Source organism: Actinophytocola sp. (genome assembly GCF_036378875.1).
Taxonomy (GTDB): domain Bacteria; phylum Actinomycetota; class Actinomycetes; order Mycobacteriales; family Pseudonocardiaceae; genus Actinophytocola.
Genome location: NZ_DASUVO010000095.1, coordinates 1 through 51,068, shown reverse-complemented (window position 1 = coordinate 51,068; position 51,068 = coordinate 1). Strand labels below are relative to the sequence as shown.

The 51,068-nt window shown below is 68.2% G+C and carries 44 protein-coding genes and 2 pseudogenes; 21 read left to right on the top strand and 25 right to left on the bottom strand.

The window, feature by feature from the left end; translation table 11 throughout:
• The 4 genes from VF106_RS27385 to VF106_RS27370 form a co-directional block, all read right to left on the bottom strand.
• On the bottom strand, positions 1-851 hold an 851-nt coding region (locus VF106_RS27385), incomplete at its 3' end, for a peptidoglycan DD-metalloendopeptidase family protein (RefSeq protein WP_330842729.1).
• 9 nt (positions 852-860) lie between these two features.
• The gene (locus VF106_RS27380) at positions 861-2,201 is read right to left on the bottom strand and encodes an FG-GAP repeat domain-containing protein (protein ID WP_330842728.1); all 1,341 of its coding nucleotides are present in this window, start codon (positions 2,199-2,201) and stop codon (positions 861-863) included.
• 99 nt (positions 2,202-2,300) lie between these two features.
• Positions 2,301-2,735: a M15 family metallopeptidase domain-containing protein gene (locus VF106_RS27375; protein ID WP_330842727.1), complete on the bottom strand. Its 435-nt coding sequence runs from the start codon at positions 2,733-2,735 to the stop codon at positions 2,301-2,303.
• A gap of 53 nt (positions 2,736-2,788) precedes the next feature.
• Positions 2,789-5,854, bottom strand: coding sequence for an AfsR/SARP family transcriptional regulator (locus tag VF106_RS27370; protein ID WP_330842726.1), 3,066 nt, complete (start codon positions 5,852-5,854; stop codon positions 2,789-2,791).
• A gap of 191 nt (positions 5,855-6,045) precedes the next feature.
• Here VF106_RS27370 and VF106_RS27365 point away from each other — a divergent pair, with 191 nt between their 5' ends.
• A complete protein-coding gene (locus VF106_RS27365) occupies positions 6,046-6,660 on the top strand; it encodes a histone deacetylase (RefSeq protein WP_330842725.1) in 615 nt (204 codons plus the stop codon).
• A 680-nt stretch (positions 6,661-7,340) separates the two neighbouring features.
• The gene (locus VF106_RS27360) at positions 7,341-10,436 is read left to right on the top strand and encodes an NHL repeat-containing protein (RefSeq protein WP_330842724.1); all 3,096 of its coding nucleotides are present in this window, start codon (positions 7,341-7,343) and stop codon (positions 10,434-10,436) included.
• On the opposite strand, the gene VF106_RS27355 is transcribed toward VF106_RS27360, so the two are convergent.
• The 4 genes from VF106_RS27355 to VF106_RS27340 all read right to left on the bottom strand — a co-directional run bounded on the left by VF106_RS27355 (position 10,423) and on the right by VF106_RS27340 (position 16,599).
• Positions 10,423-11,826: a cation:proton antiporter gene (locus tag VF106_RS27355; RefSeq protein ID WP_330842723.1), complete on the bottom strand. Its 1,404-nt coding sequence runs from the start codon at positions 11,824-11,826 to the stop codon at positions 10,423-10,425. The two genes, VF106_RS27360 and VF106_RS27355, sit on opposite strands and share 14 nt — an antisense overlap.
• Positions 11,827-11,982: 156 nt before the next feature.
• Positions 11,983-13,854 carry a vWA domain-containing protein gene (locus VF106_RS27350; RefSeq protein WP_330842722.1) on the bottom strand — a complete coding sequence of 624 codons (1,872 nt, stop codon included), beginning with the start codon at positions 13,852-13,854 and terminating at the stop codon, positions 11,983-11,985.
• Positions 13,851-14,906, bottom strand: a complete 1,056-nt coding sequence (locus VF106_RS27345) for an AAA family ATPase (RefSeq protein ID WP_330842721.1) — start codon at positions 14,904-14,906, stop codon at positions 13,851-13,853. Before VF106_RS27345 ends, VF106_RS27350 begins: the two co-directional genes overlap by 4 nt.
• 304 nt (positions 14,907-15,210) lie before the next feature.
• Complete coding sequence (locus VF106_RS27340; RefSeq protein WP_330842730.1) at positions 15,211-16,599, bottom strand: DUF1707 domain-containing protein; 1,389 nt, start codon at positions 16,597-16,599, stop codon at positions 15,211-15,213.
• A 278-nt stretch (positions 16,600-16,877) separates the two neighbouring features.
• On the opposite strand from VF106_RS27340, the gene VF106_RS27335 reads away from it, so the two are divergent.
• The 3 genes from VF106_RS27335 to VF106_RS27325 are packed head-to-tail and all read left to right on the top strand — an operon-like array spanning position 16,878 to position 19,305.
• Positions 16,878-17,477 (top strand): VOC family protein, encoded by a 600-nt coding sequence (locus tag VF106_RS27335; RefSeq protein ID WP_330842720.1) that lies wholly within the window; start codon positions 16,878-16,880, stop codon positions 17,475-17,477.
• A gap of 56 nt (positions 17,478-17,533) precedes the next feature.
• Positions 17,534-18,673, top strand: coding sequence for a sensor histidine kinase (locus tag VF106_RS27330; protein ID WP_330842719.1), 1,140 nt, complete (start codon positions 17,534-17,536; stop codon positions 18,671-18,673).
• Positions 18,670-19,305, top strand: coding sequence for a response regulator (locus VF106_RS27325; RefSeq protein ID WP_330842718.1), 636 nt, complete (start codon positions 18,670-18,672; stop codon positions 19,303-19,305). The genes VF106_RS27330 and VF106_RS27325 overlap by 4 nt, the downstream gene beginning before the upstream one ends.
• On the opposite strand, the gene VF106_RS27320 is transcribed toward VF106_RS27325, so the two are convergent.
• The 4 genes from VF106_RS27320 to VF106_RS27305 all read right to left on the bottom strand — a co-directional run bounded on the left by VF106_RS27320 (position 19,302) and on the right by VF106_RS27305 (position 22,391).
• Positions 19,302-19,565, bottom strand: a complete 264-nt coding sequence (locus tag VF106_RS27320; RefSeq protein ID WP_330842717.1) for a PLD nuclease N-terminal domain-containing protein — start codon at positions 19,563-19,565, stop codon at positions 19,302-19,304. The two genes, VF106_RS27325 and VF106_RS27320, sit on opposite strands and share 4 nt — an antisense overlap.
• Before the next feature lie 93 nt (positions 19,566-19,658).
• Entirely contained in the window at positions 19,659-20,885 is a 1,227-nt protein-coding gene (locus tag VF106_RS27315; RefSeq protein ID WP_330842716.1) for a BamB-related PQQ repeat family beta-propellar protein, read from the bottom strand.
• A gap of 65 nt (positions 20,886-20,950) precedes the next feature.
• Positions 20,951-21,760 carry a class II glutamine amidotransferase gene (locus VF106_RS27310; RefSeq protein WP_330842715.1) on the bottom strand — a complete coding sequence of 270 codons (810 nt, stop codon included), beginning with the start codon at positions 21,758-21,760 and terminating at the stop codon, positions 20,951-20,953.
• Between the two features lie 55 nt (positions 21,761-21,815).
• Positions 21,816-22,391: an HdeD family acid-resistance protein gene (locus VF106_RS27305; RefSeq protein WP_330842714.1), complete on the bottom strand. Its 576-nt coding sequence runs from the start codon at positions 22,389-22,391 to the stop codon at positions 21,816-21,818.
• Between the two features lie 162 nt (positions 22,392-22,553).
• On the opposite strand from VF106_RS27305, the gene VF106_RS27300 reads away from it, so the two are divergent.
• Positions 22,554-23,093 carry a hypothetical protein gene (locus tag VF106_RS27300; protein ID WP_330842713.1) on the top strand — a complete coding sequence of 180 codons (540 nt, stop codon included), beginning with the start codon at positions 22,554-22,556 and terminating at the stop codon, positions 23,091-23,093.
• Complete coding sequence (locus VF106_RS27295; RefSeq protein WP_330842712.1) at positions 23,075-23,182, top strand: helix-turn-helix transcriptional regulator; 108 nt, start codon at positions 23,075-23,077, stop codon at positions 23,180-23,182. The genes VF106_RS27300 and VF106_RS27295 overlap by 19 nt, the downstream gene beginning before the upstream one ends.
• A gap of 144 nt (positions 23,183-23,326) precedes the next feature.
• Here the strand turns inward: VF106_RS27295 and VF106_RS27290 are convergent, their stop codons facing one another.
• Entirely contained in the window at positions 23,327-24,844 is a 1,518-nt protein-coding gene (locus VF106_RS27290) for a carboxylesterase/lipase family protein (RefSeq protein ID WP_330842711.1), read from the bottom strand.
• Positions 24,845-25,031: 187 nt separating this feature from the next.
• Here VF106_RS27290 and VF106_RS27285 point away from each other — a divergent pair, with 187 nt between their 5' ends.
• From VF106_RS27285 to VF106_RS27275, 3 genes are all read left to right on the top strand, one after another.
• Entirely contained in the window at positions 25,032-25,808 is a 777-nt protein-coding gene (locus VF106_RS27285; protein ID WP_330842710.1) for a matrixin family metalloprotease, read from the top strand.
• A 195-nt stretch (positions 25,809-26,003) separates the two neighbouring features.
• Entirely contained in the window at positions 26,004-26,693 is a 690-nt protein-coding gene (locus tag VF106_RS27280) for a hypothetical protein (RefSeq protein WP_330842709.1), read from the top strand.
• A 44-nt stretch (positions 26,694-26,737) separates the two neighbouring features.
• Positions 26,738-29,596: a helix-turn-helix transcriptional regulator gene (locus tag VF106_RS27275; protein WP_330842708.1), complete on the top strand. Its 2,859-nt coding sequence runs from the start codon at positions 26,738-26,740 to the stop codon at positions 29,594-29,596.
• Positions 29,597-29,638: 42 nt separating this feature from the next.
• On the opposite strand, the gene VF106_RS27270 is transcribed toward VF106_RS27275, so the two are convergent.
• Positions 29,639-30,367 (bottom strand): hypothetical protein, encoded by a 729-nt coding sequence (locus VF106_RS27270; RefSeq protein ID WP_330842707.1) that lies wholly within the window; start codon positions 30,365-30,367, stop codon positions 29,639-29,641.
• A gap of 351 nt (positions 30,368-30,718) precedes the next feature.
• Between VF106_RS27270 and VF106_RS27265 the strand changes: the two genes are divergently transcribed.
• Positions 30,719-31,822, top strand: coding sequence for a VanZ family protein (locus VF106_RS27265; protein WP_330842706.1), 1,104 nt, complete (start codon positions 30,719-30,721; stop codon positions 31,820-31,822).
• Between the two features lie 258 nt (positions 31,823-32,080).
• On the opposite strand, the gene VF106_RS27260 is transcribed toward VF106_RS27265, so the two are convergent.
• The 7 genes from VF106_RS27260 to speD all read right to left on the bottom strand — a co-directional run bounded on the left by VF106_RS27260 (position 32,081) and on the right by speD (position 37,308).
• Positions 32,081-32,305, bottom strand: a complete 225-nt coding sequence (locus VF106_RS27260; protein ID WP_330842705.1) for a hypothetical protein — start codon at positions 32,303-32,305, stop codon at positions 32,081-32,083.
• Between the two features lie 205 nt (positions 32,306-32,510).
• Entirely contained in the window at positions 32,511-32,825 is a 315-nt protein-coding gene (locus VF106_RS27255; protein WP_330842704.1) for a hypothetical protein, read from the bottom strand.
• 366 nt (positions 32,826-33,191) lie between these two features.
• Positions 33,192-34,250, bottom strand: a complete 1,059-nt coding sequence (locus VF106_RS27250) for a hypothetical protein (RefSeq protein WP_330842703.1) — start codon at positions 34,248-34,250, stop codon at positions 33,192-33,194.
• Between the two features lie 131 nt (positions 34,251-34,381).
• A complete protein-coding gene (locus tag VF106_RS27245; RefSeq protein ID WP_330842702.1) occupies positions 34,382-35,026 on the bottom strand; it encodes a response regulator in 645 nt (214 codons plus the stop codon).
• Entirely contained in the window at positions 35,023-36,165 is a 1,143-nt protein-coding gene (locus tag VF106_RS27240; protein ID WP_330842701.1) for a sensor histidine kinase, read from the bottom strand. Before VF106_RS27240 ends, VF106_RS27245 begins: the two co-directional genes overlap by 4 nt.
• 314 nt (positions 36,166-36,479) lie before the next feature.
• Entirely contained in the window at positions 36,480-36,914 is a 435-nt protein-coding gene (locus tag VF106_RS27235) for an ester cyclase (protein ID WP_330842700.1), read from the bottom strand.
• A gap of 1 nt (position 36,915) precedes the next feature.
• Positions 36,916-37,308, bottom strand: a complete 393-nt coding sequence (gene speD / locus VF106_RS27230; protein ID WP_330842699.1) for an adenosylmethionine decarboxylase — start codon at positions 37,306-37,308, stop codon at positions 36,916-36,918.
• A gap of 2,005 nt (positions 37,309-39,313) precedes the next feature.
• On the opposite strand from speD, the gene VF106_RS27225 reads away from it, so the two are divergent.
• From VF106_RS27225 to VF106_RS27210, 4 genes and pseudogenes are all read left to right on the top strand, one after another.
• Positions 39,314-39,766: a hypothetical protein gene (locus VF106_RS27225; protein WP_330842698.1), complete on the top strand. Its 453-nt coding sequence runs from the start codon at positions 39,314-39,316 to the stop codon at positions 39,764-39,766.
• A gap of 78 nt (positions 39,767-39,844) precedes the next feature.
• A pseudogene (locus VF106_RS27220) lies at positions 39,845-39,973 on the top strand (ATP-binding protein); the annotation flags it as partial.
• Positions 39,970-40,635 carry a response regulator gene (locus tag VF106_RS27215; RefSeq protein WP_330842697.1) on the top strand — a complete coding sequence of 222 codons (666 nt, stop codon included), beginning with the start codon at positions 39,970-39,972 and terminating at the stop codon, positions 40,633-40,635. The pseudogene VF106_RS27220 and the gene VF106_RS27215, both read left to right, overlap by 4 nt.
• A 178-nt stretch (positions 40,636-40,813) precedes the next feature.
• A complete protein-coding gene (locus VF106_RS27210) occupies positions 40,814-41,071 on the top strand; it encodes a hypothetical protein (protein ID WP_330842696.1) in 258 nt (85 codons plus the stop codon).
• Here VF106_RS27210 and VF106_RS27205 read toward each other — a convergent pair.
• A complete protein-coding gene (locus tag VF106_RS27205) occupies positions 41,068-43,308 on the bottom strand; it encodes an RCC1 domain-containing protein (RefSeq protein WP_330842695.1) in 2,241 nt (746 codons plus the stop codon). The genes VF106_RS27210 and VF106_RS27205 overlap by 4 nt on opposite strands.
• A 552-nt stretch (positions 43,309-43,860) precedes the next feature.
• Between VF106_RS27205 and VF106_RS27200 the strand changes: the two genes are divergently transcribed.
• Entirely contained in the window at positions 43,861-44,118 is a 258-nt protein-coding gene (locus tag VF106_RS27200) for a hypothetical protein (RefSeq protein WP_330842694.1), read from the top strand.
• Between the two features lie 17 nt (positions 44,119-44,135).
• Complete coding sequence (locus VF106_RS27195) at positions 44,136-44,651, top strand: hypothetical protein (RefSeq protein ID WP_330842693.1); 516 nt, start codon at positions 44,136-44,138, stop codon at positions 44,649-44,651.
• A gap of 494 nt (positions 44,652-45,145) precedes the next feature.
• On the opposite strand, the gene VF106_RS27190 is transcribed toward VF106_RS27195, so the two are convergent.
• The 3 genes from VF106_RS27190 to VF106_RS27180 form a co-directional block, all read right to left on the bottom strand.
• Positions 45,146-45,463, bottom strand: coding sequence for a hypothetical protein (locus VF106_RS27190; protein WP_330842692.1), 318 nt, complete (start codon positions 45,461-45,463; stop codon positions 45,146-45,148).
• A 107-nt stretch (positions 45,464-45,570) separates the two neighbouring features.
• On the bottom strand, positions 45,571-45,825 hold the full coding sequence (locus VF106_RS27185) for a hypothetical protein (RefSeq protein WP_330842691.1): 255 nt from the start codon (positions 45,823-45,825) through the stop codon (positions 45,571-45,573).
• Between the two features lie 40 nt (positions 45,826-45,865).
• Positions 45,866-46,246 carry a hypothetical protein gene (locus VF106_RS27180; RefSeq protein ID WP_330842690.1) on the bottom strand — a complete coding sequence of 127 codons (381 nt, stop codon included), beginning with the start codon at positions 46,244-46,246 and terminating at the stop codon, positions 45,866-45,868.
• A gap of 386 nt (positions 46,247-46,632) precedes the next feature.
• Between VF106_RS27180 and VF106_RS27175 the strand changes: the two genes are divergently transcribed.
• From VF106_RS27175 to VF106_RS27165, 4 genes and pseudogenes are all read left to right on the top strand, one after another.
• Positions 46,633-46,893 carry a Ycf46 family AAA ATPase gene (locus VF106_RS27175; RefSeq protein ID WP_330842689.1) on the top strand — a complete coding sequence of 87 codons (261 nt, stop codon included), beginning with the start codon at positions 46,633-46,635 and terminating at the stop codon, positions 46,891-46,893.
• Positions 46,890-47,915 (top strand): annotated as a pseudogene (locus VF106_RS51015) (transposase); the annotation flags it as partial. The gene VF106_RS27175 and the pseudogene VF106_RS51015, both read left to right, overlap by 4 nt.
• A gap of 328 nt (positions 47,916-48,243) precedes the next feature.
• Positions 48,244-49,134, top strand: a complete 891-nt coding sequence (locus tag VF106_RS51010) for a transposase (RefSeq protein ID WP_414639068.1) — start codon at positions 48,244-48,246, stop codon at positions 49,132-49,134.
• A 61-nt stretch (positions 49,135-49,195) separates the two neighbouring features.
• Positions 49,196-50,719, top strand: coding sequence for an aromatic amino acid lyase (locus VF106_RS27165; protein WP_330842687.1), 1,524 nt, complete (start codon positions 49,196-49,198; stop codon positions 50,717-50,719).
• Positions 50,720-51,068: the final 349 nt, after the last annotated feature.

The window sequence follows — 51,068 nt, the reverse complement described above, 5'->3', positions numbered from 1 at the left end:
ATCCGTCGTGCTGTCGAGTCGGCGATCGCGAACCCGTTGTTCGGGTAGTACATGAGGTCCCCGTCGGGCTCGACGGCGATGATGTCCGCGGCACCGTCACCGCTGAAATCGGCGGACATGACCTGGCTGAACCCGTCCCAGCCCGTCCCGAGCCGCCGTGCCGTCGAGTCGGAGACCGCGATGCCGTTGTTGGGGTAGTACATGAGGTCCCCGGCCGCGTTGACGCCGAGCACGTCGGAGAAACCGTCCCCGCTGAAGTCGGAAACCCTTTCCCCGTCACCGGACCCGCCACAGTTGCGGCTGGTCACGTTGCGCCAGGTCGTCGACGACCCGGTGTAGGTCACCCCGTTGAACGTCGCGGGGACGCGCTCCGCCCCGGCGAAGCCCCAGGTGACACTTCCGCTGCCGTCGCTGTCGAAGCCCTGCTCGTAGTGCAGGTGCGGGTGGTTGTTCGACGTGGGACCCGTCCGGCCGACCCGGCCGATCAGCTGTCCCTGCTTCACCTGTGCCCCGACCGACACCTGCCGAGACTGCAGGTGCAGGTAGGTGGTGAAGTGGCCGCTCCCGTGGTTGATCTGGATCACGTTGCCCGCGTTGTTGTGGACGAAGGACTGGTTGACCGTGCCGGCCGCCGGGGCCAGCAGTGCCGCGCCCTCGGTGCCGACCTGGTTGGGTTCCCGCACCATGTCCAGCGCCGGGTTGTGCCCCCAGGTGTCCAGCCGCCACTGCTGCCCGCACTCGAACGGCAGCTGGAACGCCGGGGCCGCCTGGGCGGTCGATCCACTGAGGACGATCAACCCCGCCGCGATGGCGAAGCCGGCGACGACACTCAGAACCTTTCTGATGATCATGGCTGACTCCTACTCGGCGTGGGTGAACGAACCCCAGCCGGTGTCCAGCTGCTGTGAGCCGGAGATGGCGAGGCCGTTGTTCGGGAAGTACTGGACGTTGCCCGAGGCGTCGACGCCGAGGATGTCGGCGTGGCCGTCGCCGCTGAAGTCGGAGGCGAACACGTGGGCGTAGGTGCCGAAACCCGTCTTGAGCTGGGCGGCCCCGGAGATGGCGAATCCGTTGTTGGGGTAGTACATGAGGTCCCCGGCCGCGTTGACCGCGAGGATGTCTGCGGCCCCGTCACCGCTGAAGTCCGCGGCCATGAGGTGCTCGATCGTGCCCCAGCCGGTGGCCAGGCGGCGTGCGGTCGAGTCGGCGATGGCGAGGCCGTTGTTGGGGTAGTACATGAGTTCCCCGGCCGCGTTGACCGCGAGGATGTCGGCGTGGCCGTCGCCGCTGAAGTCGCCGGCTGCCACGTGGGGGTACGTGCCGAAGCCCGTCTTGAGCTGGGTGGCCCCCGAGATGGCGAATCCGTTGTTGGGGAAGTACATGAGGTTGCCGGCAGCGTTCACGCCCAGGATGTCCGCGGCCCCGTCACCGCTGAAGTCCGCCGCCATCACGTGGGAGTAGGCCCCCCAGCCGGTGGCCAGCCTGCCTGCCGTCGAGTCCGAGATCGCGATGCCGTTGTTGGGGTAGTACATGAGGTCCCCGGCGGCGTTGACGCCGAGCACGTCGGAGAAGCCGTCCCCGCTGAAGTCGGAAACCCTCTCCCCGTCGACCTTCTTGTAGCGGATGAACGTGAACTGGGACATCTCGTCCGGGCCGTTCCTGCCGAGCTTGCCGACGTTGTTCGTCGCGTAGGGGTTCTGCACGGTCTGGCCGGTGCTGTTGAACGAGTAGACGTACGCGCCTTCGTTGTGGTTGGCCGGGTTCACCCAGTGCGAGAACAGCTCCATGTGGCCGCCGGTGCCGCCACCGTCGTTGTCGTAGACCATCGCGTCACCGGCTCTCAACGCGTCCCGGGGGATGACCTCCATCCCGTTCCCGCTGCGCGCCCGGGAAAGGAAGACGTCGGTGGTCAGGCTGCTCCCCAGGTGCCAGGCCATCGACACCAGCCCGGAGCAGTCCCGGCGATAGGTGTGGCTGCCTTCGAGGTCGGTCGCCCACGAGCCGCCCATGTCGTAGGTGAGACGCCGGTCGACCCAGTTCTGTGCCCTGGCCATGATTTCCGAGCGGGCGATCGTACCGCCCACAGTGGACGCCGACGCGGCGGTGGGAGTGGTGAACAGCGGTGCGACCACGGCACCCAACAAGGCCAGCACGGCGCCGAGGACGACGGCCACGGCTCTTGGCCTGGCTTTCGATCTCATGTCGTTCACGCTTTCTGTGGAGTGGAGCCAAAGTTGGCGACGAGAGCAGCATCGGCGCGCCGGCTGCAAGTTCCCTGCAAATCCGCGGGTGGCGCGCTGTCAGGGGATGAGGTCGTACATCGGCGCCGGTGCGCCCGTGCCGGCGCACCAGGCGGCGTCGCCGAACGACCAGTGCCACCAGGTGTCGCCGCCGACCATGCCGACGGCCGTCAGGGCGGCAGCGGCCACGGGCCACTCCGGGGGCGGCGACACGGACCACAGGGCGGGCTCGGGCGAGCCGGAGACGGACAGGGCGAGGTCCACGGCACCGCCGGTCGCGTGCCCGCCGGTGTCCGGGCACGGCCCCGTATCGGCCGGGCCGCGGTGTCCCGACACGACCAGGAACCGCAGTGCCCTGGGGACAAGCGTCTGCGCGACCGTCAACCGGTCGACCACACCAGAACGGAGACGGACCCGGGCGCTCCAGCTCGCGGTCCGCAGCGCGTGGACGAGCGCGAGATCACGGAGCGGCTCGTCACACTGGTTGGAGGACATCGCCTCCACGCTGCCCGGCCGCGCTGTAAGAACGCCGCAAAAGCGCCGCAAGTTCAGCGCCCGTTGGCCGGGGTGGTGTGCTCGGCCAGCTCACGGACTCCGTAGAGCCGGAACACCTCGACCATCTCGGCCCGCAACTTCGCCGCGGCGGCCGCGTCTCCCGACGCCGCCAGCGTGTCGGCCAGGTCCCGCTCGGTGCGTGCCTGGTGCAGCGGCAGGTCGATCGCCCGCCACAGCCGAATCGCGGCACGCAACCGCCGCTCCGCGTCCACGAGCCTGCCCTCGGCGAGGTGGCGTTCCCCCATGGTGCGCAACGACATCGCCTCGCCCCAGCGGTCGCCGAAGGAACGCGAGGTGCGCAGGGCCTGCTCCAGCAACGCGTCCGTCTCCGCGCCGCGGCCGAGCCGGATGAGCGCCTTGGCCACCGACCGCGCGCTGTAGGCCTCGAGCAGCTCGTCACCGGTCTCGTGAAAGATCGTGCGTGCCTGCTCGCCGAGCTCGTAGGCCCGCTGGTACTCACCTCGGGCGCGGTGCACCAGGCTGAGCGTGCGCAACGTCATCCCTTCGCCGCGGCGGCTACCGAGCCGCCGGAAGGCCGAAAGCGATCGGGTGACGAGCCGGTGCGCGTCGGTCAGGTCGCCGAGCTCCAGCTGGACCAGACCGGCGAGCCGGCTCGAGTACGCGAGGGACGACTCGTCGCCGAGCTGGTGGAACATGGCGTCGGCAAGCTCGAAGAAGTGCAGCGCCTCGGACAGGTAGCCCTGCTCGTGGTTCGCCGTGGCGAGCGCGGCGAGGGTCATGGCCTCGCCGCGGGTGTCCCCGAGCTCGCGGAACACCTGCAGGGCCTGCATCAGGTAGGTGCGGGCCTCCGCGAGCCGGTCCTGCTTGTACCGCAGCTGCCCGAACTCGGCGAGCAGCATGCCCTCGGCATAGCGGTCCCCGCAGCGGCGCGCGGCGGCGAGCGCGGAGTTGTGGGTCCGCGTCCACGCGTCGAACAGGTTGCTCACCGCGAACGACGCTGACAGCGCCGAGGCCAGGTCGGCGGCGAGCTTGCCGAGATCCAGCTCGGCGGCCCGTTCGACGCTGGTCACCAGTGAGTGGTGCTCGGTGGCGAACCACAGGTGCGGATCGGCGAGCGCCACGTCGACGGCCGGAGCCAGCCATCGCGACGGCTCCCGGTCGGCGACCGCCCGCCGGTCGCGCGGCGACAACCCGCCCGGCGGCCGGCTGGCCAGGATCGTGTCGACCGCGTGCAGCCAGCCCGTCACCACCCTGGCCACCGCCGCCGTCACCACGTCCGGCAGGTCCTCGGCGGCGGCTCGCTCGGCCGCGAAGATCCGCAGCAGGTCGTGCATCTCGTACCGGCTCTGCCCGCACCCGTCCACCCCGCCGAAGGTGAGCAGGTGCGCGTCCACCAGGTCCTCGATCAACCGGTCGACCACGTCCTCGGTCACGTCCAGCAGCGCGCCGACCACCCACACCGGGATCGTCGGCAGGCCGAGGGCACCCAACCGGCGGAACGTGGCCCTGGCGTCCTCGCCGAGCGCGTCGTAGCTGATACCGAACGAGGCGCGTACCTGCTGGTCACCCGCGGACAGCTCGTCGAGCCTGCGCGTCTCGTCGTCGAGCCGGTCGGACAGCTGCGCGAGCCGCCAGTGCCGCCGGGTGGCCAGGCGGACGCCGATGATCCGCACCGCGAGCGGCAGCCGGGCCGACTGGTCCACCAGCCGTCTCAGCGCCGTCGGTTCCGCCGCGACCCGGTCGTCACCCGTGATGCGGATGAGCAGCTCGCGTGCCTCGGCGTCCGCCATCACGTCGAGCTCGGTGAGCCGGGCACCGACCAGTCCGGCCATCCGGTTGCGGGAGGTGACCAGCACGGCGCACCCGGGCGTCCCGGGTAGCAGCGGACGCACCTGTGCCTCCGTGGTCGCGTCGTCGAGCACCACCAGTACCCGGCGGCCGGCCAGCATCGACCGGTACCGCTCGGCCTGTTCCTCCACTGTGGACGGAATGGTGTCCGGTGTGTCGCCGAGCGCCTTGAGAAACCGCGCGAGGATCGCGTCGGTCGACGCCGGCGTGCCTGTCGTGCCGTGCAGCTGGGCGAACAGCTGACCATCGGGGAAGGAATCGACCAGCTCGTGCGCCGCGCGCAGTGCGAGCGTCGACTTGCCGACCCCGCCCTGCCCGGACACGACCCAGACCGGCACGGTGCCCGCCGCGGCCTCGGACGAGAGCTCGGCGGTCACCTCCGCGAGCTGCCGGCCGCGGCCGGTGAAGTCCGCGGGGACCGCGGGAAGCTGCGCCGGACGCGGAACGGTTGGGGAGTCCGGCACGCTTCGCCGGCCTGCCGTCGCGATGGCAGGCCGGTCCCCGATGCCGAGCGCGCCCGGGTCGGAGCGCAGGATCGCCTCGTGGGCGGCGCGTAGTACCGGCCCTGGCTCGACACCGTGCTCGTGGACCAGGAACTGCCTGCCCTCCCGGTACACGGCAAGCGCGTCCGCCTGCCGGTCGAGCGCGTACAGCGCGACCATCAGGTGACGGCGCAACGCCTCCCGCGCCGGGTGCCGCCGCACCGCGACCGTCAGCTCGCCGACCAGTGCCTCGTAGGTGCCCAGCGCGAGACCGGCCGCGGCTCGCTCCTCCAGCACCGCCAGCCTGGCCTCGTCCAGCCTGGCCGCCTCGGCGGCGAGCGTGGACCGGCCCAGCTCATCCAGCGCCGGCCCCCGCCACAACGACAGGGCCTCGTCGAACAGCTCCGCGGCGCGCTCGGTGCCGCCGCGCACCGCCTCGGCCCGCGCCTCGGCGACAAGTCGGTCGAACCGGACATGGTCGACGTCGCCCGGCTCGACACGCAACACGTAGCCGGGCGTCCGCGTCTCGATCACCTCACTGCCGCCGGGCAGCTTCCGGCGCAGCGCCGACACGTACGACTGCACGAGATCGGTGGCCGTGGCTGGCGAGTCATCACCCCACACCACGTCGACGAGGCGGGACACCGAGATCACATGCCCCGGATCCAACGCGAGAGCGGCCAACAACGCTCTCGGCTTGCTACCGCCAACGGGCACCCGCGCGGCTCCGGACCAGACCTCGACCGAGCCCAGAACCCGGATCTCCATGCACTCCCCCAGGACAACGCGTGTCCTTTAACCCCTGAAGCATACCGAGGATCTCGATGCGGTTCGCACCTTTCGTCGCCATGGCCGAGACCGGGCAAGGCCGCCAGATCACTCAATTGTGGGATTGCCCGATTGTTCAACAATCCTGGAGACTCGGCGCAGTAGTGCGCGGACAGGGAAGGAGCCAAGGGATGAGCCTGGTCTGGTACGTGAGCTACGGATCGAACATGCACGCCGAGCGCTTCGCCTGCTACCTCGCGGGCGGCGCCCCTGACGGCGGCAACCGAACCTATCCCGGCTGCCGTGACCGCGGCGCGCCACGAGCCACCCGCGGCTGTTCAGTGGGCGGCACGGTCTACTTCGCCACCGAGTCCCCCGTATGGGGCGGCGGTCGCGCCTTCTACGACCAGCACCTGCCAGGCACCACGTTCGCACGCGCTTATCTGATCACCGAGCAGCAGTTCGCCGACATCTGCAACCAAGAGATGTACCGGCCACCCGGTATCGACCTCGACCTCAGCGAGGTATTGAAGAACGGCCGCGCCACGCTCGGGAACGGTCGCTACGAAACACTCATCCACCTCGACGACCGCGACAGCCACCCCATGCTCACCTTCACCGCACCCTGGTCCTACGGCGACAAACCACTCGTCGCACCATCGGGACCCTACCTACGAATGCTCGGCCACGGTCTCCTCTCCACACACGGATGGACCCTGCGGCAGACCGCCGACTACCTCGCCAGCCTGCCCGGTGCGGCCGACGTATGGTCCCCGGACGAGATCATCCCCATGTTGGGCCCTTGAGAGCCCAGGTTCTGGAAGATGTCCGCGACCCGCCGGGTCACGGCTTGAACGTAGGGCATGTACTCATCCGGATCGACGTGGTCGCAGACCCGTATTCGGTTCGTGCGAAAGCTGCTGACGGGCCGCCACCAGCGCGAGATCGAGTAGGGCAGCAGACGATCGTCAGTGGCCATGATCATGGCCAACCCACGCCACGAGGCCGTCATCGACGCCCGCGTCCACCTACCGCCACACCATTCGACCTGGGCACGATCATCGATGTCGACGGGCAGGTGAAGGTCGGCCGCGCGGGATCGTGATGTGCTGAAGCATAGGCTCGGACTCGTTGACACGGCGGAATTCGTGGGCTGGGTGACCCCGCGCTGCTCGACCACGACCTTCTGGTCGCCGAGCGCCTGCTCGACGACCCCGCGACGGTGCTCGACCTCCTCCTCGACTCAGCGGCCGTGGCCCTCACGGTCAAAACTTAAACAATTCCGTTCTACCGACTGTTGGGCGTTCTCACTCATCCGACCGCTCGCCTTCTCCGGCTGCGTTTGATATCCACAGTGCACCAATGGATAATCAGCCGTGATATGACACGTTTTTGTCATCAAAAAGGATCGTTCCCTCACCTCCGTTGAGGGTCAGGAGGCGGTATGTATGAGGATGGGCTTTCTGAACCCGAGCGGAGAATGTGGATGGAGTTCCCCAACAGCGGTCACGTCGACCTGAGTACCGGAGACCCGCGGCGGGACGACCCGGCCGGGGCCTCCGGCTGGGGTCCTGACCGGACCATCGACGCGGACACGATCGTCAAACTGCTCACCGGTGCCCGCCCGGTGGAGGATTGGCAGTCCCCCGCGCTGGTGCTGTCCGGTGCGCGCATCTCGGGCGTGCTGGACCTGCGCGGCCGAACTGTCAGGCCGGACGTGCTGCTGCGCGGCTGTTCGTTCGACGAGCCGTTGCTGTTGGAGGAGACCACCTGCGCGACGTTGCGGCTGTCCGAGTGCCACATGCCCGGCGTGCACGCCTCGTGGTTGATCAGCTCGGGCAGCGTCCACATTCGTGGCTGTGTCGTCACGGGCAAGGTCGACCTCTCCGGCGCGCACATCGGCCAACAGCTCGTGCTGAGCCGGTCGCGCCTGCGCAACCCGGGTCTCGACGCCGTGCTGGCGGACGGGATGGTCGTCGACGGCGACTGCCTGTGCCGCGACGGTGCCGAGGTCGAGGGGCGGTTCAGCCTTCTCGCGGCCCGCATCGGAGGCGAGCTGCGGTTCACCGACTCGCTACTGTCCAATGAGGATGGAATTGCCTTGCTCGCCGACCGCGTCACAGTCGGCAAGGACGCGTACTTCCGCGAGAAGTTCACCGTACGGGGCGAGGTGCGCCTGTTCGGCGCGCACATCGCTGGGCAGCTCAACTTCAACCACGCGTCGGTGCGGAACCCGGGCGGGGTCGCGTTCAACGCCGACCAGATCGTCGTCGGCGGCAACCTCTACTGCCACGACAACTTCCTGGTGAAGGGGCAGATCCGGCTGGTGGCCGCGCACGTCGACGGCGAGGCGCGGTTCAGTTCCTCGACGCTCGAGCATCCCGGCGGTGTCGCCCTGCTCGCCGACCGGCTCACCGTTGGAGCGGACCTTTACTGCCGCCAGAACCTGCGGGTCGTCGGCGGGATCAGCCTGGCCGGCGCACACATCGGCGGGCAGGTCAGCTTCTCCAGTGGCCGCATCGAGAACCCGGAAGGGGTGGCGCTGGCCGCCGAGCAGCTCGTTGTCGACCAGAACCTGTACTGCCACGAGGGCTTCGCCGCGGTCGGCGAGATCCGCCTGGTCGCCGCCCACGTGGGGGGTGAGGCACGGTTCAGCAGCGCCGAGTTGAGCAACCCGGGCGGGATCGCCCTGAACGCGGACCGGATCACGGTCGGACTGGGGATGTACTGCCGCAACGACCTCCGGGTCCGCGGGACGGTGAGCCTGCGCGAGGCGCAGATCGGCGACCAGCTCAACTTCAACCACACAACGCTCGACTGTCCGGGCGGGGTCGCGTTCGACGGCGACCGGATCGTCGTCGGCGACCACTTGTACTTCCAGGACGGCTGCCACGTGACCGGCGAGGTCACGCTGGTGGCCGCCCGAGTGGGCGGCGAGGTGCGGTTCAGCTCCGCGTCGCTCACCAACCCCGAGGGCGTGGCGTTGCGCGGTGACCGGATCACCGTCGAGAAGGACTTCTTCGGGCGGGCGGGGCTCACGGTCGCCGGCGAGGTCAGCATGCTCGGCGCGCACATCGGCGGGCAGCTCAACTTCAACAATTCGACCCTGCACAACCCGGGAAAGGTCGCGCTCAACGCCGATCACCTGGTCGTGGGTGAGCACCTGTACTGCCACAACGGCTTCGAGGCCGCAGGGGAGATCCGCCTCGAGGCCGCCCGGATCGGTGGGGAGGTTCGGTTCAGTGCCGCGCGGCTGCACAACCCGGGAGCGACCGCGTTGCTGGCGGAGCGGCTCGTGGTCCGCGACAGCCTGTTCTGCCGCTCCGGCACCGAGGTCGACGGCGCGATCGTGCTGAACGGCGCGGACATCGCCGGCCAGCTCAGCTTCTCCAGTGCCACGCTGACCGGCGCCGATGGCGTCGCACTGCACGCCAGGCAGCTGTGCGTCGGCAGCCATCTGCTGTGTGAGAACGGCTTCACCTCAAACGGCGAGATGGATTTCACCGACGCCAACATCGGTGGGGAGTTCAACCTCAACTCCGCGACGCTCGGCGCGAACACCGCTGATGGCGTTCCGGTCGAGGGAAAGGTGGCATTGCGTGCGCCCTGGGTGATAATCGGCGTCGACATCAACTGCCGGGAAGGTTTCACGGCCCACGGGTCGCTCCTGCTCGAAGGCGCCCACATCAGCGGCCATTTCAGCCTCACGGGAGCGTCCATCCGCGTGCCCGGCGGCGTCGCGCTGGATGCCAAGGGCATCGAGGTGGGCGAGGACATGTCGTGCAACGAGGGCTTCGTGGCCGAAGGGAAGGTGAGCCTGCACGGCGCGCACATCGCCAACAACCTCGACTTCCGCAACGCCGAGCTGAGATGCCCCGCCGGCGTGGCCCTGGACGCGGAGGACCTCCAGGCCGAGCGCATGCTCATGCCGAAGGAGGTGCGAGCCGGCAAGATCATCCTGCGGAACGTCAAGCTCAACGAGCTCGACGACAAGTGCGAGGTGATGCCCGAGCACATCGACGTCACCGGGTTGTCGTACGAGACGCTGATCCCCCCGCTGACCCCGCAGCGGCGGCTGGAGTGGCTGGCCCGAGGCGAGGAGCGGGAGGACCACTTCGACCCCCAGCCGTACGAGCAGATGGCCCGTTCGTACCGCAGGCTCGGCTACGACGACCATGCGCGGACGGTCCTGCTCGCGAAGGAACGTCGTCTGCATGCCAAGGGATCACGCATACACCGGCTGTGGGGCCGGCTTCAGGACGTGACGATCCACTACGGCTACAACCCCGCCCGCGCGTGGGTGGGTTTCGTCGCGCTGGCCCTGATCGGCACCGTGTTCTACACGCTGTACCCGCTGGAGCCGCTGCCGGAGGCCAAGGGCGGCCCGGGCGACACGGCCGCGCGGTCCAACCCGTTCCTGTACACGCTCGACCTGCTGCTCCCGATCGCCAGCTTCGGCCAGCGGGACCTGTGGAACCCCACCTGGGTCCAGCATGTGGTCGGCAGCGTGATCATCGTGGTCGGCTGGACGCTGGCCGCCCTGGCGATCATCGGCGTGGCCCGGCGGTTCAACCGGCCATGACGCCGTTCTCGGGCTCCCGCTGCACGGCCGGCCCGTTCAGCCGCAACGCACCGAGCAGCGGCGCGGTCATTGTCGTGGTCACCAGCGTCATGACCACGAAGATCGCGAAGAGATCGGCGCCGATGATCCCCAGCGTGAGCCCGGTGCTGAGCACGACCAGTTCGGTGAGCCCGCGGCAGTTCATCATCACCCCGAGCGCGAGCGAGTCCCGCCAGGCGATCCGGCCGACCCTGGCGGCGACCGTGGTGGCCCCGATCTTGCTCACGGCCGCCACCACGATAACGAGCACACATACCAGAAGGTCGGTCGTGCTGACCGACACCACCAGGTTGATGCGGAACCCGACGGTGGCGAAGAAAAGCGGCATGGCGGCCAACACCAGGGCGGTGGCGAACCGAATCGCGGAGCCGACGACCGGTATCCCGCGCGGGAGGACGGCTCCGGCCAGGAACGCACCGAAGATCGCGTGCACCCCGATGTAGTCGGTGAACCAGGCGAAGCTCAGCCCGAGGAGACCGACGAGGAGGATGGCCACCGCGCCCCTGCCCCGGCCCTGCCATGACTCGATCCATTGGAAGAGGCCCCGGAGCCAGGGCCGCAGCAGCAACGCCGCGGTCACGAACGCGACGGCCGCCCCGATCGTCACCAGCACGCCGAGGGGTGAGGCGCCGCGCGCCACCGCGATGGTCACGGCGAGCAGGCACCACGCCAGCAGGTCGCCCACGCCCGCGCTGACCAGACCCAGCACGCCAAGCCGAGTCCCGACCAGCCCCCGGTCGCGCAGAATCCTTGCCAGCACGGGAAAGGCTGTCACTCCCATGGCCACCCCGACGAACAGCACGAACGCCAACGGGTTGACGTCGTCCGGCCGGTAGTGCCCGGCGAGGAGCAACGCTGCCGCCACCCCGCACAGGACGGGAACCGCGAACATCGAGACGGCGACGAGGCCGACCATGCGCTGCCCGTCGCGTAGTTGGCCGAACGAAACCTCGGCACCGATGATCAACATGAACAGGGCGACGCCGACCGACGCGATGCCGCTCAGATACGGCATCAACCCCGGCGCGAAGATGAACTGCTGCGGTCCGGGCGCCAACTGGCCGAACAATGTGGGACCCAGCAGAATTCCCACGAAAATCTCACCGATGACCCGCGGCTGGCCCATCCGCTCCGCGGCGTACCCGGCGACCCATCCGGCCAGGACAATCACCGCGACGGCCGTCAGCAGGCGCCACCACAGCAGGTCCCCCGTACCGAACAACGCCCCGATAGGGTCGGCATACTCGACCGTGAACCACCAGACGAGCACCCCTGTCGCGACGACCGCCGCGACCGCCACGAGCAGTAGGACAACACTTCGCCGGGCAGGGGTCGTACTCTCGAAACGCAAGGCCGATCCTCGTCTCCCCGCTGAAGCGGCGGTCCAGCTAAGGGCAGTGATTATACCGAAACCAGGTAACGCCCAATCGGGTGAACAATTACCGTGGAATCCTCAACCTAATCGGGTGAGGTTCTCGTCGCCGGCGACATGCTTTCGATCGACAAGTCAGCACACGCGAAAGACGGGCCCCTTCGCGACGAACGGCAACCTGGCGCCCTCGGGCACCAGGAAGGCGTGCTCGCGCCGCACCCGCACCCGGTCACACAGGGCGTCGGTGATCACCAGGATCGGGCCGTCGGCGGGGAAGTCGACCGCCCGCTCAAGCAGGTCGACGCCAGGCTGCAGCACCGTGCCACCCCGGCCGCGGACCTTCACCCGGCCCGCGATTTCCGACGGCGACAGGTAACCGGCGTCGTAGGCCACCGCGTCGCAGAACACCACTCGGGCGGCCGGGACGTCGCGTGCCGTCGCGTAGGAGGCGATCGCGCCGAGGGCCTTGCCGAGCAGCTCCGTATCCATCGACCCGGACGTGTCCAGCACGACGCCGAACGTCAGCTCCCGCGCCAGCTCCTCCGGCCGCAGCTTGCCGGGCCGCGGGATGTCCGGTGTCGCGGACTGGCGGCGTGAGGCCCGTGCGTAGGTCCGTGTGGGCTCCGGCGCCCTGACGTGTTCGTCGAACCAGCGCGCGAGCCGCGCGTCCCACGGCGGCGGCGGGTGCTCCAGTGCCCGGATCTCCTCCTCCAGTCCGTACGGCACCAGGCCGCGGCCGGCGGTTCGGTGGTACTCGAGGCCCTGTGTCAGTGCGCGGCGGTAGAAGTCGTCGAGGTCGGTGGCGTCGACGCGGTGCGTGGTCCGCTGCCACGGCGCGGCGGCCCCCGGCTTCCGCGATCCTCGGCGCTGCGCGGCCGCTGGCTCGGACAGCCAGTCGCCCAGCACGTCGCCCTGCTCCGCAGCACCGAGGGTCAGCAGTTTGCGGGCCCGGCGCAGGTCTGTGACCAGCGTGTCGTACACCGACTCCGCGGAAAGGCCGGTGAGCTGCTGGTCGTAGAGGGCGCCCTCCGGCAGGTGCCCGACCCCCATGGCGACGAGCCAGCCGTTGATCACGTAGTCGCAGGCGACGTTCCACAGGTAAGGGTCGCGGCCGGCGACGCGGCGGTCGTGCCGGAGCGCGGCGTGCAGCATCTCGTGTGCCAGCACGAACCGCCACTCCTCCGCGGAGAGGTTCGCGTACGGGTTCACGTAGATCTCGCCGTGCTCCGCGCTGACCGCCGCGATCCGGATGTCCCACGCCCGCGCGACGTCCGCGTCCGGCACGAGCGTGAACCCGGCCGCGACCGCGCCGAGCAGCGGGTACGAGGAGGTGAACCACGACAGCGCGTGGTCCCACTCGCGCATCGCACGCAGGTGGCGGGTCTGGCCGTGGGACTCGGCGGCCCGGGTCATCGCCTCGGTGGCCGCGTCGGCGAGGCCCCGCGCGAACTTCTGGTCCCAGGCCGGCGGCTGGTTCACCCAACCGTGCCGCGGGGCCGACACCAGGCACGGCCGGTCGCCTCTCGTGCCGATGCCGGCGAACTCGGCCGGGACGCCCGTCGTCCGCCACATCCGCGTGAGCGCCAGTTCGTCGCCACCCGGCAGCTCCGGCAGCCACCTCAGTGGTTCACCGATGCGCACGGTCTCGGCGAAGCGGTTGACCGCCACACAGCACGCGCTCGCGTAGGCCCGTTCGTAGTCGCCGGCGGGGGTCAACCCGCCGGCGTCGGCCAGCCGGCCAGCGTCGGTGTGGCCGAGGCCCAGGTGCAGCAGCAGGTGCGCGAAGACCCACGACCACTCGGCCGGCGTGCCGTCCCGTTCGAGATTCGCCGTGACGCGGCCCCACTCGTCGACCACGGCCCACGCGTCCACGCCGGTCACGCCTTCCGGATTGATGTGGACCGTCTCGGCGAGCCGGCCGAGCACGATGCTGTCCCGCACCGCCGCCCAGCCGGCCGCCCGTGCCGCGTTCCGGCGCTCGCTGCGCTTGTCCTCGGCTTTGCTCATGACCGGGCCGCCACCAACCGGGGCAGGTCACGGGCCGCCTCGACCAGGAACCAGGCGGGCAGCTGGTTGCCCTGCTCGTCCTCGGCGATGATCAGCTGCGCGATCTCCAGGGAGATCTCCGCCAACTCCACGAGGAGCGACTTCGCGCGGAACGCGAACTGCCGCGCGGCGGGAGACGCGTGCCGCCGGTCGGCCGGCAGCTCCTTGGCGAGCCGCGCCCGGAACGTCTCCGCGAGGAAGTAGAGCAGGTCTCGGTCCGCCGGCGCGTCCGGCCAGCGCCGGTCGCCCTTGACAATCGCGTCCAGGTCGTACGCGTGCCGGGCGACCTTCAGGTACGCGCGGAACGCGCCCGCGTGCCGCGGGGTGAGCGTCCCGTACGCGAGCAGCGTGATCGTCTCGTCGTCGGGTTCGGTGTAGGAGTGCAGGACATCGGAGAGCATGTGCCAGGCGCGGGGCGTGGAGAAAGGCTCCTCGGTCTTGGGCGCGGGCGACCACAGGTGGTCGGGGCGCTGGGTGAGGTACTCCACGATCCACGGGTGGATGCCGTGGTTCGCCGCCCAGGTGAGCCAGTCCGCCGCGGACGCGCGCAGATGGACGTGCACGAGCCGGTTGACCAGCGCGGTGGCCATCGGCCGGGCGAGCGCCTGGTCGGTGGCCCGGTTCCCGGCGCCGATCACGACCGAGCCATCGGGCAGCTCGTACGACCCGATGCGCCGGTCGAGGATGAGTGAGTAGAACCCCTTCTGGACGTCCGGCGCGGCCGCGTTCAGCTCGTCGAGGAACAGCACGTAGGGCGTGTCCCGCGCGATCTGCTCCGGCGGGCAGAACTGGCTGCGCCCGTCGACGATCCGCGGCACGCCCATGAGGTCCTCCGGCGCCAGCTGGGTACCGAGGAGCGAGACGCAGTCCAGCCCCAGCGACGCGGCGAACTGGCGAACGAGCGAGGACTTCCCGATTCCCGGTGCGCCCCAGAGGAAGACAGGGCGCACGACGGCGACGTTCAGCAGCACTTCTGGTAACTGCGCGGGTGTGACCGTCGCGTGGGCATGCACGTGGACCTCCTGGCTTCGTCAGGACATCCCTTCGTGTGACGCCCCCTTCCGTGCTCGATGATCCCGCGCTTTTCCCGCCACCGCACCCGAATTTCCGGCACGCCGCGGGCGAAGGAGCTGGACTCCTTGCCGCGCAAAAGGTTTCGGACGTTCCGCACCACAATGGACGTTCTTCGACCATGAACGAGATTCAGTGCTCCGGCGGTCACGGGTCAGCGGCTGCGAACTGGGACCAGCCATGACCGTGCTGGGTGCCGTCGCGGATCGCCATGCGCGGGCACCCGCGATCATTTGATACGGGCAGCTACCGCGATTGCGTGGCCTGTTCCGTCAACAGATCAAACTGTACCGCCAACTGCTCGTACTGTTCCAACAGCGGCTCAATCTGTCCCGTCAGATATTCGACCACTCCCGGCGGCACCTGCTCGACCTGGTCCGGCAGTTGCCTGATCTGTGCCCATAGTGGCTTGGACTGTTCCGTTAGCCCTATCCACCGTTCCGACAGTCGCTGTTTCCGGAACTTTCGCGCTATTTGCCCGGCCAGTTTCGGTGGCAGCTGCTCGAGCAGTTCCGGTAGTTGGTCGCACTGTATCGTTACTTGTTCGGCCCGCTCCGTCATTCGGTTGATCTTTTCCGTCAGTTGCTCGAGCTGTTCCGTTCGTCGCGCGACCTGTTCGAGCAGTTCCTCGTCGTGCGAGTTCTCTTCACGAGGAGCCGACTCCGCTGGGAGCTCAGCCACGACGGGGCGACGTGAACGTTTCACGAGCACGACCAACCCGATCAGCCACACCACGGCGACCAAAACGGTAACGACGACGCGAGCCTTCTCCGGCAGTTCGGTCGCACAGATCCCGCCGATGATGACACCAACCAAGCTGTACACGCAGACGTCGATGAGGCCCATGGCCCGCCACTCACGCCGGGGCTTCGCAACGGGCGGCTCCGCCGGCAGCGGCGCCGGTGGAGGGGCGGGCTCCGGCAGGTCCGCCACCAACCTCTCCAGCTCGCTGCTCAGCCGCGCCGCGTACACCGCGCGCACCCGCTCGTCGAACTCGGTCAGATCGAGGAACCCCGCCTCCACGGCGTCGTACAGTCGAGCGGCGACGGCCTCCCGTTCCACGTTGGACACCCGCGCCGGCGCGGTGGGCGACCGCGAGCTCGTCGTCAGGTCGGCGACCAGTGCCGCGAGCTGCGCGTCGCTGGTCGCGTTCCGGACCGCCTCGACGCGGCCGTGCTGCTCGGCGGGATCCAGCAACCCCTCGGCAACCGCGGCCTCGATACGTTCGATCGCCTGCTGACGCTCGGCCAGACTCGCCCTGGCATCCAGGTCGCCGACCACCGCGTCGACGTCCGCATACACGACGGCTCGCCGCACCAGCTCCTCGGCGCCGACATACTCGGCCGCCTCGATCCGGCCGTCGGACAGCGCCTCGGCCAACCGGATCAGCGCCTCCTCCCGATCCACGGTGGAGATCCGCAGTCCTGAGCCACGCTGCCCGTGGCGACTGGGCAGATCGGTGATCGCCGGCGTCAGGTCCGAGCCCACCTTGGCGGCCTGTATGACCATCAACCGCCGCTCATACTCGGCGAGATCAAGCCGGCCCTCCCGCAACGCGGCGTCCAATGTGCCGGTGGCCGCCGCGCGAGCGTCGTGACCGATCCGGGTCTCCGTACGATCTGAGCTTCTCGCCACCGGAAGATCATAGTCGGCCGACGTGGTGGCACACCACGAGATGGGCGTCGCTTCTGTTGAACAGCAACGGATCCGCGGCTCAACACACCGACCGGCGTACACGTTGATGCCGACACGGGTAAACGTCCCAGCCCACGCAAACGGGTCAGCTGTGCGTTCGCGCTGCCAGAGCCGGGTCCACGTGTCCCACGGTGTCCCACGGACGGCGCGGGCCACGGCGCGCCGATGGTCAGATCTCTCCTGTCAGCGACACCACCCAACTCGCCAAAGGACAGGACATGACCACTTTCGAATCCGTCACCCTGGAGGTTCCGGACCCGACGGCCGCGGGCGCCTTCTACGAAGCCTTCGGTGTGGGCCCGTACGTCAACGTGCGCGCGTCGGAGACATCGACGACCGGCTTCCGCGGGTTCGCGCTGTCGCTCGTGGTGTCCCAGCCGGGCAACGTGGACGCCATCGTCGGCGCCGCCCTCGATGCCGGTGCCACGACGTTGAAGCCGGCCACGAAGGGGTTCTGGGGTTACGGCGGCGTCGTACGCGCTCCGGACGGGACGATCTGCAAGGTCGCGACCTCGAAGAAGAAGGACACCGGTCCCGCCGCACCGCGGATCGACCAGGTCGCGCTTCTCCTGGGAGTGGCCGACGTCAAGGCGAGCAAGCGGTTCTATGTGGACCGCGGCCTGGCCGTGGCGAAGAGCTTCGGCGGCAAGTACGTCGAGTTCGACACCCCCTCGTCGACCGTCACACTCGCGCTCTACCCGCGCCGCGCCCTCGCCAAGGACACCGGTGTCGCGGAGGAGGGCACTGGATCGCACCGGATCGTGATCGGCGGCGATGCCGGGCCCTTCACCGACCCGGACGGGTTCGTATGGGAGTAGCGCACCGGCGGCAAGCCCTGATCTGTGTGATCTAGCTGGTCAGCTATCGTGCGCCGATGCGGTCAGAAGGACGTCGGGCTGGGCGACTCCCGTGGTGGGACGGTCGTGTCGGCTTGCTGTTGCTCGATGTCGCCGTGGCCGCTGCCGCGATCGTGTTTGACTTGGGCGGAATTCGCCGGGTCCCTGTCCCGGAGCCGCTGTACGTGGCCGCGGCATGCGTGGCCGGGCTGGCTTTGCTGGCCAGACGCCGGTTCCCGTTCACGGTGTTGATCGTGGTCAGTGTGTGCCTGCTCGCCGGGACCACGCTCGTTCCGTCGATGGTGGCGCTGTACTCGGTGGCTGCCCGGCGTGGGCAGAGCCTTGCCACGGGTGTCTCGGCTGTCGTCGTCGCGCTGAACGGCCTGTTTCTCCAGTTCTCGGGTTCGTTCGATGCGGTGTCACTGGTGGGTGCGTTCAGCGTGCTGGTCGTGGCGCCGGTCCTGGGTGGCCTGTGGATGTACCAGCGTCTCGCATTGCTCGAGGCGTTGCGTGATCGCGCCGAGGAGGCTGAGCGCAACCGGACCTTGCTGGCGGACCAGGCGGTGCTGGCGGAGCGGCGGCGCATCGCGCGGGAGATGCATGACGTGGTCGCGCATCACGTGACGGCGATCACCCTGCAGGCGGGGGCACTGACGCTGAAGCCGCCGGACGAGCGCACGGCCAAGATCGGCGAGAACATCCGTTCCTCCAGCGCGATCGCCTTGAACGAACTACGCGGGATCCTGGGCGTGCTGCGGGACGGCAGTTCCGAGGACTCACGGCTGTCCGGGGTGGGGATACCGGTCGCGATCCGCAAACTGGTCGGCGAAAGTGCTGCCCCGGTCAACCTGAGCCTGCCCGACCCGTGGCCGGACGTGCCCGGTGACATCGGCCGTGCCGTGTACCGCATCGTCCAGGAATCGCTGACCAACGCCCAGAAACACGCGCCGCAGACCACCATCGACGCGGCTGTCACCGCGACCGGGTCCACGCTCACCGTCACGGTCACCAACGGCCTTGCCACGCATCATTCGGGCGTGCCCGGGTCCGGCTACGGTCTCGTTGGCATGCGGGAACGGGTCGAACTCGCCGGTGGGCAGTTCCGGGCAGGTCAGCGCGACGGCCGGTTCGAGGTGTTCGCCGGCTTCCCGCTCGGCCAGGCCGGGGACCCGTCGTGACGATACGCGTGCTGCTGCTGGAGGACGAGGAGCTGGTCCGCAGCGGCATCCGGATGATTCTCGAGTCCGCTTCGGACATCGAGGTGATCGCCGAGGCCGCGGACGGGTCGCGCGCTGTCGAACTGGCTGAGACGCACCACCCGGACGTCGTGCTGACCGACATCCAGATGCCGCACGTGGACGGCCTCTCGGTCACCGAACGCCTGGCCCGGCGCATCCCCGTGGTCGTGCTGACCACGTTCGACCTCGACGAGTACGTCCACACCGCACTTCGGCACGGGGCCGCCGGTTTCCTGCTCAAGGACACCCCGCCCCTGGACCTGGTCAACGCGGTGCGGGTGGTGGCCCGGGGCGAGGCCATGATCTCGCCCCGGATCACCAAAAGGCTGTTGTCCACGTTCGCCGCTGACCCCGTCCGCGAGCCGGCCCGCGCCCGTCTGACCCCTCTCACACCCCGAGAGCACGACGTCACCCTGGCCATCGCCCGCGGCCTCAGCAACGCCGAGATCGCCAGGTCCCTGGACCTGAGCGAGTCCACCGTGAAAGTCCACATCGGACGCATCATGGCCAAGCTGGACGCGACGAACCGGACCCAGGTCGCGATCCTCGTCCACGACGCCGGACTCGTCTAGACCGCAACGTGCCTGCGTCCGATCAGGAACCACAGCAGCGGGCCGAAGAACGGCGCACAGAACGCGAAGATGATCCAGATCAGCTTCATCCCGCCGCTCTGTGCGCTGCCGAGGATGCTGATCAGGGCGCCGATGAAGAACACCAGGTAGGCCACGACGGCCAGACCGGTCACGACTGCGGCGGTGGTTCCCCATCCCTCACTGAGTGCGACGTTCAGCATTGTTTCTCCTCGGGTGGTGGCCGGTACGTTGATGATCACGTGTCCAGCATCGCCCCGACGGACGTGCGCGTGCATCGGCCGATCACGCATTCCGAGTAGTACTTAAGTTCTATCGTCGGACGCGCGATGCCGTCAGGTGTAGCTCCACATGCCGAACTGGCGTTCGGTGTCGAGGCATGCCAGATGGGTGTCGCTGAACGCGCAGGTCTCACGGACCACCTCGAGTGTGCCGAGGTCGCTGCGGTCACCGGAGGGCAGTTCGACGTACCACAACCGCAGGCTCTCCCCACTGCCGATGTCGGTGCCGTACTGGCCGAACGAGTCCGCCTGCAGTACGCCCGCACGACCAAGGTGGGCGGGCGTGTTGACGTCGTCGGCCAGTTGACGGCCGGTGGCCAGTTCGACGTACCGGGTGCGGTTGACGTCAGGGCCTTCGCCGGTCTGGGTGTATCCCCAGGCTGTCTCCTCGACGCTGGTGTCGACTCGCTCGGGGGTCTGCCAGGCTCGTCGTCCCTGTTGGTCGGTGATCACGCCGTTGCCCACGTAGAACAGGTCCGAGCCCAGTGGGTGGACGACCTCGTCGCGGCTCCAGAGTTCGGTGAGGTCGGTGCTGGAGTAGATCGTGGCCTTGGCGGCTGGGCTGTCCTCGAAGTTGAGCACGACGGTGTCGGTGGTGGTGGACAGTTCGACCGGTTGGCTCTGTGCCGGTGGGACGTCGATCTCTGTTTCGGCTCGGCCGGTGGTGATGTCCAGCAGTCGCAGGGTGCCGGTCGCCGCGTAGTGCGCGAGCCGGGTGGTGCCGGGTACCAGCGAGAAGGTGTCGTACCCGGTGCCTGTCCGCCACGTCAGCGTTCCGGTACGCAGGTCGAGCCCTGCCGCTCCGGTGTACTCGCCGGACGTGCTGGTGTGGACCGCGACGTGGCCGTCGGTGGTGCCGAGGACATCGCCTGCCGAGACCGGCGAGGCCCACAGTCGCTTTCCGGTCCTCGGGTCGATGGCGATGATCCCGGCGCAGGTGGTGGAGCAGCGGTTCAGCACCAGCAGCACGCCATCGGCCATAGCGAGCTCAACGCCGTTCTGTTCTTCCTCGATACTGACGTTCCACAGTGGCTCGTCGTCGCCGGCCCGGACGGCGACGAGCCGGTGCCGGTAGTGCGCCACGTAGCCGAGGTAGGCGACGCCGGCGGCGGTGTCGTCGAACACCACGTCGAGCGTCTCGGAACGCGGTTCGTCGGCTTGGCCGCCCGGGTCGAAGGTGACCTCACGGCTCAGGCCCCCGCTGGTCCAGACCAGTACACCGGCGGTGATCAGCCCGGCGAGCGCCGTCGCGCCGGCGGCCACCCAAAAACGCTTACGCACGAAGGCGAATCCTGGCACGAACGCGGTTCTCGGGGAAGCGGAGTGTTCCGGCGTGACACCTCGAGTCAACCGACAGCCTGGGGAAGCAAGGGCGCGAACGGACGCATCTCCTCGAGCCCCCCCGTGCACGACAACACAGGTGGACTCCGGTACTTCCCGCCACGCTCCTTGCAGATCCCCAACGGCTCGGACACCACGAGCCGCGTGTCATCGGAAAGGTCGTGCAACACGGCGTTGTCCGGGTACTGGTGGCGGAGTGTCGAAACGTCGGTGCTGTGGAACAGGGACCGGGACCGACCTTCGCTGGAGTAACGGAACGCCCACGTGACTTCGCCGTTGGTCGTCGCGACCGTCATCTGGATCGGATGCTCGACGCCGCGGCGCCGCCCGGTCTCCTCGACGACTGCGACCGCCCGAGCCACCGCCGCGGGTGGGTCCTGTTCCAGCCCGAAGGTCAGAGCGAGGAAGAACAGCACCTCGGAGTCGGTCGACCCCTGGATCTCGGGATACAGCACGGGGTCGACCGCGAAGGTGAGCTCGCGCTTCACGATCGGGAAGCCGGCGATCGCTCCGTTGTGCATCCACAGCCAACGACCATGGCGAAACGGGTGGCAGTTCGTCTGCTGGACCGCGGATCCGGTGGACGCGCGGATATGCGCGAAGACCCGTCCGGACGTGGCGTGCGCCGAGAGCTCACGCAGGTTTCGGTCGTTCCAGGCAGGCTCGGCACTGTGGAAGACCCCAGGCGTCGCGCGGTCTCCGTACCATCCGACGCCGAAACCGTCCCCGTTCGTGGTCTCGGCGCCGAGACGCGAGTGCTTGCTCTGCACGACCAGTGAGTTCACAGGCTTGTAGAGCAGGTCCTCCAGAAGCATCGGTGAACCCGAGTACGCGAGCCAACGACACATGCCAACCTCCTGGGCCGGTCGATCAGGGCGTCGCGGGGGCGGCCGGTGGCACTCTGGTGTGGGAGCCGACCCGGGTTCGGCTGGGGGTGAAGGCGCTGAAGACCCCAGTCAGACCGACCACCAACAGAGAGAGCCCAAACAGCCAGATCATCGTGCTGACGCTGGACACCGGATACGACAACACGATGACGCCGACGAGGATGCTGATGATGCCGGACGCGATCGCCCAGCCCCCGCCACCGGTGACGCCGTGGAACAGCTCCAACGCTCCGCTCACGAATGTGGACAGGCCGAACAACAGCACCAGGATCGCGATGGTCTGCAACGGTTCGCGTAGACACAGGATGCCGACGATGACCAGGAGCACGCCAAGCAGCAGGAACAGGATGCGTCCGGCCACGCTGTCGGCGTCGAACGTGAACGCTGTGACGGCGCGGACGATGCCCGCGACGATGAGTTGGATTCCGAGCAGGACCGCCACGGCCAGCAGCGTCCCGCCCGGCCACGCCAGTATCAGCGTGCCTGCCACGGCGGTCACCACGCCGACGGCGATGCGGAGGCCCCGCGACTGGCCCAGCAGGACATCGGTTGCGTTCATCCGGACACCTCCACGTGGGCGGGGCAGTTGAAACCACACCGTCCTCGTCACGAGACGCTGGCTCATCGCCCGCTTCGGGTGAGGTCATCCGAACGAGGTACTGGCTAGCCTTGCATCATCGGCTCGAGGTCAGTCCCTCGCCATGTCAGTCGTCGGATCGCCATGCACCGAGGCGCACTCGAGCTCGGACAGGACACGCGGGCCGTCGTCGACTGGGCACGAGCGAACGCTGGCGACGTCGCCGAGCTGAGCCTCATGCACGCCTGGACCGCGTTCGCGAACGGCGACCCGGACACCACGGAGACCCTGCTCCATGACGTACTGGCCTGTGTCCGCCCCACCCTCTGCCCCACCACCCAGCTCGAGGCCCGGTTGCTCGAGACCGCCTTGGAGATCCACAACGACCAGCGGACCAAGGCACGGAGCTCACTCGACGCCGCACTGCTGCTCGCCGCGCCCGCCGACCTCATCAGACCCTTCCACCAGACGGACATCTCCGTCCGCCAGCTACTGCTGGAACAGGCCGGCGGCTTCGGCCGCGCCAACGAGTTCGCCACCAAGGTCATCCACGCGGTGTCCACAGTCGACAGCCGGCAGGACGACGCACTGACGGACCGCGAGCACACCGTGCTCGTCCTGCTCTCCTCCCCCGCGGTCCATCGACGAGATGGCATCGGACCTCGGTGTCGGTCAACACCGTGAAGACCCACGTACGCGCGATCTACGCGAAGCTTGGCGTCAACAACCGACGAGCGGCGGTAGTCGCCGCGAGACAACTCGGCATCGCCTGACCGTTCGGGGCGACGAGGGCACTCGCCGCGCTGATGCTGATGCGCGTGGCCACGGCAGCCGTCGCGGTGTCGATCTTCGCCCGTGCCCTGCCGCTGCCCGGAGCAGCGGCGCCTGCTCTGTGAGCGGGATCCGGACTGGCTGTACTAGAGCCAGAAGCCGCACTGGTGTTGCTCGTCGGCGTCGATCGGGCCGACCGCGCCGGGCTTGAGTGACTGCACGGTGTTCCCGTCGAACCTCGGCCAGGTTGGCAGACCGGGACCGTTCGGGTCGCCGGTGTGGGCGAACCGTGTCCAGTACCGCACCATCTGCCCGGCGAGTTCCTGCTGCGCCGCGTTGCCCGGCGGCTCCCAGAACAGGCTGAGCAGCTCCGAGCCGTGGTACGCGCCGAACGGGAAGTCCGGCACCGTCGGGCCACCGGAGATCATCGGCGGGTTGGGGTCGGCGAACTCGTAGGCGTACACCGGACCCCGGTAGGTGCGTGCGTCCGCGAGCGTGCGGCATGCGAAGCCCTGGTCGGTGGTCGCCCGGGCCCACGCGACCGCCGCCGCGTGCGGTCCGTCCCCGATCGGATACCGGGCACGAACCGCCTCGGCGTCCTCGCCGTAGGTGTCGTCGAACAGGCGCCGGACGGACGCGTCGTCGAACGGCACCCCGAACTGGACGGCGAACGCCGCGAACAACCGCAGCTCGTCCCTGTTGCTGCCGACGATCATCGGCACCGGCCGGGCGTGCCCGACGGGGTCCACCGGCAGGAACCGGGTGTGGTAGCTCAACTGCGCGGTGTTGTTGACCAGCAAGCTGTCCACCCACTGCTCGACCTTGATCTTCCGCAGGCACTCGAGTGTCGCGCATCCGACCTGCGCCGCCGTCGCGACGCCGATCTGCTCGGTCTCCGCTCGGGGTGCCACTAAGCGCGCCTCGCCCACTCCCGGAAAGACCGAGTTCTTCGGAAAGTAGACCGAGCAGGTGCCGCTTTCCAGGATGGCCTTGTCGATCAGACCGACCGTGCTCGGTGAGGCGAGCAGCGCGCACGTGCTGAACGCGCCGCCCGACTCCCCGGCCACCGTCACGTTGCCGGGATCGCCGCCGAACGCGCGGATGTTGTGCTGGACCCACCGCAGCGCGGCCGTCTGGTCCTCCAGCCCGAAGTTGCCGCCGGCGACGCCGAGCTCGGGATGCGCCAGGAGACCGAACACGCCGAGCCGGTAGTTGATCGTCACCACGACCACGTCGCCCTGCGCGGCCAGGCGGGTGGTGTCGTAGAAGGCGCCGTCCCCGTTGACGAGCCCGCCGCCGTGGATCCACACCAGCACGGGCTTGCGCTTCGCGGCACGAGGTGCGGTGACGTTCAGGTACAGGCAATCCTCGTCGTAGCTCGGAGCGGTACCGATTCCCGGCACCCTCGCCTGGGCGCAACGCGGGCCCGGGGCGGTCGCGTCCCGCACACCCGACCAGTGCTCCGGCCGGCGTGGCGAGGTCCACCGCAGGTCGCCCACCGGTGGCTTGGCGTACGGGATGCCATCGAAACGCATCACCGGACCGGCGGCGAACCCCCGTACCGCACCGGCATCGGTGCGCACCACCAGCGGGTCGGCGGCGGCCGGAACCGTCGCGGTCACCAGGCCGGCCAGGACAGTCATCACGAACAGAACCCGACGCATCACACACCCCCAGTGCGTAACGGCTTGTACCCAACGTTAGCACGCGCCGTAACGCACCGAGGTCAAACCGCCCGCACGGCGCCGCGGTGGTCAGCCGCAACTGAAACGCACCGTCGTCACGCATTGAGGTGCACCTGTTCACAGCGAGTGTTGGTAGCAAGCAACCACCGCTCGGAAGGACTCGGATATGCGTAAGGGCGCTCTCTCGCTGACCACGGCCTCGCTGATCGCCGCCGCGTTCGTCGCGGCCGTGCCGGTCTTCGAGCCCACGCCCGCGCCCGCCGAGGACATCACGGTGATCGGCGAGGCGATCCTGGCGACCCCGACGACCGTGGCCGTCGCGAACGCGGTCGCCGACACCACCAGCGACTGCGCCTCCACCGCCTACGCGCTGGAGAAGTGGCGACTCTCAGGCACCCACACCTGGTCCTACAACCCCGCCGGCGCCCCGGCCACGGTCGCCCCCATGGCGCTGACCACCATCCAGCGCGCCACCACGAACCTGACCGGCGGACAGAACCGGTGCGGCACCCGCGCCACCCTCGCCATCTCCCAGGCCTACAGCGGCACCAACACCAAAACCGCCCAGATCTCACCCACTGCCGCCTGCACCGGCAACGACGGCATCTCCGTCACCTCCTGGGGCGCCCTGCCCGCCAACACGCTCGGCTACACCTGCGTCTACTACAAAACCTCCACCGGCACCGTCATCGCCTCCGACATGATGCTCAACTCCACGAAAAAGTGGTTCACCGGCAACGTGCCCGCCGGCTGCACCGACAGCTTCGACCTCGAATCCGTCGTCACCCACGAACGCGGCCACACCGCCGGCCTCTCCCACGTCGACCAAACCACCCAAGCCCGCCAAACCATGAGCCCCCGCACCCTCGCCTGCACCACCTACAAACGCCTCATCGGCAGCGGCGACCTCACCGGCCTGCAGGCACTGAGCACCAAGGCCTGACCCAGTCCCCGCCCACGCAAACCTGCGCGCGGCGACAAATAGGCCCCTGAGTATTCAACGTCTGTAAACAGTAGGGAGGCTGCCCTACCGCTGGAGTCCGCGCACTCCGGTAACTTTCGATGTGGTGCGCACCAATCTTGCGGGATATGCCAGGAAATCTGGCCCACGAGGGCACATCCTCGAAAGGAACGCAATATGCGCACGCTCATTCTCCGTGCTTCCTGCCTGGTCACGGCTGTCATCGCGGCCTGTGTCATGCCGACCGGGCCCGCGAGTGCGGCTCCTCCCGGTGCTCCGGCCAACCAGCCGATCGTGCACCAGGTGCCGACGGTCCCGCTGTTCATCGACGGCGTGCAGGTCGCTCCCAACACCATCACTCAGTACAACGGCCGGCCGCTGTACATGGCGGTGCAGCCAGGTGGCAGCCCGGACGGGCACCTCGTCGTGTTCACGAGAGGCGCCGAGTTCGAACGGTTCGTCGCCGAACGCGGCGGCCCGCCGAACGTGCTGACCCGGCCGCCGCAGCCCATGCCGGAAACCGGGGAGTCGAGACCACAGGCCGGCGGCACTCAGTCGGTGGCCTGTATTTACTGCAAGGCGTACATCGATGAGCACGTCTTCATGCGCGGCGACTTCCTCGGAGTCTCGGTTGGTTGGGGATACGCGGACCTGACCAGGAGGAGGATGGCCTGCTTCCTGGGCATCCCCTGCAACAACTGGAACGACGAGGCCTCGTCGGCCACGGCCGACACCGTTCGCGGAGAGATGCTGTGGGAGCACATCTGGTGGGGCGGGTCGGCGCTCTGGATTCCAGCCCCCTACGCACTGGTCGATCTCAGAATTTTCGGCTGGAACGACCGAACCTCGTCGTTCGGTGCCTACTGAGGTGACACAACCAGGCCACAACATCGCCGCGCCAGCGTGGTGGCGTGGCAACCGGGGTGGGTCTGCTCGAGCAGGAAGAGCGGCTACGCGATGTTGATCACCTGTTGACCAGGGTCAGGCACGGCGCGGGTGGCGTGTTGGTGGTGGAGGGGCAGGCGGGCATCGGGAAGACCCGGCTCGCCGCCGAGATCAGGGAGCGCGCTGTGGCCGGCGGGGCGGCCGTGTACGTCGCGCGGGGTCACGAACTGGAACAAGACCTTCCCTTCGGGGTGGTGCGCCAGTTGCTGGACCCGGCCGTGACGGACCGGGCGGCGCGCTTCGTCGGGGCCGCCCGCCGGGCCGCGGTGGTGTTCACCGCCGGCACCGATGACGAACCGGTCGATCTGGTGTCCGTTGTCCACGCGCTGTTCCTGCTGACCGTCAACCTGGCCGCCCGCGCGCCGCTGACGCTGATCGTGGACGACGCGCACTGGTCGGACCCACCGTCATTACGGTGGCTGCACTACCTGGCCCGGCGTTCGCGGGACCTGCCGGTGCTGACCGTGGTGCTGTCCCGGCCCGAGGAGGAGTCGCGGGCGGCAGGCGTGCTGTCGTCGCTGCCCGGGCTTCGCACCGCCCACCGGATGCGCCTCCAACCGCTGCACCTGCCGGCCGTCACCCGGATGCTGACCGACCTGCTCGGCCCGGTCGATGACCGCTTCGCCGCGGCCTGCCTGGCGGCCACCGGCGGGAACCCCTTCCTGGTAACGGAGTTGGGCCGGCAGGTCGCAGCGCTGAGTACCCGGCCGGAGGCCGACGAGATCACCGAGCTGGCCGGCCCCGCGGTGCGGGAGTCGGTGCTGGGGCGGCTGCGGCGCACCGGCCCGGTGGCCATGGCCGTGGCTGAGGCGGCCGCCGTGCTCGGCTCGCGAGGCCGGCTCGACCAGCTCGCCATGCTCGCCGGCGTGCCCACCGCGGTCGCCGCGATCGAATGTGACCGGCTGCGCCGGTGCGGCATCCTGAGCCCGACCGAACTGTCGGCGTTCATCCACCCGCTGGTGGCCGCCGCGGTCCGGCAGGGGATCCCGGTCGCGACCAGGGGCATCCTGCATGGCCGGGCCGCACGGCTGCTCGCCGAGTCCGGCGCGCCGGACACCCGCGTAGCGGCGCAACTGCTTGCCACACCGCCGATGGGCGACGCCTGGGTGGTCGACGTGCTTCGGCAGGCCGCGCGTGGCGCGCTGGCGGCAGGCGCCCCCGAGGCCGCGGCCAGCTACCTGCGCCGGGCCAGTGTGGAGCCACCGACGGCCACGCTGCGTGCCAGGGTGCACTGTGAGTGGGGAGAGGCGAGCGCCCTGTTCGACCCGCGGGCGGCCATCCCCCAGTTCGTCCGCGCCGAACGGTTGGCGGGGGACGACACGACCCGGTGCGTGTCCGCGATCGGCCTGGCGAAGGCGCTCGCCCACACCGACCAGGTCGGTGACGCCGTGCGGACTCTCGCCGCGACAGCGCCGAGGGTCGCCGATCCCGCACTGCGGCTGCGGCTGCGCGCCGAGCAGCTGATGTGGAGCGGCTGGTGGATTGGTCACGCCGAACCGCACGAGCGCCGCACCGAACTGGACGTGCTGCTGTCTCAATGCACCGGCACGCCCGGCCGTATGCTGCGCGTCCTGCACGCCTGGGAACGTCTGGTCCGCGGCGCGCCCGCCGGCGAGACCCTCGCCATGGCCGGGCAGATTCTCCGCGGAACGCCGCGCTGGATCGGTGGCGAGCTCGACTTCGAGGTCCTATGTCTCCTCGGCCAGGTTTTCCTGTACTGCGACCAGCCGGAACCGGCCGGCGCACTGTTCGACAGCGGGCTCACCGAGCTCGACGAGCACGGCTGGCACGGAACCCACGACGCTTTCCTGCGGACACTGCGGGCCGACAACGCCTACCGGTGCGGCGATCTGGCCCGCGCAGAGACCGACGCCCGGGCCGCCTGGCAGCTGATGAGCGAGCTCGGCCAGGACACCCCGTCGTGGTGGTGGCCTCTTGCCACGCTGACACAGGTGTTGACCGCCCGCGGCGAGCTCACCGCGGCCGCCGAGCTCGCCGAACACAACGGCCTCGGCGAGCAGTGGCGGGATGCTGTGGTGTTGCCCGATCCCCTCGCCGTGCGCGGCGACCTGAGGTTGGCGCAGGGCCGCGTCGACGAGGCGGCGACGGACCTGCGCCTGGCAGGCCAGTTGCTGGAAGTCCACGGCTGCGCCAATCCGGCGTGGAACCCGTGGCGGATGAGCCTGGCCGTGGCCCTGCGAACCCGGGAACCGGACGAGGCGAGGGCCGTCGCCGAGGAGGCGGAACGGCGAGCCGAACAGTTCGGCCGGCCATGGGCCCTCGGCCGCGCACTGCGCACCCGTGGCCTGGTCACCGGCGGGACCATTGGCTTGGAGCTCCTGGCCGAAGCCGTACGGGTACTCGCACCTTCCCCGGCACGCTACGAGCATGCCCACGCGCTCGTCGACTGGGGCGCGGCGCTGCGCAGGGCGAACTACCGCGACGCCGCCCGTGAGCCCCTTCGGGCCGGGCTGGACCTGGCCGACCGGTGCGGCGCGGGCGAGCTGTCCCGCCGAGCCCGGCAGGAACTGACCACGATCGGCGTCCGCCCCCGGCGTGCCCGGCTCACCGGCCCCGCCGCACTGACCCCCAGTGAGTTCCGGGTAGCCACCCTGGCCGCGACCGGCATCGGCAACGTGGAGATCGCCGATGTCCTGCTCGTGACCCGCAAGACCGTGGAGAAGCACCTCGCCGCCAGCTACGCCAAGCTCGGCATCCACTCCCGGCACGAACTGCCCCAGGCATTCGCCCAGGACGACGGCAATCACGTGGCATGGGCGAACGAGCGGGTACGCCTCGAAACCGTGTACAGAAGTCGAGCTTGACGTCATGGGTCTGCTGCTTCGCCTCGTCGAACAGTCAGGTGGCTACGGTTGGCCGTTGGCTGCGATCGCTTGTGCCCGTTCAACGCATGCCTCGACGTCGTAGGCGTTGAACCTAGGTGTCTGCGGCCCGCTGTCCGAGTGCACTCCGCAGCGGTCGACGAGCGTGGGGATCTCCGCCACCGGCACCCGCCAGATCTGGGCCACCGTGTTCGCCGGCAGCCAGACGTCACCGACCGGGAATGGGAGGGCTGCGGTGCAGTGAAACACGGGAACCTCCGACGGGGCCAGGACCTCGCCGAGCCAGTCGGCCAGCACCCGCGGATCGACCCGTCGTAGCGGGCCGGCGACCGTTGCCGGGCACACCAGGGTCGTCTTGCCGGCGCGTAGCACCAACTCCAGGTTCGGCTCGCGGTGCCGCACGATCACTCTGGTGAGGTCGGCGACCTCGATCACCGACCGGCGACCCCAGCCCGCGGCCACAACGCGGGTCGGCGCGGCGCCAGGCCCGATGTCGACCCGATGGAACCCGACGCGCCTCGCGGCGACAGCCATGGCACGGGCACCGATGACCAGCCAACAGCCCACGAGAAGCAGAAGAGGCAACATCAACAAGACCGCCACGACTGCGAAAGGGTTCACGTTCTCCCCCACGAACGCGACGAGCACCCCAAATATCGCGGCCGCGCACACCGCCTCCACGACGACCACACCCATGGTCCCCAGGACGACGGCGATCACCATCACCAGCACCCGGACCACGGGTCCCAGCACTCCAAGCCCACCCGCAGGCGCAATGCGCAACCGCCATCCACCACGTCGCACTCGGATCACCGCACGCAGGGACCGCGGCACCTCCACCGGTGCAGAGCCAGACACAGAACCAACAGTATTCCGCTGTCACCGCCAGCCCAGCGGAACAATCCGAACATCGAACTCGGGCGGCGTTCGGTTGTTCCTGGTGCCGCTCACGGCACGTGAGATGGCTCGCGAAGCGCGCACAGGACGCCGGCCAACTCCACGCAGACCTCGTCCGGTGTGCGGTGCTGGCCCACTGAAATGTCCACAATGGTCGGCAAGCAGTATGTGGGTGTCGACAGTCGCTTATAGCGGACGGGAGTAGTGGTGGAGTCGAGGGTTGTCCCCGCGGTGATCGCGGTGGTCGGTGGTGTGGTGCTCGCGGCGCTGCTGTTGGTGCCGTTCATCTACCGCACCTACCGCCGTCGTGGCGAGTTGGGCTTCGGGGCCGGACTGGTCGCGTTCGGGTTCCTCGTCTACGGGTTCGCGCTCGTCGCGTACACGCTCCTGCCGCTGCCATCCGTCGACGCCGCGTGGTGTGCGGCCCACACCCGGTTCACCCAAGCACAACTCGACCCGATGGCGATCGTGTCGGACATCCGCCAGCAGGCCGGCGTGCTCAGCAACCCCGCCCTTCAGCAGGGCGCCTTCAACGTCGTGCTCTTCCTGCCGCTCGGTGCGTTCCTGCGGCTGTACTTCCGACGCCGGGGCGTGCCGACCGTCATCCTCACCGGCTTCCTGGTGTCGCTGCTGATCGAATGCACCCAGCGCACCGGGAACTGGTTCCTCTTCCCCTGCCCGTACCGACTGTTCGACGTCGACGACCTCATCACGAACACCCTCGGCACCGCGCTCGGCGTCCTGGGCGCGCCCCTGCTGCGCCGACTGCAGGGCACCCCGACCCTGTCCGCCGACACACCCCGCCCGGTCACCACCGGCCGACGACTGCTCGGCATGCTCGTCGACCTGGTCTCCGTCGCTCTGCTCGGCATGGCCATCAACGTGGCGGTGAGCCTGACCACCTGGTACGCCCTCGAACGCGAACCAGGAAGCGGCGGACCCGTACTGTCGACCTGGCTGCCAGCGGTACTGCTACTCGCGCTCCCCTCACTCGCCCCGGCGGGCGCGACGTTCGGCCAGCGCGCCGTACGCCTACGCCGGACCCGACCAGACGGCCGCCACCCCGGCCTACTCGTCGTGCCGGCGCTGCTGACGGGCACGTTCGGCTACTACCTACTGACCAGCCTCGACAACTTTCTGCCCGGCGCGGGCCTACTGGCGTACGCACTGCTCATCGCGAGCGCCGTACTGGCCTGGCGCCCACGCTCCCACCGCGGCCTCTCCGGTCTGGCCGCCAACCTGATGATCGTCGACACCCGCACGGCACACGAAAGGACCGAACAACCAGAAAGCGCGATCAAGGCAGGTTGAGGGTTTCCGCACGGCACGGTAGTGCAAACGAGTACCTCTTCGTTGCCCTGCCATTTAGAGCACAGCACCGGCCCCGGTCAGGCCGCTGGTTACGGCCCACCACAACACCACAGCGAGTGGTGACCCGAACAATGCCGTTGAGGAATACCGTGGCCACGGCGAAGAACTGTGACCTCACTCAACACAACCGGCCGGGTCCGCACCCACACGCGTCGCTACAGCGCCGCCAGCGCCATCTGAGCCCCCATAACGACCCGATCAGGCGCCGCCGGGAGTGACGTCCTTTCCCGGCACGGGATCGATCATCATCCCGCGCCGGTGGTCCGCAGCCGCGGACGTGTTCGGCATACGTCCCTCCTCCTTGCGCAATAACCGCAACTCCCGCCGCGCGGCCCGGCCAGCCTTCCCACCCCGGCCCACCACCAGCGCCACGACGAGAAGTACGCCCACGAGTACAACTACTGCTGCTCCCCAGATACTCATGTGCTCAGTATGCGTTTCGGCAGATCCCAACGCGGTGAAATCGAACAAGTTGGTGGAGCGCAGCGTCTACCCGACCTAGGTCGCGACGAAGTCGCCGTGGCACGCCTCGAGTTCCTGGCCCTAGCGCGGTACCTGACTGGCGACCGAACACTGAGCAACCACGAGACCGCGACGAGCGGACCGTATATCCGCAGTTGACGACCGATTAGAGACCAGTTATGACGAAGTGTGCACGGAAGGCGGAAATGAATCGCTCCGTTTGTTGCGCGACGGCGAAAGGTTGCTGTGCCGCCCAGCCCTGGAGGCGCACCAGCGCCGTCCGAGCATTCGAGCGTTCTCCCGCCAACGCGTAACCCACAGCAAGGTGCGCGAGGTCGAAGTTAATTTTCGCCGTATTCTCCAACTTCTCGTTGATCTCACGCAGAGACGGGTACTGTGCGAAGAATGGCCCGCCGTAGGTTCCGAGGTCGGCCAGCACGTTAAGCACCATTGGGGAGATTTCCGCCTCTGTTTCGACCACCCACCGCACGCTGCCACCCTGACCTGCGGCATAAACCAGGTCCGCGAGGGACGTTCCTACCTGAGACGGGTCCCCGGCAGGCCGAAGAACCGCGAGGTGAGTTCGGACACGCGTACATGCCGCACCCCCAAGCTGGGGTTCAGTGACAATCCGTAGTCACGTCGCCCCAGGTCAAGGCCCAAATCCGCCCGGATGTCCTGGCCACCCGGCCTCGAGAAGCTCGCGTACTCGTCCTCCTCGACCAGGTCAATTTTCCAGCCATGGGATGCGGCCTCTTCAGTGAAGCGCGAAAGGAACCGCTCAGCTAGGAACCACATGCCGGGCACGTCCAAAAGGTCGACTACTCACAACACTGCTCTCTCGTGATCAGGATGGGAACATTACGGGTTCGCCTTCGTCACGGAGGTTTTCGAGGTCGCCGGTGAGACCGATGAGGGTTTTACGTCGGTTCAGTTCGTTCCAGTAGGTGGGTTCGTGGTAGGCCTGCCAGTCCAGGACTGCGGAGGTTAGTTCGGTTCGTTTGCCCAGGTGGAGGATGTGATCGCAGAGGTCGGCGACGGTCTTGTCTGCGAGGTCCGCGATGAACCCGGGTGGGTAGATGCCGGGGCCGAAGATGTCGGTCGCCGGCAAGGTGCCGTAGGCGGTACGCCGGGCGGCTGCGATGGCGGATCGTGGCCACCCCGCGACAGTCGCCTCGACGATCGCGGCCCGGTCGGCGGCGACCACGGCATGGGTGTGTACGACGCTGACACTGCCGGGGTGGTGTTGCTCGATCAACTTGGTCACAGTGTCCGATGCTTTGGGGAGTTGGCGGTAGAAGTGCACGGCGCCGCCAACGGTGACACAGCGTCGTCCCGTGTCGAGGACCTCGCGGGTGATCACGTCTGCCCAGGTGTGGTTGCGTTGCATGAGGAGCGGGAACAGGTCGTTCGGGCCGGTGACGCTTGACCAGTCGATCGGCGGGTCGGGCAGCAGCACCCGCAGCGGCCGGGGCCTGTCTCCGTAGAGGTTGATCGCTCTGGCCAGGCTGAACACCCGTTCCAGGGCTGGGAAGTCGCCGTTCGAGTTGGGGCTCTGGGTCGTGTCACGCCAGACCAGCTGCAGGTCGGACCTGCGGACAGTTTCGCCGAAGACATAGGCGTCGGCCACGTTCTGGTACCGCGAGTTGCCGAACTCGACCACGACCGCGTCGACAGCGTGGAACCTCGGGTGTTGCATGAGCACGACGAGGAAGTCCCAGGTGTCTTGGAGGTGGTGCACGCCCTCGCCGAGCGCGACGACCGAGGTCGCCGCGAACAGGTTCAGCAGGCCGTCGACACCGGGTCGAGGTTTCCCGGCCCGGCTGTTCGGTGCCGCGCTCACGGTGTCGGTGATTCCGGCGGCCAGCGCCCCGCCAAGAAGGGTGCGACGTCGTAGGGAGGTCATGCGGTAAGCCTCGCTTGGGTGCGGACCTGGCCGCGACGGGCGAACGTCGCGGCCAGGTCCGCACTCATCGGTTGACGGCGTGTCATCTGATCGGGCGACAAGCCCCTGTCAGGTGAGCAGGGGAGGCGGGCTCAGTCGATGGTCGGGAGTGTGATGAGGCGTCGTGCGAGGGCGGTAGTGACGGCGGCTGTGCGGTCACCAACCTCGAGCTTGGTGAAGATCCTGGTGAGGTAGGTCTTGACCGTGGCCTCGGAGACCGTGAGCGCGATGGCGATGTGCCGGTTGGTCGAACCGCCGGCGACGAGCGTGAGCACCTGCCGCTCACGGGCCGACAGCGGCTCAAGCGTGGTGGCACGGTGCTGGCGGACGAGTGTCGTTGCGACAGAAGGCGTCAGTACCGACACGCCGTCCGCGACGGCGCGAATGGCGTTGAGCAGGTCGTCACGGCCGGTGTCCTTGAGCAGGTAGCCGAGCGCGCCGGCGGCGACCGCCCTGGTGATGTCGGCATCCGAGTCGTAGGTGGTGAGCACGAGGACGCGTGGCGGGGACGGGAGCGCGGTGATGCGGGCGGTCGCGGCCACCCCGTCGACACCGGGCATGCGCAGATCCATGAGGACGACGTCCGGCCGCAACTTCGTTGCTAACTCGACCGCGGCGGCGCCGTCGGCGGCCGTCCCGACGACGAGGAGGTCGTCGTGCGGCTGGATCATGGCCGCCACGCCGTCCCGGATGACGGCGTGGTCGTCGACCACCAGGACGCGGATCGGTTCGGTCATGGGCCTTCCCCAGTGGGCAGTACGGCGGTCACGGTGGTGCCGGCACCTCGTTCGCTGGCGATCGACAGGGCGCCGCCGACGGCCCCGACCCGTTCACGCATGGTTGCCAGGCCGAACCCGGTCGTGGGTTCGTTCGAGTCGAATCCCTGGCCATCGTCGTGGACCGTCACGTACAGGGCGTCAGCTCGGTGGTCGACGTCCACGACCACTTCGGTGGCGCCAGCGTGCTTGCCCGCGTTGGCCAGAGCCTCCTGCACAATCCGCAGGGCGACCACGTCGACGCCGGGACGGCCCGCCCCACGGACGGACGACCGTGCCGCCACCCCGGTGACCTCGATGAACCGCGCGCACACCTGCCTGATAGCCCCGGCGAGAGTGCCCGTGTCGAGTTGCTCGGGCCGCAACGCCTCCACCGCGCGGCGGGTGTCGACCAGACACGACTTCGCGGACTGCCGCGCCCGCTCGACGAGCAGTGCACCCGGCCCGTCGAGGTGCTGCTCAGCGGCCTGGAGCTGGACGAGTACACCGGCCAGTCCCTGGACCAGGGTGTCGTGCAGCTCGTGTGCGAGCCTCTGCCGCTCCGCACGTCGCGTCACCTCCGCGAGCTCGGCGCGGGTGGCGGTGAGCTTGTCGAGCAAATCCTGTCGGCGCCGGTTCTGCCGCCTCAGCGCCTGCACCGCACCAGCGGTGCACAACCCAGTGAGCACCGGCAGCGCTACCCCCACGATGCCCACGTAGGCAGGTCCGAAGCGGATGACAGCCCCCGGCTGCCACCCGGCGAACCAGCCCCGCAACAGCGGCTGCACCACCAACGGCAACCCGGTCACGACCACACCGACCCCAACGGCGGCAACCCGCGACAACCGCACAAACGTGATCGGCATCAATCCGAACGCGACAGCCGAGAACATCGGGAACAACGCCGCCCCCACCCCGGCGACGACCGCACACGCGACCACACTCCGCCGCACGACGGCTCCCACCAACACCAGCCCACCAGCGACCAACCAGTTGACACCGATGGGAAACGTGACAAGCGTGGCGACCCCAGCGATGGCGACGGTGAGCAGATACAGGCCATTGAGGGCCCGCACCCACCGATCACCGTCCTCGCCCGGCACCCACACAACCCCAGTCAACCCCCAACCGGATCAAGCAGACGTAATATGCACCGCGCTCCCCGAGCGCTGCTCCACCATCCGTTCATCGGCGTGAGCCGGTTGACGTCGGTCTGAGTGACCGGTCTGCGCACGAACCATGGCAGCACACCTGCCTCCGCCACATCACCCGGCACTGCGCCCCGTGCCGACTCAGCGAACCTCAGTACGTGACAAGGGGTAGCGGCGGATGCGATTCGGCCAGCACTCTTCCATCACCAGCGCCGGCCGGGCACCGGGACGAGGACAGCTCATACCGGGCGAGGTCCGCTCGGCGGGGCCGGCTGTCCGGGTACTCATTCGGTGATCTGGCGCATCAGGCCGTAAAAGTCCTCATTGTGCCACCAGGAGGTGATCAACGGGCCGCGGAAGCGGAGGATGTCGATCCCGGTGAGGCTGACCCGGCGCCCGGTCCCTGGAATGCCCAGCAGTGTGCCGCGGTGGGTGCCCTCGGCCAAGTAGCGGCCGACCAGCTTGTCCCTGGAGATGATCACGTCCTGCACGGCGAATACCAGGTCTGGAAACGCCTGGTGCCAGTCCATCGCCATGGCGATGTGACCGGCCTTGGTATTGGGAAATCCGTTGATCGGCCGGTCGTCGGCGAAGTCCTCGGCCAGGACCCGACCGCCCGCGGAATCGCCGTTGTTCCACAGCTCGCCCAGCCACACGTCCTCATAGAGGCGGCGCATTTCGACCGGGGTGATCGCGGTGAAGATGTGCTGGTCCGGCACGCTAGTCCAACCCCCTCCGGCACTCGCGAGTGATCATCTTATCCGGGCGAAAAGAGCCGTTCAGCACGGGCAGGGCGCGCCTCGGGTCGGCGTTTCCGCACATAAACAGGTCGATCGCGGCGAACAGGTGCTCCGGCCAGCTGTGGATGCTGATGTGTGACTCGGCGAGCACCGCAATTCCCGTTATTCCTCCACCCGGCTCGAAATGGTGCAGTCGGATGTCGATCAGGGTGGCGGACGCGGCCTCGGTACAATCGATCAGCGCCTGCCGGACAAGGTCGATATCGCCGGTGCCGTGCGCTCCGATCAGATCCACCAGAAGGTGTGTTCCCTTGGCCATCCGAGCCGGCGCGTCACTCCGCTCGATGCTGCCGGCAAACTCGATTTTCTCCACCAACTAATCCTCCAAGTCTGTGTAGGTCCGGTCGATCAGCGTCGCCTCGCCGGATGACCGTTGGATGACCGTTGGACGACGTCCGGCCAGCGCAACCATGGGCAGAATCGCGACAACCGAAGCGGTAATGATTTTGGCGCCTCATGATCACGAATTCTCCGATAGATATGTTCTGGCGAGAGAACAACATCAGAACGGTGCTGAACGGATCGCCGCTGATAATCTCAGGACCACTCCGGGACCGGTCCCGGAAACGAAACTGGTCAACACGACGAGCACCCGATGATCGTCGATGAGCAGTACGGGATCCGGGCGGATGACTTGTGCCGAGTTGGGGGCAGGACGAGGCGAGGAGCGTCTGTACCAAGCCCTCGCCATAGCCGAACACCACCAGGCCGTCAGAGCTCTGGAGCTGTGTCGGACTCTCGCCGACCAGGTCTGGGAAGCCCGCATAGCTCAACGCGGTTGGCTGGCATGCCCGCCTCGGTGAGTACGACCAAGCTCGCGAACACGGCCATGCGGCGCTCGCCCAGGTCCTGAATCCGGAGTTCGTAAGGCCGAGAACGCGGCGTCGAGATCGTCGGCCCGCGCACGATCCGGTAGCAGGCTCACCCTTCGCGCCAGGGACACACCCTGGTGCGAACGAACCAGCCGAGGTGTGACAGTTGGGATGGTGGCGCTGAGGCGCTCTTGGTGCAGGAGGCTGGCTATGAAGGAAAAACTGCGCAGGTGGCGGAAGGCGCGTGCGCGAAAACGGAGGCGGCGCGGCGACCGGCGCTCCACCGAATGGAACGAAATCACCCGCTACGGAGACCCTTTCGACTGATCCGGTCGTGGTGCCGGACCGTGCGGCCGGAAGGCTCATCGGTTGCGGTGGCCCTCGAGTTGGCCCGTGCCCGGCTCGCCGCGGAAGGGCTCACCGATCCGGAGATCGCCGCCGCACTGTCTCAGCGCCAGAACGGTTTGGTGACACCTGAGCGAGGTCCTCGGCACGCTGGGCGTCAGTAACCCGCCGGGGATGCGGCAGCCGCTGTGCGGTCATGGTCGGACGGCCAGCCTTGTCCAGTCATGCCCCGGCGCCCTTAACCGGCTCTGGCACATCCCCTTCAACCGGATCGACAAGCTGAACGAATAAACTCGTCCGCGGCAGAGAACACATCTACTTCGGCTGGCAGTTCGCCACGAAGGCCGCGAAAACCCTACCCGACTACGCGGTCAGGCACTACATGCAGACACTCGCCCGCGACCCCGAAGCCCTGCGCGTTCGTTGGTTTGGTGGCCATCGTGATCACATCCTCGAGGAAGCCACGGGGTGTTCGACACCGGTTCGTCTGTGGGTGCCGCGCCGCCGCGACAAAGCGGCGTCCTCCTCACGCACCTGCGCCCGGCCCGCGATGTGCCCGTCCACTGGTTGGTGTCCGTCTCGGCTGGCCTCGTGGTCATGACAAATCCAGGCATCGCACCGAGCTGCAACACACCGCGTTGCAGACCACGTCCCGATCGAGCACCTGCCCCTCCGACAAGCAACACCCTCCACGTTTTCCTCGTGCTCGCGACGAAATAGCCCACCCCTACACCTAACGCGAGCTGTGCTCCGGTTTTCATTGTTGTGCTCCTCTTGTCGCGTCGACACGTTCTGGTCGCTCTCGAAGCACAATGACCCGCAAGCCGCAAGCACGGTTCTCACCGACAGAATGGGGTGTTGTTCCTGTAGGACAACGAGGTCGTGTACCACCACCCTTGCTCGACAAACGGCTGACCACGCATAACGCGACAAAATGCCGCCGCGGACATACGTGAACACTCTCCGTGGCCGCAGGCGTCAACAGATCACAAGTGTCTACAGTGGTCAGAAAATTGCGTGTTCTTCACGTCCCTCGCAAAACCCGTGCACTCCGTCCACAGAACCCAAAGCGTGCCGACGCGCCCCAGACGGTCGGTGTTTTGTGGAGCCGCGAGCGGGTAGGCCGTGCTTGGTTGTTTCAACCGGACGGGAGGTCACACCATGAACCAACCGTACGATCCCGACCGGACACATCTCGACCCCACACCCGCCGAGGATCCGGCAGTCGGTGCCGAACCGCCAGTGGTCGAGCAGGAAGAAGAAGTCGTGGATCCCGACCAGCGGCGACGCCGGGCCGTCACCATCGTGTGCACGGTGATCAACGTGATCTGTGCCGTGTTCGCCGTGGTGCTGGCATTGCACATCATCCTGGTCATCGGTTCGGCCAATCAGGCCAACGGGTTCACCGGCTTCATCAACGACTGGTCCTCCGCCGTGTCGCTCGGCCTGCGCGACCTGTTCACGCCGGCCAACGAGAAGGTCCGCACACTGCTCAACGACGGCATCGCCGCCCTCCTGTGGCTGCTCATCGCCGCCGTGCTGACCTACGTCATCCGCCGCTTCGCGCTACCCGCCCCGCGCCGCGTCGCGCACTACCGACGCGCCTGGCGCTGAAGAAGCCCACCGAGGACCGAGGCCAAGGCCTGACAGGGCCGCCTCCCGGTCATCCGAAGGCGGTACAGGCGAGGCGATGCCGGCCACGGGCTGGTCGGCATGCGCGAACGAGTCGCCGTCTACGCGGGTGAGTTCGCCGCGGGACCGCTGCCAGGCCGCGGGTTCAGGGTCTTCGCCAGCCTTCCGCTGGAGGTGGTGTCCGCGTGACCGACATCCGGGTGTTGATCGCCGACGACCAGCAGTTGCTCAGGGCGAGTTTCGCGGTGCTGGTCGGCGCCGCCGCTGGACTGGAAGTCGTCGGCGAGGCCGGTGACGGGCTCCAAGCCGTCAAGCAGGCCACCGAACTGCGACCGGACGTCGTGTTGATGGACATCCGGATGCCAGAGCTCGACGGGATCGAAGCCACCCGGCGGATCTGCGGGACACCGGCGACCGAGGGCGTGAAGGTGCTGATCCTGACCACCTACGACCTGGACGCCTACGTCTTCTCGGCACTGCGCGCGGGCGCAAGCGGATTCCTGCTCAAGGACACCCCGGCCGGCGACCTGCTCTCGGCCATCCGGGTCGTGGCGGCCGGCCAGGCGCTGCTCGCACCCACCGTGACCCGCCGCCTCATCGGGGAGTTCGCCCGACAACCGCAACGCCGGCCACAGCCGGGCCGCTCACTGAACGGCATCACAAAGCGGGAACGTGAAGTGCTCGCACTCATCGGCCGAGGGCTGTCCAACCACGAGATCGCCGACCACCTCGTCGTCAGCATGGCCACCGTGAAAACCCACATCGGGCAGTTACTGGCCAAACTGCACGCCCGCGACCGCGCCCAACTGGTGATCGCCGCCTACGAAAGCGGCCTGGTCACAGTGGAGTGAACCCACAGACCGCGCGCCAGCCACACGCAGCGTTGAACAACGCGCCCACCGCGGGCAACATGGGAGCGGGACCCAGGGTTTCCCCTGAGGAGCGAAACAGCGTGTCGTTGGCCGTTGGTTTGGCGCTCCAGCTACGCGCTGGCCGCCGTTCGCGCGTGGACCCGGCACGACCAGGCGATTGCCGGGTTCAACCGGGCACTGGAGCGGGAGCACGGCTGACCGGCTGACCGAGGAGGCGCTGCTCGCCGGCCCGGTCCGGCTGCGGCACGCGCCCGTCGCGCCCGACCGCCTGCGTCGACTGGCCGAGGCGTTCGACGACGCCATCGTGTTGTTCGGACTCGGGGAGCACGCCGGGAACCCGCCCCGCCCGACCGTCATGCCCGAGCGCGGGCGGCATGCCACACCGCCCGCGCCGGACTCCGGTTCCGACCACTAAGGCACCAGGGCGTACCCCCCTCCCAGGCCGCCGGCGATCGCGGTGACGCCGATCGGTTCACGCAGCCGAAGCGGCACGTTCGAGTTCGGCACCTCGGGTGTGTCGACCGGACCGAGGGCGGCGCGGATGTTGTTCCCCCACGCCCATATCCGGCCGTCGGCGTCCAGCGCGTAGCCGCCGTGCTCGTTGCCGTCGATCTCCCGAGCACCTGTCAGCCCGGTGACCCGCACCGGAGTGCCGGTCGGGCAGTAGCATTCCTGGCCGTTGCCGAGCCCGCCGAGGTAGGGGTTGCCCCATCCCCAGGCCGTGCCGTCGGCGAGCACCGCGAAGCTGTGCGCGCTGTCGGCCCCGATCGCTGTCACGCCGGTCAGGTTGAGCACCTGGCCCGGCACGTTGGCGAAGCAGTTCGGCGCCGTGGGCGGGAGGTTGTAGCACCCGTCGCCGCCGACGGTGCCCTGCCCGAGCTGCCCCTGCCGGTTGTCGCCCCACGACCAGACGGTGCCGTCGTCCTTGAGCGCGAGCGCGCCGTAGAAGCCCGCGGCGATCTTCCGCACCCCGGTGAGCCCGGAGACCTGGACCGGCTGATTCGTGTGGAAGTCGGGCGCGGCGCCGTTGCCGAGCGAGCCGAATCCGTTGGAGCCCCACGACCACACCGTGCCGTCGCTCTTCAGGGCATATGCGACGCCGTTTCCCGCGGCGATCGCCGTCACGTCGGTCAACGGCACATACCCGGGCACATCCCAACTGCCATAGTGCGGCACCCGGCCCCAGGCCCACACCGTGCCGCTGCTCGTGAGCGCCACGGTGCCGTCGATCGCGACCACGTTGTCGAGGCCCACCACCGGCACCGGGACCACGGACTTGCTGCCGGTCCACCCGTTGCCGAGCTCGCCGGTCCAGTTGGCGCCCCAGGCCCACACCGTGCCGTCGGCCCGGAGGGCGTAGCCGGTGTCCCCGTTGGCCGAGGTCGCGACGACGTCGGAAAGCCCGTACACGTGTCCCGGTGTGGCGGTGAACGCCTGGTAGGTGCCGGTGCCGAGCGCGCCGTACTCGTTGTTGCCCCAGGCGTACACGCAGTCGGCGGTGCACTGGGTGGGTGGCAGCGAGAAGTAACCGGCCAGATCGGCGATCAGGTGGACGGAGCCCGCGTAGTTGTTCAGCGCCACCAGGGCGTGGTCGCCGATTCCGGTCGTGGTCAGGTTGGCAGCCGTCTGGCCGGGCGCCAGGTTCAGGTTCGACGTCTGCGGCCGCGGTTCGGACGGCGCCCAACCGGTGATGTGGGTGCCCGCGGTGCCTTGCGTCCCGGTCAGGTTCATCACCACACCGGCCGTGTTCGCCGGCACGCTCGTGGCCAGGTCGACGTAGATCGAGTCGCCGGGGCCGACCGCGCCACCGCCGTTCCTGGTGTCCAGCACGCGCTTCGGCACCACAGGGGTGAACAGGGCGCCGTAGTCAGGCGTGTAGAAGCCGGAGATGTCGACGACCAGGTGAGCGTTGCCGTTCTTGTTGTACAGGCTGATCTTCCGGTCCGCGCCGAGGGCGACCACGACCTGGTTGGGCACGGTGGCGCCGGCGGTCAGGTTCAGGTTCGACGTGGTGGGCCGCGGTGTGCCGGCCGGCCACGCGGTGACGAACGTGCCCGTGGTGGCCTCGGTGCCGGTCACGTTGAGCGTCACCGCGGTCGCCGAGTCCGGCACCTGGTTGGACAGGTCGATGGTCTCCACCCCGTCCGGGCCGACCGGACCCGGCGGCCGGAAGCCGAAGCCCTTCCGGGTGTCCATCACCCGGACGGCGTAGTACGCGGTGAACCGGCCGGTCGCGGCGGCCTGGTCGGTCGCGTAGTAGCCGGACAGGTCGGCGATCAGGTGCACAGAGCCGTTGTGGTTGTACAGCACCACTTTCCGGTCGGCGCCGATGGCGACCGTGACCAGGTTGGGGCGGGTCTCGCCGGCCACCAGGTTCAGGTTCGACGTGGTCGGCCGCGATACCCCGGACGGGAACACGGTGACGAACGTGTCGGTCGTCGGCGCGGTGCCGGTCACGTTCAGCACCACCGCCGTGGTCGACGCCGGCACCCTGGTCGACAGGTCGAGTGTGACCGTCCCGGCCGGACCCACCGGGCCGGTCGCCCCGAAGCCGGAGCGGGTGTCCATCACCCGCACCGGCGACACCGCGGTGAACGCGCCCGGGTCGGCCACGGCCGTGGCCGACCCGGGTGTGCTGTGTGCCGATGTCACCGCGATCACCGATACGGCCAGGCTGACAGCCAAGACGAATGCGCCATGTAATCGCATTGTGCCCCCAAAGAGTTGTGGGATGACGGCATCATCGTCTCCCGGGACGGTCCGGGCAGACCCGCAACTTCCCGGCAATTTCGGGCGCGGCCAGCGACGGCGTCTCCGCGGGCAACGCTCGGCCTGAGTGGCACGATGGTCATCGGCTCGATCACGGCCGTGACACTGGACGCCCGCACCGGCCACGACGTGACCTCCGACGCGCGTCGAGCAGCATCTCATCCCGCTCGGTACCCCGGACGTCCAAATTATGTCGGCACCCATCTCGATTTCCTTGCACGGGTGGGCGCTCGCAGGTCGCGTGCCCGGGGACGATCGCTGGGCCATGCTTCTGGCGGCCCTGCCCGAGAAAGCCTTGTCGCTTACTCATGGCGGCCACGTTCGTGTTCGGGGTCGTCGCCAGCTTGCTTGGGTTCGGCCCCCCACCAACGAGAACCACCGTCACGGTTACGGGGGGCCGCTATCCGGGTTGGTGGCCACGACCACCTCGATCGGTTGGGGCCGCGTCTGCGCAGCGCGGTGGGCGCGTCCTTCCTCGTCCGGTCGGTCATGAGTTTCGCGGCGGCGGCGCTGGCCGGATCGGTGGACTTGCACAGCCCGCGGTACGCCCTGTTCCTCGCGCTGGCGGCCGCGCTGGGGTTCCTGCTGGCCCGGCCCTTCGGCAAGCACCTCGACGTGCGGCGCACCCGGATCACCGCGATGGGGCTCGCCCTGACCGGCGCCGCGACTTTGCTGGTCCGGCAGTTCGGTTGAGTGCAAGGATCGGGCTCATGCACCCAGAAACTCCCCCACTCGCACCGAAACCCAACCGCCTGGCCGCCGGCTTGTCCTGGCTGGCCGCCGGCGCGCTGGCCGTTGCCGCCTTGTTCTTCGACATCCTCCGCGCCCATTCCCAGGGCCTCGAATGGGTTCAGGGGTTCTGGCGGCAGGAGGTCGTGGACGGCACACCCACGATCGACGTGCTGTTCGGCGTGACCGTGATCGTCGGCGTGGTCGCTGTCGCGGTCGCCGCGCTGCTGGTGTTCGTGGCCGGGCAGCACCGGGCTGACATCGCGGTGGGCTCGTTCGGGATGGGTGTGTTCGTCGCCGCGGACCTGCACTGGTTCCTGATCGTCGCGTCACCTCCGCAGGGAACCCTGACCCACAGCCTGCGGCTGGGTTTCTGGCTGCTGGCCACCGCGGCCGTCGTGGCGCTGGTCGCCCTGATCTTGTCGTTCGTCGGCCGAGGCCGGCGAAGCCGAGATGGGCTGACGGTCGAGGCGCTCCGCGACAGACCACATTCGTGAGTGGCTCTCAAAGAACTCGGTGATATCAGAGACGACAACAGCCAGCAACCGCTGGGCACCGTTGTCAATGCAGACTCATCAGAAAGTCTGGCGATCCAGAATAGTCGGAAACAGCGCTCGGTCGTAGCTAATCTGTTCAGTCAGGCAAGGGCAGGGAGTTCGAGTCTCCTCCACACTCCGCCCCGCAAACAGGGCCGCCGAAGCGACCTCTAGCACCACGTCGCCACTGATGCACGGGCAAGCGACCGCGCGTCAACTCCGGCCGAATAGCCAAGCCACGTTCGTCATTCCTCGCCAAGCAGCCAGTCCCGCACCTGCAGCGACTGTGTCAATTTGCTTGATGCACCGCCGGCCAGCCCTGCGCCAACGCGTGCCGAATTGCGATGGCTTCGGTGATCAACCGGCGAACCGACACACCCACAAGCGCTACGACCGCACTGAGAGTCAGAGCTGCTGTCGACGTCGTTCAGGCGCTGCATTCTCGACGACCTGGATCAGGCTCCTCCTCCAGCCCGTCGCTCACCTCGCCTTGCCAGGGCGTTGACCTCCCATTCCTCCAAGGGATACGGGTCACCCGGTCCAGCGGCCTCATAGGTTTCCTTCGGCGTCTCGACCCGAAGGCGATAGCCACCGAAGATACGCCCTTTGCTCAGGTCTATCCGGCCGGTGTAAAGACGTTCGGCGAAGTTCGCGAGGTCATCGAGTGGCACCGCGTCGAACACGTACCTGCTGACCAGCACTTTGACGAAAGCAGCGTCGGTGGCGACCATGAGCTCCAGCGAGGGGATCTCGGGGTGCTCGAACTCGATCATGGACACATCCTCGACCTCGAGCGCGGGACGGACGGAGACCTGCAACCTGGGCACCGCGCTCGAAACGATGTCGACCACCCGATCGACGTACTCCTCTGTAGCACCCACTATTCCAGCCACCTTCCACGGAGGATCGTGATGTGCTTCGTGAAGATCTTCGCCCGGAACACCTGACGCGCGAGGCCTTTGCCGAGCCTGACGCTCCTGGAGTTCTGGGCCGACCACCCCAACGCGAAACGGTTCCCATTGTTCGGTTCCACCTCCTCGAGGTGCCAGCAGGTCCGCTGGCTGACCGCGTCGCCCGAATCGAGCAGACCATCAAGCACCTGCGACGGTGACTGCCACTGGTCGGGCGTTCTCACGAACGCACCGCCGTCCCGATTTCACGACATGAGTGCGCGCCTATGTGGTGCCTCGGTTCGGCGGCCACACGGCGACGAGCCTCTCGCCGCCGTACAGGGACTCGTAGTGGATCTCTATATTGATCCGCTCCCGGATAAGGGCGGCGAACTCCGCGTGCCGATCGGGGTCATAGGAACTGACGCTGAGCAGATACCGTTCGTAGTCCCCGGCCAGGAACTCCCGGCCACCGAACGTCGTGGCGGAGGGCCGGACAGCGAAGGTCTCCCTGACCGTGTTCACATTCGTCTCGTTGAACGCGCCAAGGCGCATGCCATCGAAGGTCAGCACTGTGCCGGTGAGCACGGCAGGCCCCAGACCGGCGTTGACCAACAGCAACCCAGCGGTTGCGCCTGGATGGAAACCCGCGCGCAGTTGGAGCATCGGCCGCACCGAATGCCGGTAATGCTGCCGGGTCGCCCGAGCCTGCTGAACAGTCACCACAAGCGAGGCAACGGCAATGATCAGAGCACAGACCGCCACCACGGTTTCGGCACGCACCCGCAGCCCCCTCACTTCGAAGGTCGGGAGCATAGCGTCCGAGCACGCAGTCTGGTGGATCATGCTGACTGGCGTGAGGTCGACTCGGAGCGCCCTGCCGGTGTTGCCACTGGTGGGTTTCTCCGAGCCGCCTCCCGAACCCGGCGTGCGCCGCTAAGCGCACCGGGCTCTCTTGGCGGGCTGGGACGGGTCCCCGAGATGGAGGTCATCATTGGAGCCGATGGGCGTGGTCACGGTGACCGGGATGGTGACGCTAGGAGGGACGTCTGGTGAGCATTCAGGAGGAGATCCGGCTCTACCTGCTTGCGCGGGTGGCGTTGATAGTGCTGGTGACGGTCGAGGAGCAGCGCGCGCTCGAAGTGCTCGACGAGGTGCGCCGCCGACATCACCGCCGCGATCAGCCGGGCCGTGCCGAGGCGGTGGAACTGCTGCGTGCCGGGCTCGCGCACCGGTTCGGCGCCGACACAGCGCTTAGCTCGGGTGGCCGGATCGTCGCGAGCGCACATGACATCGCGCTGAGCGGTGGATGACCGTGCCGGCGGTGGAGCGACTGGCGTACGGGTACCGCCCGGACGGTACCCGGGGGTGGCGGGCCTGGCGGGCGCTGACCGGCGCGGCGGAGCGTGGTGACGAGGCCGCGATCGAGGTCGGCTGGCTGGGCTGGCTGCGTGACCCGGCCGAGGAACTCTGGGAGTTCGTGAGTCGCTGGCGCACACCGGCGGACGTGCTGGCGACGGCTGTGGATCCCGGACTGTCCGCCGAGTCCAGGGCCGCGATCGAGATGTTCTGCCTCCGACGCGACCTGGTCCCGGACAACGATGTCGACCGTGCCCTGTTTTTCGTGCTGACGGGCCACCACGAGCCGTACGGGGCACTCGACCCGGATAGCGCGCTCCTGGCCGCCGCCTACCGCGGCGCGTCCGATGCGACGCGGGAAGCATTGCGGCACAATATGATCATCCTCGGTGAGCTGAACGCGGCCCGGGTGATCGCCGACCATCCTGATAGGACACTCACCAGCGCGGAAGCGGACTACCTCGCCCAGCGGCTCGCCGACGCCGGCGAGTGGGAGCGGCTGTGGCGGCTGGTCCCCGCCATGCCGCTGCCCGATGCCATGCGTGCCGCCCGACTGTTCCCGGACTGGCGACCGGCTGACGGCTGGCCGTTCCTCGCGCGGCTGGCCGGTACCGATCCGGGCACGGTCGACACCGTGTCGGCGGCAGCGGTGACCTGGCTAGGTGACTGGTGTTTTGGATGGCTAAGCATTCTGGTGTGTCGTTGGTGTTGCCAGGGTGATCGTGTAGGCAGGATGGTGTTGCACCGGGAGTGCTTCGACTTGGTCCCGGATGAGCTGTTCGCTGATTTGTTCACCGATGTGGGGCGTCGGTCGGTGCCACCGGTGATCGTGGCGGTGCCGATGGCCCTGCAACGGATCGAGGGCCTGTCGGACCGGGACGCGGTGGACCGGTTCGCGTTCGACGCGAGGTGGAAGTATGCCGCCGGTGGGTTGGACTTCGACTATCCGGGGTTTGTGCACACGGTGTTGGTGGATATGCGGGCGAGGTTGGCCCGTTCGGATCGGCCGGACCGGATCTTCCAGGTCACGGTGGATGTCGCTCGGCAGGCTGGTGTGGTGGGGCGTCGGCGGGTGCTGGACTCGACTCCGTTGTATGACGCCCTGATCGATTCCCGCAGCCGTGATGCGATGGCGATGCTGACCCTGTTGGAGGGCCGCGAACTCGACGAGCGGATCGGTCCGGCAGCACAGTTGTTGGCCAGCGTGGTCGGTCAAGACATCGTCAAGGACGAGGGCGTGTTCCGGATCGCTCGAGCGGTCGCGCCTGCCCGGGTGATCTCCACCGTGGATACCGAGGCCCGGCATGGACACAAGAGCCAGGCCCGTGGTTTCGACGGTTACAAGGGCCATATCGCGAATGATCCTGACTCCGAGATCATCACCGCCACCGGCGGCCACGCCGGGCAACAGCGGCGATGCCGAGGTCGCCGAGAACCTCCTCACCGACATCCTGCCCTCCGAAGCCGAAGACCGGGCTGCGGTCTATGGGGATTCCGCTTACGACGCTGGCGAACTGCTGACGCGACTGGACACCGCCGGTGTCCACAACGGAATCAAAGTTCAGCCGCCTGCGGCGGTGAAGGGCCACTTTCCCAAGGACCGCTTCAGCATCGACCTCGAGGCTCGGACCGTGACCTGCCCCGCTGGAATCACCGTGCCCATCCGCGCCCGCGAACGCCATGCCGGACAAGCCCGCTTCGGGGCTGCTTGCGCCACCTGCGCGTTGGCCAGCCAGTGCACCACCGCCACCGCCGGACGCACCATCACCATCAGCGACCACGAAACGTTCCTGGCCGCCGCTCGTATCCGACAGGCCGACGCGACCTGGAAAGCCGACTACCGGGCTACCCGCCCGAAGGTGGAACGCAAGATCGGGCACCTGATGCGCCGACGCCACGGCGGTCGCCGAGCCCGTGTCCGAGGACTGGCGAAAGTCGCCGCCGACTTCTCGCTACCGGCCGCCGCAGTGAACCTGGCCCGGCTCGGCGCCCTCGGGATCGCCCACCGCGCCGGCGGCTGGGTGACATCCGCGGCATGGGCGAACCCGATTCCAGCGCTCACCCGGCTACAGCCCAACAACCACAGGTGCCAGCAGGGCGGCAATCCGCGACCCAAGACCAAACTGATCACCAGCCCGCCACCTCACCAGAGCAGATCAAGCGCTACAAGCACCCGTTCGACACCAGTCACCTAGGCCCCTTGCCGGAACGAATCGGTCGTCCGGGAGAGGCACTCGCCGCCGAGGTACGAACTCGATGACCAATCGTTTCTCTCTACCACCCGATTCCATAGCTGTCCCCGCTCCCCTACCCGACAATCTCGGAGCTGTCAGGTTCGCCAACGGCGCTACGGAACTCACCATCCCGCTCCTTGCGGCCATCGCCATCGACCGCGCGCTGGTGTATGTGGACGACGGCACGGTGTCCGAGATTCGCGAAGCGCACGAAGCAGCGACCACGATCTCTCGGCGAATCGCGGTGTACGGGCGGACGACCGGAGTCGGCGCCAACCGCACCGTCGATGTGGACGCGAACGACCCCGACCACGGGATGAGGATCCTGCGCAGCCACGCGGCCGATGCGGGCGCACCCGTTCCCTCCCGCGCCGTGCGCGGGATGCTAGCGGTCCGTCTGCGGCAATTGTGCGTTCCGGGATCAGGTATCCGCCCCGACGTTCTTACGGGCCTCGCCACCATGCTCAATGACGATGCATTGCCCGAGGTCCGCACGTTCGGATCTGTCGGCACGGGTGATCTCGCCGCGCTTGCCGGCACAGCGCTCACACTGGTGGGTGAGCGGGAGGCGTCCCGTCCCGTTCGCCCGCTTCCGCAATTCGGCGCTGACAGCGCCCTCGCATTCATCAGCAGCAGCGCGCTCACGCTCGCACGCGCCGCGCTCGCCCTGCACAACCTCGAGGCCTTGGAGCGCTCTTCGGCTCACATCTTCGCCTTGACGGCACGTGCCATCAACGCGAATCCGGAGCACTGGTCACCTGCCGCCGCGGCAGCGACCAGCAGCACTGGCACCGAGGCGGTGACGGCAGCCATCAGACGGGCGCTGCCCAACCCCGAGTGTGCCGCAAGGATTCAAGATCCGTACGGCATCAGAGCCTACCCGCATGTTCACGGCACGTTCCACGACGCACGTCGGCGCGTCGCGGATCTCGTGACGGCGCTGATGAACACGGCACAGGAGAACCCGCTGTTCCTCTTCAAGGGCGAGGGATCGGCAGTCCATCATGCCGCGTTCTTTCAAGCTGACCTCGCCCAATCGATCGACGCGCTCACCCTCGCCCTGGCAAACACCATGCCCCTGACAACAGCACGCATCCGCATGCTCTCAGAACCGTCCTATACGGGACGCCAACCCTTCTTGTCATCGCCACACGCCGGGGCGTCCGGCGTCCTGATCGTCGAGTACATCGCCGCAGCCGCGGGCGCCGAACTCCGCACCTCGGCAACACCCGCCTCCCTGGGAACGGTCGTGCTCTCTCGCGGAATGGAGGAAGACGCACCCTTCGCAACCCAAAGCGTCACCCACCTGGAGCGCGCCGTCGACGCCCTGCGCATCACCTTCGGCTGTGAGCTCCTCGTGGCCGTTCGTACCCTCCGACAGCAAGGGAAATGGGACGCCGTCAAGGACCAGCCAGGACTGCGCACACTGGATCGTGCGCTCCCGTCCGGAGACGATGACCGCGACCTGCGCATGGAACTGAAGGTGAGCATCGACCTCGCCGCATCCATCGGTAACGAATCCCGCATGGGCACGGATCACTCGTAACCCGATGACCCACGCCGTCCGCTATGGGTCCCAAGAGCACACGGCGCAACACGCGCTCGAAAGCAGCACTACCGACAACTGATCAAATTGCCAGTGTATCCACCAAGGCAGATGATTTGAGGCGGCGTAACACACGCACTACCCGAAGTCAGATTGCCACGCCAGCTCACTCCGCAGCCCGCCTTGAGAACCGATCATTGTCTGGAATGGGGCTGTCAAATTAACGGCTCTGGCGCACTTTCGGTGGTGGTGTAGCGGGCCGCCGGCCGGGACGGGTTGGTGGGCTGTCATGATCGTTTGTGTCTGAGATGGCGATGTTGGTCGGTGTGGTGTTCTCGGGGCTTTCGGC

Coding starts and splice junctions, on each gene's coding strand:
- VF106_RS27380 (WP_330842728.1), bottom strand. CDS start 2,201: ATGAGATCGAAAGCCAGGCCAAGAGCCGTGGCCGTCGTCCTCGGCGCC.
- VF106_RS27375 (WP_330842727.1), bottom strand. CDS start 2,735: ATGTCCTCCAACCAGTGTGACGAGCCGCTCCGTGATCTCGCGCTCGTC.
- VF106_RS27370 (WP_330842726.1), bottom strand. CDS start 5,854: ATGGAGATCCGGGTTCTGGGCTCGGTCGAGGTCTGGTCCGGAGCCGCG.
- VF106_RS27365 (WP_330842725.1), top strand. CDS start 6,046: ATGAGCCTGGTCTGGTACGTGAGCTACGGATCGAACATGCACGCCGAG.
- VF106_RS27360 (WP_330842724.1), top strand. CDS start 7,341: ATGGAGTTCCCCAACAGCGGTCACGTCGACCTGAGTACCGGAGACCCG.
- VF106_RS27350 (WP_330842722.1), bottom strand. CDS start 13,854: ATGAGCAAAGCCGAGGACAAGCGCAGCGAGCGCCGGAACGCGGCACGG.
- VF106_RS27335 (WP_330842720.1), top strand. CDS start 16,878: ATGACCACTTTCGAATCCGTCACCCTGGAGGTTCCGGACCCGACGGCC.
- VF106_RS27330 (WP_330842719.1), top strand. CDS start 17,534: ATGCGGTCAGAAGGACGTCGGGCTGGGCGACTCCCGTGGTGGGACGGT.
- VF106_RS27310 (WP_330842715.1), bottom strand. CDS start 21,760: ATGCTTCTGGAGGACCTGCTCTACAAGCCTGTGAACTCACTGGTCGTG.
- VF106_RS27305 (WP_330842714.1), bottom strand. CDS start 22,391: ATGAACGCAACCGATGTCCTGCTGGGCCAGTCGCGGGGCCTCCGCATC.
- VF106_RS27300 (WP_330842713.1), top strand. CDS start 22,554: ATGCACCGAGGCGCACTCGAGCTCGGACAGGACACGCGGGCCGTCGTC.
- VF106_RS27290 (WP_330842711.1), bottom strand. CDS start 24,844: ATGCGTCGGGTTCTGTTCGTGATGACTGTCCTGGCCGGCCTGGTGACC.
- VF106_RS27285 (WP_330842710.1), top strand. CDS start 25,032: ATGCGTAAGGGCGCTCTCTCGCTGACCACGGCCTCGCTGATCGCCGCC.
- VF106_RS27280 (WP_330842709.1), top strand. CDS start 26,004: ATGCGCACGCTCATTCTCCGTGCTTCCTGCCTGGTCACGGCTGTCATC.
- VF106_RS27260 (WP_330842705.1), bottom strand. CDS start 32,305: ATGAGTATCTGGGGAGCAGCAGTAGTTGTACTCGTGGGCGTACTTCTC.
- VF106_RS27250 (WP_330842703.1), bottom strand. CDS start 34,250: ATGACCTCCCTACGACGTCGCACCCTTCTTGGCGGGGCGCTGGCCGCC.
- VF106_RS27245 (WP_330842702.1), bottom strand. CDS start 35,026: ATGACCGAACCGATCCGCGTCCTGGTGGTCGACGACCACGCCGTCATC.
- VF106_RS27225 (WP_330842698.1), top strand. CDS start 39,314: ATGAACCAACCGTACGATCCCGACCGGACACATCTCGACCCCACACCC.
- VF106_RS27195 (WP_330842693.1), top strand. CDS start 44,136: ATGCACCCAGAAACTCCCCCACTCGCACCGAAACCCAACCGCCTGGCC.
- VF106_RS27190 (WP_330842692.1), bottom strand. CDS start 45,463: ATGATCGAGTTCGAGCACCCCGAGATCCCCTCGCTGGAGCTCATGGTC.
- VF106_RS27180 (WP_330842690.1), bottom strand. CDS start 46,246: ATGCTCCAACTGCGCGCGGGTTTCCATCCAGGCGCAACCGCTGGGTTG.
- VF106_RS51010 (WP_414639068.1), top strand. CDS start 48,244: ATGGACACAAGAGCCAGGCCCGTGGTTTCGACGGTTACAAGGGCCATA.
- VF106_RS27165 (WP_330842687.1), top strand. CDS start 49,196: ATGACCAATCGTTTCTCTCTACCACCCGATTCCATAGCTGTCCCCGCT.